Origin of the sequence: Pseudalkalibacillus sp. Hm43, assembly GCF_051842935.1 — a bacterium.
Classification (GTDB): Bacteria; Bacillota; Bacilli; order Bacillales; family Fictibacillaceae; genus Pseudalkalibacillus.
In genome coordinates this window covers 1,832,260-1,889,616 of sequence record NZ_JBPXRR010000001.1, presented here as the reverse complement: position 1 = coordinate 1,889,616, position 57,357 = coordinate 1,832,260, and the positions used below count along the sequence as shown (strand labels likewise).

The following is a 57,357-nucleotide window of genomic DNA, read 5'->3' as shown; positions in this document are numbered from 1 at the left end:
GATCCAGGAAATGAAGAACTGCAGCTTGATCACCGCCAGTTATTCGATTGGTGGTCAACATATGGGGACCCTTGCAATTCTTGGTCCTACAAGGATGGAGTATCCACGGGTCATCGGGTTACTCGACTTGTTATCAAAAGATTTGACGAAGGTCCTGACACAGCGGTATTATTCAAACTGATAATGGAAATACCTTTTAGAGTGGGAGAAGGTCTCTCCCTTCTTTTCATGTACTAATACTAATGAAATCACTCCCTTTCCGCGGGCGAACCGCAAGCCTCCTCGCTCACCAGCCATATGGCTGGTGAGCTGTGGGGTCTCGCCTGGCTCGCTATTCCCGCAGGAGTGTCGTGATTTCACTTGTAAAAATTGAAACATAAACCAACTATAAAATTTTATTAGGTCAGGGAGGTGAATGAAGTGGAAGAGAATAAGCAACAACATGAGGAAGCAGTTGAAGAGAAGCAAGAGACTGTTGAAGATCAGACTGAGGAAAAGGCTGAAGATTCAACGGAGGCAACTGGTAACGAAGAAATGGACCGGGTGACTGAACTTGAACAGGAACTCGATGAGATAAAAGGTCGTCTTCTCCGTACACAGGCTGATTATGATAATTTCCGACGCCGCACTCGTGAGGAGAAAGAGGCTGCTGCGAAATATCGAGCACAAGGGATTGTGGAAGGATTACTCCCTGTCATCGATAACTTCGAGCGTGCGCTCCAAACGGAAGTGAGTGATCAAAATGAATCACTTTTACAAGGTATGAAAATGGTGTACAACCAACTGATTGATGCCTTGAAAAACGAGGGTGTTGAGGAAGTTGAAGCGGTAGGAGCTGCATTCGATCCGCATCAACATCAAGCTGTCATGCAAGTACAGGAAGAAGAGTACGAAGACAATACGGTGGTTGAAGTCTTACAAAAAGGCTACAAACTGAAGGACCGTGTCATCCGACCAGCAATGGTCAAAGTGAACTCAAAATAAAAGTCAATGGACTACATATTTAAATAGGAGGTATATGTCATGAGTAAAGTAATTGGTATTGACTTAGGGACAACAAACTCTTGTGTCGCAGTAATGGAAGGTGGAGAAGCGACCGTCATTCCGAATCCGGAAGGTAACCGTACGACGCCATCCGTCGTTTCATTCAAAGACGGCGAGCGTCAAGTTGGGGAAGTAGCGAAGCGCCAAGCTGTTACAAACAAAAATACAATCATGTCCATCAAGCGACACATGGGCACAGACTACAAAGTAGAAGCAGAAGGTAAGGAGTATACTCCACAAGAGGTTTCTGCGATCATCCTACAAAAATTGAAGTCTGATGCAGAAGCTTACCTTGGTGAAAAAGTGACGAAAGCTGTCATCACAGTTCCTGCTTACTTCAACGACTCTCAGCGTCAAGCAACTAAGGACGCAGGTAAAATTGCAGGGCTTGAAGTTGAGCGTATCGTCAACGAGCCGACTGCAGCTGCACTTGCTTACGGACTAGAAAAAGAAGAAGATCAAACGATTCTTGTATATGACCTAGGTGGAGGAACATTCGACGTATCCATCCTTGAACTTGGAGATGGATTCTTTGAAGTTAAAGCAACATCTGGAGACAACGAGCTTGGTGGAGATGACTTCGACCAAAAAATCATCGACTACCTTGTAAGTGAATTCAAAAAAGAGAACGGAATCGACCTTTCTCAAGACAAAATGGCATTACAACGTTTGAAAGACGCAGCTGAGAAAGCGAAGAAAGATCTTTCTGGCGTTACGCAAACTCAAATCTCCCTACCGTTCATCACAGCAGATGCTTCTGGACCGAAGCACCTTGAGTTGAACTTGACTCGTGCGAAGTTCGAGGAAATGGCTTCAGACTTGGTTGAGCGTACAATGGGACCTACTCGTCAAGCAATGAAAGATGCAGGACTAACACCAGCAGAAGTTGATAAAATCGTACTTGTCGGTGGATCTACACGTATCCCAGCTGTACAAGAGGCAATCAAGAAAGTAACGGGTAAAGATCCGCATAAAGGTGTTAACCCTGACGAAGTTGTTGCACTTGGTGCAGCCGTTCAAGCAGGTGTCTTGACTGGTGACGTTAAAGACGTTGTCCTTCTAGACGTAACACCACTCTCACTAGGAATTGAAACAATGGGTGGCGTTAATACAAAGCTTATTGAACGAAACACAACGATCCCTACAAGTAAGTCTCAAGTCTTCTCTACGGCAGCTGATAACCAGCCATCCGTCGACATCCACGTCCTTCAAGGTGAACGTGAAATGGCAGCAGACAACAAGACACTTGGTCGTTTCCAATTGACGGATATCCCGCCAGCACCACGTGGTGTGCCTCAAATCGAAGTTTCTTTCGATATTGATGCGAACGGTATCGTTAACGTTAAGGCGAAAGACCTTGGAACAAACAAGGAACAATCCATCACGATCACATCTTCATCTGGTCTTTCTGATGAAGACATCGAGAAAATGGTTAAAGATGCAGAAGAGAATGCTGAAGCGGACAAGAAACGCCGTGAAGAAGTCGACCTTCGTAACGAAGCTGACCAACTCGTCTTCACGACTGAAAAGACGTTGAAAGACCTTGAAGGTAACGTAGACGAAGCAGAAGTGACGAAAGCGAACGAAGCGAAAGACAAAGTCAAGTCTGCATTGGAAGGCGAAGATCTTGAAGCGATCCGTACGGCAAAAGATGAGCTACAACAAGTCGTTCAAGAACTTTCTACAAAGCTTTATGAGCAAGCGGCACAAGCGCAACAAGCTCAACAAGAAGGCGGAGAAGAAAAGAAAGCAGACGACGATGTCGTAGATGCTGAATACGAAGAAATGAACGATGATAACGAGAAGAAGTAATACGGAAAGATAGGGAAAAGTCAAAGTCAGTCTTCTAGGCTTTGACTTTTTTCCGCTTTTGATGAATACGAGAAAAGCTTGGCGATGCCAAGTTTTCCGTATGTTATGGATTAGTAAATTTCCCGCAATATGTTGCGGATTTCTTGAAATTAGTGATATGATAATCGTTATGTAAAAGAACCGGGAGTGAGTGTCTTGAGTAAGCGAGATTATTATGAAGTCTTAGGCGTAGACAAGAACGCTTCGACCGATGAGGTTAAGAAAGCTTATCGAAAACTCGCGAGAAAATACCATCCGGACGTCAACAAAGAAACGGATGCAGAAGAAAAATTCAAAGAAGTAAAAGAAGCTTATGATGTCTTGAGTGACCCACAAAAGAAATCACATTATGATCAATTCGGTCATTCGGATCCAAACCAAGGATTCGGAGCTGGCGGTGCTGATTTCGGTGGTTTCGGTGATATATTCGACATGTTCTTCGGTGGCGGAGGCCGTCGTAATCCGAACGCACCTCGTCAAGGTGCCGATCTCCAATACACGATGACCTTGAAATTTGAAGAAGCGGTCTTCGGTAAAGAAACCGACATTCAGATTCCGAGAGAAGAAGAATGTGAGACTTGTTTCGGGTCTGGTGCTAAACCTGGAACGAAACCTGAAACGTGTTCACACTGTGGAGGAAGCGGTCAGCTCAACGTTGAACAGAATACTCCATTCGGACGTGTCGTGAACCGTCGTGTCTGTCACCATTGTAGTGGTACAGGGAAATTCATCAAAGACAAGTGCAACACGTGTGCTGGAAAAGGGAAAGTTCGCAAGCAGAAAACCATCCATGTGAAGATTCCTGCTGGTATCGATCATGGCCAACAGATTCGTGTAGCAGGTAAAGGAGAAGGTGGCGAAAACGGAGGACCTCCAGGAGATCTCTATGTCGTCGTACGTGTAGCTCCACACGAATTCTACAGCCGAGAAGGCGACGATATCTACGTAGATATGCCACTTACTTTTACACAAGTATCACTTGGAGATGAAATCGAAGTGCCGACGTTACATGGAAAAGTAAAGCTGAAGATTCCTGCTGGTACACAGTCCGGAACAAGCTTCCGTCTCCGTGGCAAAGGCGTTCAAAACGTACGAGGTTATGGACAGGGTGATCAGCATGTGAAAGTGAAGGTCGTCACACCTAAAAACCTTAGCGAACGTCAAAAGGCATTACTTCGTGAATTTGCTGAGTTGAGCGGTGAATCCGTTGATGAACAGCATGGGAATTTGTTCAGTAAGGTGAAAAGAGCTTTTAAAGGCGAATAAGCCCATCGGGTGAAAAATGGAAAGGAAGATGGTAGATCTCATGAAATGGTCTGAAATTAGTATTCTAACGACGCAGGAAGCAATTGAACCGATTTCAAATATCTTGCACGAATCTGGAGCGAGCGGTGTCGTCATTGAAGATCCGCAAGACCTGGTTAAAGTATGGGATACATCCATGGGCGAGATCTACCAGCTTAATCCTGATGACTATCCGGATGAAGGTGTCGTCGTCAAGGCTTATTTGCCCGTTAACAGCTTTTTGGGTGAAACGGTAGAAGAAATCAAGGAAGCGATCAATGGTCTGCTTTTGTATGATATCGATTTGGGTCATAACCGAATCACAATCAGTGAAATCCATGAAGAAGAATGGGCGACAGCCTGGAAAAAGTATTATAAACCCGTCAAAATTTCCGAACGCATTACAATCATACCGACCTGGGAAGAGTATGAGAAGGTCAGTACGGATGAACTGATCATTGAACTCGATCCGGGTATGGCGTTCGGCACAGGTACCCACCCGACGACGGTCATGTGTATCCAGGCGCTCGAGAAATCTTTGACCCCAGGTGATGAAGTGATTGATGTCGGCACAGGCTCCGGTGTGCTGAGCATTGCAGCAGCTAAGCTCGGTGCAAGTACAGTCACAGCGATGGACTTGGACGAAATCGCTGTAAAAAGTGCACGTCTGAACATCAAGCTCAACAAATGCCAGGAACAGGTCAATGTAAAACAGAACAACTTGCTCGATAACATCGAAGGACAATATGATTTGATCGTCGCGAACATTTTGGCAGAGATCATTATGCGATTTGATGATCAAGCATTCGAGCATTTGAAACCAGGTGGCAAGTTCATCGTATCTGGAATCATAAAAGGAAAGAAAGATGAAGTGAAGCAATCGCTTATGAATCATGGTTTCGAAATTCAAGAAACACTATTGATGGAAGATTGGGTCGCATTCATTGCAAAGAAACCGGAACAGGTGATGGCTTAATGCAACGGTACTTCGTGACACCTGAGCAAATGACGGATTCAATCGTCACGATCTCAGGCGACGATGTAAAGCACATAGCTAAAGTGATGCGGATGTCTCCAGGCGATCAAGTCATTTGCAGCGATAATCGAGAGCGGGTAGCAACGTGTGAAATCGCAGACATCCAAGAATCGTCCATAGAACTTTCAATCATTGAATGGTTGGAGAATGACACGGAACTGCCAATTCCTGTAACGATTGCACAAGGGCTCCCAAAGCATGATAAACTAGAAATGATTGTCCAAAAAGGAACGGAACTTGGTGCAAATGGATTCCTCCCTTTTCAAGCGTTCCGGTCGATTGTAAAATGGGATGCAAAGAAGTCCAAGAAAAAGACGGAGCGACTTCAAAAAATCATCAAAGAAGCTGCAGAACAATCTCATCGTAATCGAATGCCTGATTGCTTTGAACCTGTAACTTTCAAGGAATTGATTTCACATAGTGAGGCGTATACGATCAAAGTCGTTGCGTATGAGGAAGATGCGAAACAGAATGAATCAGCCAACCTGGCAAAGGTATTGCAATCTGCTGATATCCACACTGATCGGATGTTGGTCGTCGTAGGACCGGAAGGCGGTCTGTCGGAAGATGAAGTCGATGCATTGCAAGAAGCTGGTTTCATTACCTGTGGGTTAGGCCCACGCATTCTTCGAACCGAAACAGCCCCTTTATACTTACTAACTGCTGTTTCTTATCAACTAGAATTATTGAGGTGACCAAATATGCCTTCAGTAGCGTTTCATACGTTAGGTTGTAAAGTGAACCATTATGAAACTGAAGCGATCTGGCAGTTGTTCCAGAGCAATGGATATGAGCGTACCGATTTTGAAAAACGGTCGGATGTTTATGTCATCAATACTTGTACAGTTACGAATACTGGTGATAAGAAAAGTCGCCAGGTTATTCGGCGTGCCATCCGTAAAAACCCGGATGCAGTCATTTGTGTAACCGGTTGTTACGCACAGACTTCACCTGCTGAAGTCATGGCGATCCCTGGAGTCGATGTTGTCGTCGGAACGCAGGACCGTGTAAAAATGCTCGATTATATCGAGCAATACAAGCGTGAACGCCAACCGATCAATGGTGTCGGAAACATCATGAAAGCTCGTGTTTACGAAGAGCTTGAAGTTCCTGCTTTTACAGATCGTACCCGTGCATCTCTTAAGATACAGGAAGGATGCAACAATTTCTGTACGTTTTGCATCATTCCGTGGGCGAGAGGTTTATTACGCTCGAGAAAGCCTGAGCATGTCATCGAACAAGCTCAGCAGCTGGTTGATGCAGGCTACCAGGAGATCGTCCTGACCGGAATCCATACAGCCGGTTACGGTGAAGATATGAAGGATTATAACTTCGCTCAATTGCTATCCGATTTGGATGCGCAAGTGAAAGGTTTGAAACGCCTTCGTATTTCATCCATCGAAGCGAGCCAGGTGACTGATGAGGTCATCGAGGTGTTGGATCGATCAGATAAAGTCGTTCCTCATCTCCACATACCACTTCAATCCGGTTCGAATAGTGTGTTGAAACGCATGCGACGAAAGTATAGTATGGAAATGTTCGCTGATCGCCTGAACAAGCTGAAAGAAGCCCTTCCTGGACTTGCGATTACGTCAGACGTGATTGTCGGCTTCCCAGGTGAAACGGAAGAAGAGTTCATGGAAACATATAACTTCATCAAGGAGCATAAGTTTTCCGAGCTGCATGTCTTCCCATTCAGTAGACGGACGGGAACGCCAGCAGCAACAATGGAAGACCAAGTGCCTGAAGATGTGAAAAATGAACGTGTCCATCGATTGATCGAGCTTTCCAATCAATTGGCGAAGGAATACGCTTCGGACTATGAAGGAGAGGTGCTGGAAATCATTCCGGAAGAGTTGGACAAGGATCATCCGGAAGAGAGCATGCTACTCGGCTATACAGCTAACTACATGAAGGTCCGGATTCCTGGTACAGAGGACTTGATTGGTAAACTCGTTCGAGTAAAGATAACGAAAGCAGGATACCCTGTTAACGAAGGACAATTCGTCAGAGTAATGGATGTTGATCAAGCGGAAGCTTCCGCTACAGCATAATGCATACATCTTAGATTAAACCAAAACAACAACAGAGGAGATGCTAATATGAACATCGCAAAAATGATTGACCACACAGCTTTAAAACCAGATATGAACAAAGAGGATATCGTCAAACTTTGTGAAGAAGCGAAAGAATATAACTTCATGTCCGTTTGTGTTAACCCGACTTGGGTGACAACTTCTTATGAACTTTTGAAAGATACAGACGTGAAAGTTTGTACAGTCATCGGATTTCCATTGGGCGCTTCTACGCCTGAAACAAAAGCATTCGAAACGAAGGATGCAATTGAAAAAGGTGCAACAGAAGTCGACATGGTCATCAACATCGGCGCTTTGAAGAGCAAAGACTATGACCTGGTTGAAAAAGACATCAAAGCAGTTGTAGATGCTGCAAAAGGTAAAGCTCTTACAAAAGTAATCATTGAAACTTGCCTTCTGACAGACGAAGAAAAGAAGCAAGCTTGTGAACTATCTGTAAAAGCTGGTGCAGACTTCGTGAAGACTTCTACTGGTTTCTCCACAGGAGGAGCAACAGTTGAAGACGTAGCCTTGATGCGTAAGGTTGTAGGACCTGAAATCGGTGTCAAAGCAAGCGGAGGCGTACGTGGACCTGAATCCGCTCAAGCTATGATCGATGCAGGAGCTACACGAATCGGAGCAAGCTCTGGAATCTCAATCGTCAAAGGCGAAACATCAAACGCTGATTATTAATCGGTAAAAAAAATGACCGCGACAAAGTGTCGTGGTCATTTTTTTGTTATTAAGGAGCTCATTCTATCCTCCATTTCGGGATTGAGCAATTTTGAGGGATAGAAAGCCCCTCTTTCTGTCCTCCATTTAGGAGTTGAGCAAATTTGAGGGATAGAAAGCCCCTCTTTCTATCCTCCATTTCGGGATTGAGCAATTTTAAAGGATAGAAAGGTCTTCTTTCTATCCTCCATTTATGGATTCAGCTATTTTAGCGGAATGAAAAAACGTAGTTGGTCAAATCGCCCTGTAACCATGAATCCTCGCGATCCACGAGGCTAACAAGCCTGCACAAGGTAATAAGAGCAAGGAAGAGATCACGTTAAACAGGACGCTGGCGTGAGCGATCTGAACATCAGGCAGTTGGGTGAGGAGCATTACGACTTCCGAAAACCCACTCAAAAAAGGCAGGAATAAAACCACCCCGATAATATTGATCCAAACGTGGGCAAAGGCGACGAGCTTCGCTTCCTTCGAAGTTCCGATACAAGCGATCAATGCAGTGACACAGGTTCCGATATTCGCACCAAGCAGTATCGCAATGCCAGATGTCAGGGTCAGGATGTTCTCATTCATGAGTGGCATGATGATTGCGGTCGTAGCTGTACTCGATTGGATGACGGCGGTCATCGTCGTCCCGAGACCCAGGCTCATCCACACATGTTCATCTGTAAGGTGCAGGAAATTTTTCACCCATTTCAAGTCGGTAATCGGACCTGACAAAGTTTCAAATCCATTCATCGCAATAAACATACAGCCCAGCCCGAAAAGAGTGGATCCAAGGCAAAATGACCAGCCCTTCGGAATGAAAATGAGCACGACACCTATGATGATGAAGGGGAGGATCAAATGGGTGATGTCCATCGTGATGATTTCCGTCGTCACCGTCGTTCCGATGTTGGCACCTAAAATGATGCCGATCGATTGTCTGAAACTCATGATCCCTGCGGCTACAAGGCCGATCACAATGACCATGACGGCTGAGCTGCTTTGCATGATTGCGGTAATGAGGATGCCGGCGAGAAAACTTTTCCATGTCGTATCGGTATATTTCAAAAGCCAATTCTTCAGCTTTTGTTGTGAAGCAGCACTCAATCCTATTCGCATCACCGTCATCCCGAATATGAAAATGGTCAGGAAAACGGCGAATAATGAGAAGATTTGCATCAACGTCATCACCACCTAGTCTATTTTATGGACGAGATGTTTTGGACATGACGAAATAATTACCCGAATAAAGTTGACGAAAAAAAGTGGCATATATTATAATGTTTTAAGATATGGTTTTCGCTCCTTTTCTATATTTTTTGAAAGGAGCTTGGAGGGAGGGAAATATATGTCCATTAGAACTAGTGTTCGTAAGAACGAATCTATAGAAGATGCACTTCGTCGTTTCAAGCGCAACGTTTCTAAAGAAGGAACATTGGCAGAGGTACGTAAGCGTAAGCATTACGAAAAGCCTAGCGTCAAGCGTAAGAAGAAGTCTGAAGCTGCTCGTAAGCGTAAGTACTAAGAGAGGGTGTTCTAATTGAGTCTTCTTGACCGTTTGAATCACGATATGAAACAAGCGATGAGAAACAAAGACAAGCAACGACTGACGGTCATTCGTATGGTGAAGGCCTCTCTTCAGAACGAGTCGATCAAGTTAGGACACGAATTGAACGAAGAAGAGGAATTGACGGTTCTTTCACGTGAAGTTAAACAGCGGAAAGACTCCCTCCAGGAATTCGACAAAGCTGGTCGTGATGATCTAGTCGAAAACTTACGTCAAGAGATTGAAATACTTCAAGAGTATCTCCCAGAACAACTATCTGAGGAAGAAGTCGACCAGATTGTAAAGGAGACCATCCAACAAGTTGGTGCTACTTCCAAACAAGATATGGGGAAAGTGATGGGAGCCATCATGCCGAAAGTAAAAGGTAAGGCTGATGGCGGTCTCGTGAACCGTTTAGTTCAACAGAACTTATCGTAATACTCATAATGAAACGCCTTGCACATTGCAAGGCGTTTTTTTAATGTCGGGTTGATTTAAATTCATCGGATTTATCATCCCTCGAGTATTTTCCCTTCAAAAGAGTGAAACCTATCTGTATAGTTATCCGTAGAGAGTAGTAAGTTCATAAAGGGGGTGGGTATTATGAAGAAAATAAAGAAATCAATTAAAATTACTTTCTACCTGCTATTAATACTAGTTCCTCTCTTATCTGTATCAATCAGTCCTTCGAATGCGGCTGAAGGCAAAGGGGTCGTTTATTTCGCTCCGGTCGAAGATGCCGTGGAACGTGGACTGGAGAAATTCCTTGAGCGATCGATCGAAACGGCTGAAGAAAACGGTGCAGATTACCTGGTTCTTGAAATAAATACACCAGGAGGCCTCGTACAGGCGGCCAACAACATTGCTAAAATCATGCGGGAGTCAGATGTTCCGATCATTGCCTACGTGACGAAGCATGCACTGTCTGCGGGTGCATACATTGCGTTGAATGCGGACCAGATCGTCATGAAGCCTTCGACGACAATGGGCGCAGCAGCCGTCATTGACCAACAAGGGAATACAGCTGGAAAGAAAGCTGAATCGGCATGGCTTGCGGACATGAGAGCCTCGGCAGAACTACATAACCGAGATCCGAAATATGCCTTGGCGATGGCGGATGAGGATATCGTTCTTGAAGATCTGGGTGTCGGGAAAGGGGAACTTCTTACATTGGATGCTTCCCAGGCCAAAAAAGTCGGATATGCAGAAGCAATCATCGATAGTCGTAATGATTTGCTGGACTATTTGGAGCTTCCGGATGCAGAAATCCGGAACATTGAAGTTTCATTTGCTGAAACGATTGCCCGATATGTCACACATCCTGTCGTCGTTCCAATCTTACTTTCGATTGGAAGTATCGGACTCGTGCTTGAGCTTTATTCACCAGGGTTCGGTATTCCAGGCATTCTTGGACTCAGCGCATTATTGCTCTTCTTTTTCGGACACATGATTGCGGGACTTGCAGGCTGGGAATCACTCATCCTGTTCGTTGTAGGAATCGGATTGATCATAGCGGAGGTATTCGTCCCGGGAGGCATACTCGGGATCGGTGGGATACTCTCGGTGCTGATTGGTATCGTCCTAGCCGGAGGATCCATTGCCAACATCTTGTTTTCCATCCTGATTGCAATCGTGGCGACAATCGTTGTATCGATCTTATTCCTGAAATATTTTGGATACAACGGTCCATTAAAGAAAATCATATTATTTGATTCCACCTCAAATGAAAAAGGCTATATTTCAAGTGTCACGAAATCTGAATTGGTCGGACAGACTGGGACGACGTTGACACCACTTCGACCATCTGGAACAGCCATCATCGGAGAAGAAAGATATGACGTTGTCACAGAAGGAAACTATATCGGGAGCAGTCGACCGATAAAAATCGTCAAAACAGAAGGTTCTCGTATCATCGTTCGAGAAATAAAAGAAGAAGAAAATTAAGGGGGCAAATATCCAAATGGATCAAAATGTATTATTCATGGTCATTTTAATCGGGGCAATCGTCATCGCCCTTGCAGTCTTATTCACATTTGTACCAGTCGCGCTATGGATTTCAGCGCTTGCAGCTGGAGTAAGAGTCAGTATCTTTACACTGATCGGAATGCGCTTGAGACGTGTTATTCCATCACGCGTCATCAATCCATTGATCAAGGCAGTAAAAGCAGGTCTTGAATTGAGCACAAACCAACTGGAGAGTCACTACCTCGCTGGTGGTAACGTAGACCGAGTCGTGAACGCATTGATTGCGGCGCACCGTGCAAACATCGAATTGAGCTTCGAGCGTTGTGCAGCGATTGACTTGGCTGGACGTGACGTTCTTGAAGCCGTTCAAATGAGTGTTAACCCTAAGGTCATTGAAACGCCGTTCATCGCCGGTGTTGCGATGGATGGAATTGAAGTAAAAGCGAAAGCACGTATCACAGTTCGTGCGAACATCGAACGACTTGTCGGGGGTGCTGGTGAAGATACTGTCATCGCTCGTGTCGGTGAGGGAATCGTATCCACGATCGGTTCTTCAGACAATCATAAAAAAGTATTGGAAAATCCTGATCTGATTTCTCAAACTGTACTGACAAAAGGTCTTGATGCAGGTACAGCATTTGAAATTCTCTCGATCGATATTGCGGACGTAGACATCGGCAAGAACATCGGTGCCGAGCTTCAAACAGAACAAGCGGAAGCGGATAAGAATATCGCTCAAGCGAAAGCCGAAGAGCGTCGTGCAATGGCAGTAGCACAAGAGCAAGAAATGAAAGCCCGCGTCGAAGAAATGCGCGCGAAAGTTGTGGAAGCCGAAGCGGAAGTACCTATGGCGATGGCAGAAGCATTGCGTTCTGGTAATATCGGTGTCATGGATTACATGAACTATAACAACGTCAAAGCAGACACAGACATGAGAGGTTCGATCGGTAAGGCGACTGACCCTAAGGATGAGGATGACTCTTCAGGAGGAGGCACTTACTAGTGCTAGAAGCGATCATTGAACTACTGATGCAAAACATCTTTTTCGTGATTTTGATCATCGGTGGTATTTACAGCTTTTTCAAACGTCAGATCGAGCAACAAAAAGAAGAACAACAGAGAGGTCGTCCTCGTCCGAATCAACAGCAACCGAACACATCGAGAGCAGAGACGATGTCGATGCCGAAGGAGGAGCCAGTTCGACCGAGTAGACCGGAAAGACCACGCTCTGAACGGATCAAAAAGGTTGAAAATAACCTCCAGGAGATGTATGAAGCAAAACGGTTGGAGTTGCAGGACGCTTTCCAGGGCAGTAGTGAACAAGTGCCTGCAGAAGAACCTGTTAGAAAGCGAGCTAAAGCTCGAAAAGAAGTGATTTATAAAGAAAGACCAAAAAACAAAATCATTCCGGATCCAGACAATGTCGCCCAGGGAGTCATTTGGGCAGAAATCCTCGGTCCACCTCGGTCGAGGAAACCACATCATCTGGCTTCACGTTTCAACCGGAGATAAGATAAGTATCAAAAGCTGTGTACGCAAAGTGCACAGCTTTTTTCATTTCATAAAACCTGTAAAAAGTCATTGTGATAGTTTAAGCCCCTCTTTCATAAATTGAGATGAGAGGGGGTTCGTTTATGGCGCGATTGAGACAGAAATTCAAACGATGGATGACCAATACATTAGAATTACCAGCAGATGTCGTCATGGACCTACCAAGAATAACGATGATCGGACACCTGCACATCTATATCGAGAATCATCGTGGTGTGAAAGCCTTCTCCAACGAAGAGCTCCGATTGATTTTAGAGCAAGGAGAACTACTCATTACAGGTAAAGAATTCGTTTTGAAAACGATTCTTCCTGAAGAGATTTTGCTCGAAGGGAAAATTTCAGATGTGAAGTACATAGATATTTCGTGATTTTTGGGAGGGGAGTAACCATGACGAAAATTTGGACAAAGTATCTGCGCGGTACAGTCAAAATCACGGTTGAAGGTCAGCATGCAGAACAATTTCTCAATTATTGCTTGAACAATAACATACAGATTTGGGAAGTGAGTCGGAAAGAACACCTTGTGCTGCATATGTATACGGATGATGCCCTCAAGATTCGGGTCCCACTCAGGCAGATCGGGTGCAAATTCAAAGTGATGACAAGGCGGGGCGCACCGTTCATCGCCAAGCGAATGATATCCCGCAGTGGGTTCGTGGCAGGGCTAGGGATATTCCTGGTCCTCGTGTTCCTATTGTCCAACATGGTGTGGAACATCGAGGTGACAGGAGCTGACCCGAAAACAGAGCATCATTTAAGGAAAGTTGTCAATGAGATGGGTATTAAGAGAGGAAAGCTGCTCTTCCGGCTGCCTGATCCGAGAGAAATACAATATTTAGCTACTGAAAAAATGGACGAGGTCACTTGGATTGGAGTCACACTTGAAGGAACGACCTTTCACTTTAAAGTTGTCCAAAAAGAACTACCGGAAAAAATAGAATCGTTAGGACCGCAAAACTTGATCGCAAAAAAGAAAGCGTTCGTAACGAATATGTTCGTGGAGCAAGGTCAAGTGAAGGTGGAACGGAATCAACTTGTCCAGAAAGGTGAATTATTAGTATCCGGTAACATTGGTAAAGATAAGAATGTACGAACGGTCGCTGCCAAAGGGAAAGTGTTCGGTGAAGTGTGGTACCGGACAGATGTGAGTGTCCCCTTGAAAACCACCTTCAACACGTTAACCGGAAATCACAATGATAAACATTATGTATCTCTTTTTGGCTGGAACGTGCCTGTCTGGGGTTTCGGTAACGTGGATTATAAAGAATTTGAAGTGATGGAAGATGTGAAAACCTTCCGGATGTTGAAATGGGAGCTTCCGATCGCCTATATCAAGAAAGGCATTCACGAATCAGAAAGTGTGTCGAGGGAATATACTCCTAAAAAAGCGGTTGAGATCGCCAAACAAATGGCGGATGAAGAAATGGAAAGCCACCTTGAAGAAGACGCGTCGATCAAGAGCGGAAAAATTTTGCACCATGCGATTGACAATGGTAAAGTAAACGTATCGATGTACTATAAAGTGATTGAGAATATTGCTGAAGAACAACCTATAGTTGGAGGAGATTGAGCCATATTGTCTGAACGCTTGAATCTAAAGAACCTACAAATAGAAAATCCTGCAGAAGGAATTGCTCTTTTTGGTCCGAATGACTCTCATTTGACAACGATTGAGCAGACTCTGGATGTTGATATCGTCACTCGTGGCGGCGGTGTCGCAGTAACGGGAGATGAAGAGACTGCACAGCTTGTCGAAGATGTGCTGAACGCCCTTCTCTCATTGATCCGTAAAGGTATGACGATTTCCGATCGGGACGTCATTTATGCCATTCAACTAGCGAACGAAGGCATTCTTGACGAATTGGATCAGCTTTTTGAAGAAGAGATTACGAGTACTGCCAAAGGTAAACCGATTCGTGCAAAGACGCTAGGTCAGCGTCATTACGTGAATGCCATCAAAAAGAATGATCTCGTGTTCGGAATCGGTCCTGCTGGTACCGGTAAGACATACCTCGCTGTGGTGATGGCTGTAAAAGCGATGAAGGAAGGGAAAGTAAGGCGAATCATCCTGACACGTCCAGCAGTAGAGGCAGGCGAAAGTCTCGGGTTCTTGCCTGGGGACTTGAAGGAAAAAGTCGATCCTTACTTGAGACCACTGTATGATGCTTTACATGACCTTTTCGGTGTAGAACACACTGAACGGCTTATTGAACGTGGTACGATCGAGATTGCACCACTCGCTTATATGAGAGGGCGTACACTCGATGAAGCTTTCGTTCTGCTCGATGAAGCTCAGAATACGACACCTGAGCAGATGAAGATGTTTTTGACGCGACTTGGCTTCGGGTCAAAAATGATCATTACTGGGGACATTACACAGGTCGATCTTCCTCGAGGCAAAGCATCCGGCTTGCGCGTGGCTCAGAAGATTCTCAAAGATATACAGGGCGTAAGAATCATGCATATGCAACAATCCGATGTGGTTCGACATCCACTCGTCCAAAAGATCATCAGTGCTTATGAAGTGAACGAAGAATAAGGATAAAAGCTGATCTGTAGTGTTCTTTTCTATACAGGAAAGAGCAATGCGGATCAGTTTTTTTCTTTGCTAAGATACTTTCAATACCGGAGCGATAAAAGAGAAGATTCCATCGACATTATTTTTACAAAATTTTCATCCAAGTTCGTCCAAATCGATAAAATCCGTGGTAGAATAGGGGCAGATGTAGAACGGAAGGGGAGTTATTGGAATGTCTCCAAAACTCATTCAAGATATGAAATCCAGGTGGAACCGAATCGAAAACAGCAAGATCAGCCGCATGCTTCTTTATGCTGCGCTTGCCGTAGCGATGTTCGTCACCATGTTGAGCAATGTCATTCCGGAACGGATCGATCTCAAGGTGAACTCTGTCGCGGAAGAAGATATCCAATCCCCGATTCGTATACAAAATCCGAAAGAAACCGCCTTGAAAGAGGCAGAAGCTGCCGCGGGTATTGAAGATCGGTACATTTTGAATAATGGAAGAGCGATCGATCAAGTCGTCGAAATCGAAGAGCTTTTCACAGCGATTGAACAGACGCAAGAGGAAACGGATCAGAATAAAGAAGAAACGGAGAATGACCAGGAAGCACGTGATGAAGTTCGTAAACAACAGATCGCAGAGTTAAAAGAAGACCTGCCGGAATTCATCGCAAAAGACATCTCTTCCGAGTCACTCAACACATTTCTAGATGCAAAACCTTCAGATGTCGCATTTGCAAAGGATCTTGCCAGTAGTACAATTCATGACATCATGGATCAGCCGATTTCAGTAGATCAAATCAATGACCGGAAAAAGGAAGTCGAGCCGGAAATTACTGAGTCGCTTCTACCTGAAAAGCTGAAGCCTGCGCTCATAGAAATCACGAAAAGTGCGATCATTTCCAACTATACATTTGATGCGGAAAAGACAAAGGAATTAAGAGAGAAAGCAATTGAAGATGTAGAACCGGTGTTCATCCGTGAAGGAGAAGTCCTTGTTGAGAGGAATTCAGAAATTACAAGTGATGACCTTTACAAATTGGAATTAGTCGGTCTATTGAAAGACGATGTATCGCCTTTCCCTTACATCGGACTGGGGATTTTGACTCTTCTGATGACGGCTTTTCTCATCTATTTCTTGAAAGATCTCATTGGTGAACAGAAGAAAGAAAACATTCAAATCATCATTTATGTTTTACTCTTTTCTCTAACACTCGTATTGATGAAAATTGTAAGTCTCATCAGTATTTATTACCCAAGTGTTGCATTCATCATTCCGGTTGCGCTTGGAACGATGATGATCAAGATGCTGATTGATGAACAGACGGCGATCATCTCTAGTATCGTTTTTGCGATTTGTGGAAGTTTAATTTTTAACGAGAATACGACCAGCCCGTTCAACTTCACATTCGGAACATACATACTGATCAGTTCCATCGCGGGGATCGTATTTCTTGGGAAACGAAATGTGAAATCGAAGATCTTGAAGACCGGTACGTATGTAGCGTTGATCAATGCTTCTGTCGTACTGTTGATTTTGGCTCTTACGAACGGACATTTTGATCCTTGGATCATCACCTGGCAAGTAGGGTTTGCACTTCTATCTGGATTCCTGTCTGCGGTACTGACCCTCGGGTTGTTGCCATTCTTTGAAGCAGGATTCGGAATCTTGACATCTATGAAGTTGATAGAGCTGTCGAACCCGAATCATCCTCTATTAAGGAAACTGCTGATGGAGACTCCTGGAACGTACCATCACAGTGTAGTCGTTGCGAACCTGGCTGAAGGGGCTTGTGAAGCAGTCGGTGCCAACGGATTACTTGCTAGAGTAGGGGCATACTACCATGACCTTGGTAAAACGAAGCGTCCGCATTTCTTTATTGAAAACCAAATGAATATTGAGAATCCGCATGATAAAATATCACCACAACTCAGTAAGACGATCATCATCGCTCATCCGTATGATGGCGCAGAAATGCTACGAGCACATAATCTACCGACTGAGATCGTGGACATCGCAGAGCAGCATCATGGGACGACTTTGTTGAAATATTTTTATCATAAGGCGATGCAACAATCAGACAAACAGATTGAGGAAAGCGACTTCCGTTACCCTGGACCTAAAGCCCAAACGAAGGAAGTAGCAATCATCGGGATAGCTGATGCGGTTGAAGCGGCTGTGCGCTCAATGCCGAAGCCGACACCTGTGAAGATCGAAGGGCTCGTTCGAAAGATCATTGCAGATCGTCTGGAAGACGGGCAATTCAATGAGTGCTCCATCACATTGAAGGAGCTCGAAATAGTAACCGTCAGCATTTGTGAAACGTTGAATGGTATGTTCCATTCACGCATCGAGTATCCTGAGGAAATTCATAAAAAGAAAGTGAGTCAGGCATAATGTTAACAGTTGAACTGATTGATGAAACGGAACAATTGGAAGCAGAGATTATGGAAGAGATCGAACGTCTGCTCCAACACGCTGCCCAACAGGAAACGATTGAAAAAACAGCGGAGTTGTCCGTCACCTTCGTGAACAATGAACGGATCCAACAAATTAATGCAGAATATCGCAACATCGACCGGCCGACGGATGTCATTTCGTTTGCGCTTGAAGATGAAGTAGAGGGAGAATTGGAAATCGTTCATTCTCCTGATCAACCAGTACTGCTGGGCGATATCATCATTTCAATCGATAAGGCGAAAGAACAAGCCGATGAGTACAACCATTCGTTCATGAGGGAACTCGGTTTTCTAGCGGTCCATGGATTTTTACACTTGCTAGGCTACGACCATATGGATGAAGACGAGGAAAAGGAGATGTTCGAAAGACAGGACAGCATCCTTGAATCGTATGGATTGAATCGATCATGAAATATGTCATGAAAAGCTTTCAGTACGCCATGGAAGGGGTCATTGAAGGCTGGAATGAACGGAATTTCAAAATCCACAGCGTGTTTGCTGTGTTGACGATTCTTTTTGCTTTTTTATTTGATTTTTCGCCGACCAAATGGATGGTTCTCCTGATTACGATCGGCATCATGCTCAGTCTTGAATTGATGAATACAGCCATTGAAAGAACAGTCGATCTCATAACAGAAGATCATCACCCGCTCGCCAAGCAGGCTAAGGATCTCTCTGCAGGCTCTGTCTTTATTTTCAGTGTCATTGCTGTTATAATAGGATTCCTTCTATTTGCAGAACCATTAATTGAAATAGTGACTTAGAGGTGAATGATTTGAATAAAGAAGAATTGATTAAAGAAGCAATTGAAGCAAGAAAATATGCCTATACACCTTATTCGAAATTCCAGGTAGGAGCTGCCCTGTTGTCTGAAGACGGGAAAGTCTATCGGGGTTCCAATATTGAAAATGCAGCATACAGTCTCTGTAATTGTGCAGAACGTACAGCCTTATTCAAGGCTTATTCAGAAGGGGACAAATCATACAAAGCGATGGCTGTTGTCGCGGATACGAAGCGACCTGTGCCCCCATGCGGGGCTTGCCGACAAGTCATTTCTGAACTCTGTTCACCTGAAATGCCTGTATATTTGACGAATTTGAATGGAGATGTACAGGAATTGAAGGTAAGTGAACTGTTGCCAGGTGCATTTTCTCCGGAGGATTTAAATGAATAGAGAAGGATTCAAATCTGGATTCGTTTCGATTATCGGACGTCCGAACGTAGGAAAATCAACGCTCATCAATCACATTTTAGGACAGAAAATCGCGATTATGAGTGACAAACCACAGACGACAAGAAATAAGATCCATGGGGTTTATACAACGAACGAAGAGCAAGTCGTTTTCATTGATACCCCTGGAATTCATAAACCGAAACATAAGCTCGGGGATTTCATGACCCGAATCGCTCAAGATACATTAAATGAAGTCGACATCATCTTGTTTCTGATCAATGCGGAAGAAGGCTTCGGCAGAGGCGATCAATTCATCATGGATCGTCTGCAAAACGTGGATAGCCCTATTTTCCTAGTCATCAACAAGATCGATAAAGTCCATCCTGATGATCTTCTGCCGATCATCGAACAGTACCGTGAAAAAGTTGATTTTGCAGAGGTTGTGCCGATTTCAGCTCTCAACGGTAACAATGTGAACACGTTGATGGACCAGATCAAAAAGTACTTAGAAGAAGGGCCTCAGTATTATCCAGAGGACCAGGTGACCGATCACCCAGAACGATTCGTCGTTGCGGAACTAATCCGTGAAAAGGTACTTCACTTGACTCATGAAGAAGTGCCTCATTCTGTTGCGGTCGTCATCGATCAGATGAAGCAACGTGAAGGCGGTAATATGGTTGATATCCAGGCTACTATTGTGGTCGAACGATCCTCGCAAAAAGGGATTCTGATCGGCAAACAAGGTGGTATGTTGAAGAAAATCGGTTCCAATGCACGTCAAGATATCGAGCATCTTCTCGGTTCGAAGGTCTTTTTGGAACTTTGGGTGAAAGTCCAGAAAGATTGGAGAAATCGTCCGTTCAACTTAAGAGACTTCGGATTCAGTGAAGACGAGTATTGATTACTTCGGGCATTATCGTGGCATAAATGAAATTGTCAAAAATTCCATAACATGAAATTTGTAATCAAGGTCATTCTAATCTTAAAGATTGCTTATTTTCTTTCGAAAGGTGGAGAAATTCCATGAGGGACTTTACCTGGAAATTGTTTTGTCAAACCGGGGACATTGATACGTACCTGCTGTGGAAAGAACTCGAGGCTGACCATGAGGCATCGGCAGACCTGTTGGAAGTTGAAGAAAGGAAAGGCGATTATATAGAAACAGAACTTTGATTACTCCCACACTGAAATGGCGGTGATGGAGATGTTGATCAAATCAGAAGGCATTGTGATCCGTACGTCAGATTACGGTGAATCAAACAAAGTACTGACTGTTTATACAAAGGATTTTGGCAAATTAGGGATGATGGCAAGAGGGGCGAAGAAAACGAAAAGTCGCCTCTCTTCTGTTTCCCAGCTTTTCACACATGCTCATTTTCTCATCCAAAAGGGGAGCGGTCTTGGCAGTCTGAGTCAAGGTGAAATCATCCACACATACAGAGGCATCAAGCAAGATATTGTCAAAACCGCTTATGCCGCTTATATGGTGGAATTGCTGGATAAATCAACGGAAGATCAGAAGCCGTCTTCTGCGCTTTTTGAGTTTCTATCTTTATCCCTCCGGTACTTGGATGAAGATGTGGATCCTGATATTTTAAAAGCGATTTTTGAAATGAAGATGCTAAGGTTAGCTGGTGTCGGACCCCAGGTGGACAGATGTGTAATGTGCGGTCGTAAGGAAGGAAGCTTTTACTTTTCCATATCAGAAGGTGGATTCCTTTGTGAACAAGACCGTCACACAGATCCCAATGCGCTTGGGTTGTCTACACATACAGCCAGACTCTTGAACCTGTTCTATCACATCGACTTATCGAGACTTGGAAATGTATCAGTGAAAAAGGAAACGAAAGAAGTACTCAAACAAGTTTTAACGACTTACATTGATGAGTATACTGGAATTCGATTGAAGTCCAAGCGCTTCCTTGATCAGATCCAGGCTTTCGAGTGAAGGTTGACAAATGGGTTGAAAAACATTATGATACTTTCAACAAAAAGTAAACATAAATGCGTAGATAGAGAGGAGTACTTACTGACCTCAATGTTAGCGACTCTGGGAAAGTGGAAGCCAGGGATTGAGAAGTGAGGAATGGCGCTCTGGAGCATTCCAATAAAGTGGAAGATGAACGACAATCATCTTCAAATAGGGTGGAACCGCGGGTAACTCTCGTCCCTATGTCTGGGCTGGACATAGGAACGGGAGTTTTTTCTGTTCTATGAGCTGGACCAGAACAACGACAAATGAAACGTGGAGGTGCGTTATGAATTTACAAGACATGATTTTGACATTACAACGTTATTGGGCTGATCAAGGCTGTTTCGTCATGCAAGCTTATGACGTTGAAAAAGGAGCCGGAACGATGAATCCGATGACGTTCTTACGAAGCATCGGACCAGAGCCGTGGAATGTCGCATATGTCGAACCGTCCAGAAGACCGGTGGATGGTCGTTACGGAGAAAACCCAAACCGTTTGTATCAACATCATCAATTCCAGGTGGTGATGAAACCTTCTCCAGACAATATCCAGGAGCTTTATCTAGAGAGCTTGAAGGAGATCGGTATCGATCCACTTGAGCATGATATCCGTTTTGTTGAGGACAACTGGGAAGCACCAACACTGTCCGCATCAGGATTAGGTTGGGAAGTATGGCTGGATGGAATGGAGATCACACAGTTCACCTACTTCCAGCAGGTCGGTGGATTGGATGCGAAGCCGGTTTCCGTCGAGATCACTTACGGAATTGAAAGACTCGCATCCTACATACAGGATAAGGAGAATGTCTTCGATCTGGAATGGCACTCTGGCATCACATACCATGACCTTTATTATCAACCGGAATTCGAACACTCGAAGTATACGTTTGAAGTGTCCGATAATGAGATGCTCTTTAATCTTTTCAACATTTATGAAAAAGAAGCAGAGCGTGCAATCGATGAGCAGTTGGTTTTCCCTGGATATGACTATGTACTGAAATGCTCCCATACGTTCAACCAATTGGACGCAAAAGGTGCCATTTCCGTTACGGAACGTACCGGTTACATCGGTCGCGTCAGAAAGCTTGCGAGAAAATGTGCGAAAGCGTATTACGAGCAACGTGAACAGCTAGGATTTCCAATGTTAAAGGGGGCGAAGGAAGATGAATAAACGAGACGTACTTTTAGAGATTGGTCTGGAGGAAATGCCCGCCCGCTTCGTAACAGATGCGATGTACCAGCTATCCGATAAAATTGCTGGTTGGTTTACGGAAAATCGTATCCAATTCGGAGAAGTGATTCCTTACTCTACTCCCCGACGTTTAGCAGTCAAAGTGACTGACGTTGCCGAGCAGCAAGAGGATCAACAGGAAGAATTAAGAGGACCGGCAAAGAAAATCGCGTTGGATGAGGAAGGCAATTGGTCAAAGGCTGCGCTCGGCTTTGCGAGAGGTCAAGGGGTAGATCCTCAGGATCTTTTCTTTAAAGAAGTCAAAAATACAGAATATGTGTTTGCGAATAAGCATACTTCCGGTGTTGCGACGATGGATCTTCTTCATCAGTTGGATCAAGTCATCCAAAGCCTTCATTTTCCTAAAAACATGCGATGGAGCGATAAGGAATTCAAATTCGTCCGTCCGATCAAATGGATCCTATTCTTGTATGGAAGCGAAGTGCCTCAACTCGAAGTTGCAGATGTACAGGCTGACCGGACGACTTACGGTCACCGATTCCTCGGAGAAGAAATCCAGATTGAAACGCCAGAACAATATCCGACGGAACTTCTTGGACAATTTGTCATCGCAGATTCGAAGGAACGGAAGGATGCAATCCAGAATCAATTGGAAAACCTCCAGGAAGATGAAGGATGGATCATTCCGATTGATGAAGGCTTATTAGAAGAGGTCAACAATCTCGTCGAATATCCAACCGCTTTATACGGTAATTTTGACGAAGAGTTTTTGGAGCTGCCTTCTGAAGTGTTGATTAAATCAATGCGTGAGCATCAACGCTATTTCCCTGTCCAGAATCAAGAAGGTGAATTACAGCCTCATTTCGTTGCTATTCGAAACGGTGATCATGCTCACCTGCAAAATGTGGCAAAGGGTAATGAAAAAGTATTGCGAGCACGTCTGAAGGATGCTCAATTCTTCTACAATGAAGATAAGAAAAAGTCGATTGATGACTTCCTCGCGCGCCTAGAAGCGATCGTGTTCCATGAAGAGTTAGGAACCGTAGCCAACAAGGTTGAAAGGATTCAAGCGCATGCTGAGCGATCAAGTGAGCTCCTACAGCTAGATGCGGATTCGAAAAATGCGATCCAGAGAGCTGCGGCCATTTCGAAGTTCGACCTGGTGACCCAGATGGTATATGAATTCCCTGAACTTCAAGGTGTGATGGGAGAAAAATATGCGAAGCTTTTTGGTGAGGAAGAACTGATTGCAGCAGCCATCAATGAACATTATCAGCCTCGTTTCTCAGGAGACGTGCTTCCGGGGACCGTTGTAGGTTCTGTATTGAGTGTTTCTGACAAGTTGGATACGATTGTCGGATGCTTCGGTATTGGCATCATTCCGACAGGTTCACAAGACCCATATGCCTTGAGAAGACAAGCTGCAGGGGTACTGCAAATCCTCTTGCAAAAGGGCTGGCCAGTCACGTTGGAAGAACTGTTGAACGCTGTGTTGGATGAATACGAACAGCGCGGTTTGTTGAAAAATGACCGTAGTGCGGTTTACGGACAACTGATCGAATTCTTCAACATCCGAATGAAGACGATTTTGCAGGACCAAGGCGTACGCTATGACGTCATTGATGCGATTCTGACTGGTGAAATCGGAAGAGTGGATCTATTGTTGAGAAAATCAGAAATACTCGCTTCCTCGTTGAAGGAAGACAACTTCAAAGAGATGAACGATTCATTGTCGAGGGTTCTGAACATCTCAAAAAATCTCTCAGAGCCGGAAGCGGAAATTGATCCGAGTCTATTTGAAAATGAAGAGGAACAAGCACTATTTGAAAGGTATGTAGAAGCGGATCAAGCAAGAGAATCCGTCCATCAGCTTGAAGATGTCATCGTCTTTTACGAAAAGCTGAGTGAATTGCCGGAAGTCATCGACCGCTACTTCGACAACACGATGGTCAATGCAGAGGACGAAAAATTACGGGTGAACCGTCAAACTCAAATGAAAAAATTGGCGCACGTCATTCATGCCTTTGCGGACTTCAATCAATTAGTGTTTTAATGAGCTCCATGGTAAAATGAAAATGTAAACGAAGACCTGAAGTGAGGTCTTCGTTTTCTTTCTTCAATATGCTGTACAATTGGATCATTATGGCACAATTAATCGATTATACTTCCTATGTTACATGGAAATAGGATATAATGATTTCTAAAGAGTATAGCATATAGGGCAGTAAGGTGGTGTTCCCAATAGAACTGAATAATAGGCAAGAAAGAATCGTCGAGATCGTCAAAGACTTTGGACCGATCACCGGTGAACAGATCGCTGAGCAATTAGATCTAACAAGAGCGACGCTCAGACCTGACCTCGCCATCCTGACGATGGCAGGCTACCTGGACGCACGTCCTCGTGTCGGTTATTTTTATACAGGCAAAACCAGTGCACAGTTACTTACAGAAAAGATTCGTCAAATCAAAGTGAAAGATTATTTATCTTTACCTGTCGTCGTACAAGAATCTTCAACGGTCTATGATGCGATATGCACGATGTTCCTTGAAGATGTCGGAACGTTGTTTGTGGTGAATAAGGAAGCGAAACTTGCAGGCGTTTTATCACGGAAAGATTTATTACGAGCAAGCATGGGAAATCAAGACCTCAATTCCATTCCTGTCACCATCATCATGACTAGGATGCCGAATATAACGGTTTGTACGAAAGATGACTTTTTGATTGATGTAGCGGAAAAGCTGATCGACAAACAAATCGATGCAGTACCGGTCGTTAAAGATACGGAAAAAGAAGTTGACCTTGAAGTGATCGGACGCATTACGAAAACGAATATTACGAAAGCGTTGGTGGACTTTTCTGGAGACGCAATCATTTAACGTGAATGTGCACGACAAATCGCAGTAAGGAGGTACCTATGGCAGATACAGTAAAACGCCCAGTCGTCTATGTCGTATCGGATTCTGTCGGTGAAACGGCTGAACTCGTAGTCAAAGCGGCTGCAAGCCAATTCAAATCTACAAATATCGAAATCAGACGTGTTCCTTATGTGGAAGACAAACAAACCATCAATGAAGTGGTCTCTTTAGCAAAAGATCATCATGCGATCATAGGATATACATTAGTCGTACCTGAAATCAAAGAATACTTGGTTGAAAAGGCAGCTGAGGAAGGGGTCCCTGCGGTTGATATCGTCGGACCAATGATCCATCAGATGGCTTCTGTCTTTGAAGAGGGACCTCGCAATGAACCAGGGCTCGTCCATAAGCTGGATGAAGAGTATTTCCGAAAAGTGGAGGCCATCGAATTTGCGGTAAAATATGATGATGGCCGCGATCCAAGAGGCATTTTGAAAGCGGATATCATACTCGTAGGAGTTTCGAGAACGTCCAAGACACCTCTCTCCCAGTACTTGGCTTTGAAGCGCTTGAAGGTGGCGAATGTGCCGATCGTTCCTGAGGTAGAACCGCCTGAGGAATTGTATCAAGTGTCTAAGTCCAAGTGCTACGGACTTCGAATCAGTCCGGAGAAGTTGAACGACATCCGCCGGGAACGATTGAAAGCACTCGGGTTGGATGACCATGCGAACTATGCCAACATGGATCGTATTAAAGAAGAGCTGGAATACTTCGATAAAGTCATCGATAAGCTTGATTGTAAAGTCGTCGATGTCTCCAACAAAGCCGTCGAAGAAACAGCCAACTACATTTTGAACATCCATAAAAAGAAGATGTAATAAAGGCGAGAACCTGCACATAAGTTGAAGGGGTTGACACAAAAAATCTGTCAGCCCCTTCTTTTCCTTTTAATCATACGAATTTATTAAATAGATTGGATGGAATCTCTTAGATCTGGGTGATAGATGTGTTCTTTGTGTCCTCATAAATGAGAAGATCGCGAAATGAGGGATAGAAAGAGGGCTATTCTGTCCTCCAAAATGTGAGAATCGGAAAATGAGGGATAGAAAGAGGTCCATTCTGTCCTTGAAAATGTGAAGATGGCGAAATGAGGGATAGAAAGAGGGCTATTCTGTCCTCCAAAATGCGATAATCACAAAATGAGGGATAGAAAGCGGATCTTTGAGTACCCAATAACGCGAAAATAGTAATATGAAGGTCGTTAAGAGAGTTTGTGCGTTCTTGAAAACGAAAATGAAGGACGCAAGAAAGATGCACATCACTTATCCGCTGCCAGACAGCAATTTGGATCTTTCAAATTGTACAAAGCTTCATCCTCTATAAAAATATTCACATCACAGAAGGAAACTCCCGATTTTTGTCGAAATATACAAAGACAGCCAATACTTTTTAATAGTCAATTCTACAAAAATACGTTATAATACTCTATTGTGTGTGCATTTCCACAGTCAAGTTATTAATCTTGACATTGTGGGTATACTATGGATAACTATTCGACAATATTCTGAAATATAAAACATTGATAAATTGGCAGGAATCGATGAGAGGATGTAGAAATACAAGTACATGAAGAAAACTCGAAATGTGTTGGTTGATGCAGATGCATGTCCGAATCAAATAAAGAAGGCAATCCTTGAAATCTCGAATTTCTATGAGTACAAGGTTTTTTTTATTGCCTCATACAGTCATGCCACAGATCAATACCGAAATGCAGAGTGGATTCTTGTTGATTCTGAACCTGAAGCGGTTGATATGTATATCGTCAACCATTCGATAGAAGGGAATGTTGTCATTACCCAGGATCATGGTTTAGCAAGTCTTCTTGTTTCAAAAGGTGTGTATGTCATATCACCGAGAGGGAAACGTTTCACAGACGAAGAAATGCCTTCATTGTTACAATCCCGCTATTACTCAAGCAAACTGAGAAGATCTGGACATCGGACGAAAGGTCCTTCCAGATTCACACAAGAGGATGCTGAACGTTTCAGTGAAAGCTTCAAAAATATCTTTTCGGACTTGGCAGAATAAAGTTCATCTTCTTCTCTTTCTGTTTTAAAGAAGAATCGATCAGTAAAGAATGGTGATAGTATGGGAGCTCGTATTCCTGAAGAAACGATTGAACGTATCCAAAAGTCGAATGACATCCTCGAAATTGTCGGTGAATATGTCCAACTGAAAAAACAAGGACGAAACTATTTTGGGCTATGTCCTTTCCATAATGAAAATACGCCATCCTTTTCTGTCTCAGCAGAAAAACAAATCTTTCGTTGTTTCGGATGCGGTAAAGGCGGTAACGTCTTTTCCTTCCTGATGGAGGTCGAGGGGTTCACATTCATTGAAGCTGTAAAGAACCTCGCAGAGCGCACGAACGTTGAACTACCCCAGCTGCCGTCCTCTCCTCAAAATGATCAAGCTTCCAAAGAGAAGGAGATCATGAAAGAAGGACACGGTTTGTTAACCAGATTGTATCATCATTGTTTAACAAACACGGAATATGGGCAAAAAGCAAAAGAGTACTTGCATAATCGTGGATTTACAGATGAAATGATCGAACACTTCCAAATCGGTTATGCACCGGACTCCTGGGAGTTCGCCACAGCCTTTTTACAAAAGCGGAACTATTCGTTAGATACGATGGCAGGAGCCGGAGTTCTCGCAAAAAGGGAGTTCGATGGAAAATTCTTCGACCGCTTCCGAAATCGTGTCATGTTTCCGATCTGGGATTCCCAGGGGAAAAACATCGCTTTCGGTGGACGTATTCTAGGTGACGGTGAACCGAAATACCTGAACAGTCCCGAAACGAAAATTTTCTATAAGAGTAAATCTCTCTATGCTTATCATCTCGCAAGACCTGAAATGAGAAAAGAGGATAAAGTCATACTCTTTGAAGGTTATGTCGATGTGATAGCAGCTTGGAAAGCGGGTATAACAAATGGTGTGGCGACATTAGGAACATCCCTGACACAAGATCAGGCACGGCTTCTGAGCCGGAATGTCACCACAGTCGTCATCTGTTATGACTCCGATCAGGCTGGGATCAATGCAGCGTTCCGAGCGACGGAACTCATAGAAAGTGTGAATTGCAATGTACGTATCGCCCAAATGCCACCTGGCATGGACCCTGATGACTATATCCAGAATTACGGCGGTGATCGCTTTAAGCAGGATGTAATAGGGGCAAGTTTGACGGTCATGGCATTTAAAATGCAATTCTTGCGCAGAGGAAAAAATCTCCAAGATGAAGGAGAACGGATGCGCTATATCGAAGAGATACTACATGAAATTGCAAAACTCCCGAAAGCTGTTGAAAGGGATCACTATTTAAGACAGCTTGCGGAAGAGTTCAATCTCTCTTTGGATGCTTTGAAACAGCAACAATATCAGGCTTTTGTATCTCAGAAGAGGAAAAAGGATAATGATGGTCGAAATAGGGAGAATAACCGTAAGAAATATATCGGTCAATCTTCACGCCTTCTACCTGCATTCCACAACGCGGAGCGAATACTACTGGCTCATATGTTAAAAGATGTGAGTATTGCAGAAAAGGTGGAAGAACTCCTTGGCGGGGCATTCAATATCGATGAATACAGCGCGATTGCTGCTTATCTATATGCCTATTATGCAGAAGGCCATACACCTGATATCAGTCTGTTCCTAGAAAGAGTTGATGACCAACGATTGAAGCAGGTCGTCACAGAATTGGCAATGCTTACAATCAATGAGGATATATCCGACCAGGAACTTTACGATTATGTAAAGCAAGTGAAGAAATATCCCAAATTGCTACAGATACAAGAAAGAGAGAAAGACAAAAAGCGTGCAGAACGCGAACAGAATATGGTTGAAGCTGCACGGATCGCGATGGAAATCGTGGAATTGAAAAAAGCGTTAAAAAGTCAGTAACAGAAGTTAGAAGTATGGAAGGAGGGGATCGTATGGCTGAGAAACCTAATCGCCAGGAAGCGGAAGGTGAATTGACCATCGATCAAGTAAAAGAACAATTAGTTGAACTCGGTAAGAAAAGAGGAGTTCTCACTTATAACGAAATAACCAATAAGCTTGCTCCATTTGAACAGGATTCTGAACAAATGGATGTATTCTATGAGTATTTGGGTGATCAAGGGGTTGAAATCGTCGATGAAGAGGAAGGCGATGACCCGAATATTCAAACGGTTGTCAAAAGTGGGGAAGACGAGTTTGACTTAAACGACTTAAGTGTACCTCCTGGAGTAAAGATCAATGACCCGGTCAGAATGTATCTGAAAGAGATCGGACGGGTTGACTTGCTTTCTGCAGATGATGAAATCAGTCTTGCGCAACGCATCGAGAACGGTGATGAAGAAGCGAAACGCCGTCTTGCTGAAGCGAACTTGCGACTCGTTGTAAGTATCGCGAAGCGTTATGTAGGTCGAGGAATGCTCTTCTTAGACTTGATTCAAGAAGGAAATATGGGATTGATTAAAGCGGTAGAAAAATTCGATTACCGTAAAGGATATAAATTCAGTACGTATGCGACTTGGTGGATCCGTCAGGCCATCACTCGTGCAATCGCTGACCAGGCTCGTACAATTCGTATTCCAGTACACATGGTGGAAACGATCAACAAGCTGATCCGAGTCCAGCGTCAATTGCTACAAGACATCGGTCGTGAGCCGACACCTGAAGAAATCGGTAAAGAAATGGAACTTTCACCAGAGAAGGTTCGTGAAATCCTTAAAATCGCTCAAGAGCCAGTATCTCTTGAAACGCCAATCGGTGAAGAAGATGATTCCCACCTTGGTGACTTCATCGAGGACCAGGATGCATTAGCTCCATCCGATGCTGCAGCTTATGAGTTGTTGAAAGAACAACTTGAAGATGTACTCGATACCTTGACAGACCGTGAAGAAAACGTACTTCGCCTACGGTTCGGTCTCGATGATGGACGCACACGAACACTTGAAGAAGTCGGTAAAGTATTCGGTGTAACACGTGAACGTATCCGTCAGATAGAAGCAAAAGCACTTCGTAAGCTTCGACATCCAAGCAGAAGTAAACGATTGAAAGATTTCTTAGAATAGAATCCAATGAACACGGGTCATGTAATGATCCGTGTTTTTTTATGCCAAAAATCCTGCTAAATTTCAAAATATTAGCCCAAATGACGTATCTTGTCCTTTATTTTACTTATTTTCTAAAGCATTTGCAAACCCTCTTCGGAAAAATTTAGGATATTCATATTAAATTTACAACCGAATGACGATATATTCGCACTTTTTTTAACTGTTGAAAAATTATTGCATTTAAACGTATAATTGATGTAAGCGTATACAGAGAGATATTACAACAGTCAGGAGTGGAGTAAATGAATTTCGATTTAACCGATGAACAAAAAATGATTTGGAAAATGATTCGCGAATTTGCGGAGGAAGAAGTGGCACCAGGAGCTGAGCAACGAGATAAGGAAAAACGCTTCCCTATCGAGATTTATAAAAAGCTTGGGGATCTCGGCTTGATGGGACTTCCTTTTTCAGAAGAATATGGCGGTGGCGGTGCCGATGCAGTCAGTTTCGCGATCGTTGTCGAAGAATTGAGCCGTGCATGTGGATCGGCTGGAATCACATATTCTGCACACATTTCCTTAGGTGGGGCACCACTTGATCTATTTGGAACAGAGGAGCAGAAACAAAAATATCTAAGGCCGATTTGTACTGGAGAGTCGATGGGTGCTTTTGGTCTCACGGAACCGAACGCTGGCTCAGATGCCGGAGGAACGGAAACGACAGCCGTGAAAGACGGTGATGAGTGGGTCATCAACGGAAGTAAGTGCTTCATCACAAACGCGAGCTATGCTAAGAATTTAGCGTTGACGGCCGTTACTGACCGTGATGGCGGTAAAAAGGAAATTACTGCATTCATCGTCAATACAGATGCACCAGGATTCAAGGTCATTGATAATTATGAGAAGCTTGGATTGAATTCATCTAACACGACAGAGCTTATATTAGAAGATGTACGAGTGCCGGAAGAGAACATGCTTGGTAAGAAAGGCTATGGTTTCCGACAATTCCTAGCGACGCTTGACGGGGGTCGAATCGGAATCGGTGCGATGGGCGTAGGAATAGCTCAAGCGGCTTATGAAAAAGCGCTCGCGTATGCTCAGGAACGTAAGCAATTCGGTCAATCATTGTCTAAATTCCAGGCTACTCAATTCAAACTTGCAGACATGGCAATGAAAATTGACCTCGCTAGAACGCAAGTATATAAAGCAGCTTGGCTGAAGGACCAAGGGCGTAAATTCGCGAAAGAAGCTTCGATGGCGAAGCTCTATGCGTCTGAAATTTGTATGGAAGTATGTGATCAGGCAATCCAGATCCATGGTGGCTATGGTTACATGAAGGATTATCATGTAGAACGTTTCTACCGTGATGGTAGACTTCTTGAAATCGGAGAAGGAACTTCAGAAGTCCAACGTATGGTCATCGCTCGAGAGATCGGCTGCTAACAATTGAACGAGTAGAGAGGGGATTGAACTTCCAATCCCCTCTCTATTTTCCTATTAAATTCTGATAATTAGAAATATTCAATGACTCTATGGAGGTGCTGTTTCATGTACTTGAACCAAACCATCGGCGAACTATTGAAAGAGAAAGCGGAAAAATGGCCTGATCGAGAGGCGGTCGTCTACAGCAAAGAGGGAATACGGCATACATATGAAGCGTTTCATCAACTGACTGGACAAGTTGCCAAGTCCTTGATGGCGATGGGCGTTCAGAAAGGGGAACATATCGCAGCCTGGTCTACGAACCGTTTTGAATGGCTGCTTTTACAATTCGGGTCAGCACGGATGGGAGCTGTGCTTGTAACCGTCAATACGAATTACCAAAAGAGCGAGCTCGAATATTTATTGAAACAATCCGATACGACGACTTTATTCATGATGGATCAATTCCGGGATAGTTCCTATGTAGAGATCATCCATTCGATCATCGGTCAAACAGGAAATGACGGAAAAGTGAGCTCAGAAGTGCTCCCTGTCCTCAACCAACTCGTGTATATGGAAGAAGGAGACGCTGATGGGCTGCTTAGCTGGGAAAAGTTCCTAACTAAGGGTGAATCGGTATCAGATGAAGAACTCGCTGCACGTGAAAAAGAATTGGATGTCCATGATGTCATCAACATGCAATATACGAGTGGGACGACGGGCTTTCCTAAAGGGGTCATGCTGACGCATTATAACATCGTGAACAACGGCTACCAGGTCGCGAATGCGATGAACCTCTCACATGAGGACAGGCTCTGTATACCGGTTCCGTTTTTCCATTGTTTCGGGTGTGTACTCGGTACGCTTGCCTGCGTCTCTGTCGGGGCAACGATGGTCCCGATCGTCCAATTCGACCCAGAGTTGGTGTTACAGACAGTCGAGAAGGAAAAATGTACAGGTCTCCATGGGGTACCGACCATGTTCATCGCCGAATTGAATCTTGAATCCTTCGATGACTATGATCTGTCTACGTTAAGAACGGGAATTATGGCAGGATCCCCATGTCCGATTGAAGTCATGAAAAAAGTCATCAATCTGATGGGAATGGAAGAAATTACGATTGCTTATGGTCAAACGGAATCATCTCCTGTCATCACTCAAACACGTACAGATGACCCGATTGAGCGAAGAGTTGAAACCGTCGGCAAAAGACATCCGGTTGCAGAGGTGAAGATCGTCGATCCTGTGACGAATGATGAAGTGGCACCTGGCGTACAAGGTGAACTTTGTACCCGCGGATATCTTGTCATGAAAGGCTACTACAATATGCCTGAAGCGACCGCGAAAGCGATCGATTCTGAGGGTTGGCTTCATACTGGTGACCTTGCGACGATGGATGATGAGGGGTACGTGAAGATCACAGGCCGATTGAAGGATATGATCATCCGCGGCGGAGAAAACATATACCCGCGTGAAATCGAAGAATTTCTATATACGAATCCGTCCATTGTGGATGTTCAAGTCATCGGTGTACCGGATGAAAAGTACGGTGAGAAGGTAGCGGCATGTGTTCAGGTAAAAGAAGGCGATGCCATCACGACGGATGAAATCCGCTCTTATTGTGAAGGGAAAATTGCCCGTTATAAAATTCCGGAATACATTTTCATAGTTGATGAATACCCGATGACCGCTTCTGGAAAGATCCAGAAGTACAAATTAAGAGAATTGGCGCAGCAATGGAAGGAAAAGTCGACAGGAATCGTGTAATCATCAATCCTCTGAAACCTTGCTATGGCAATGGAAACGTGTCCAAATGATGACAATCCTATCATCTCTATCGTTTAAGGCTTTCCTTCCTATCAATTTTCAAGTAAAATAGTAAATGGCTTGTTTACTATTACATAGGTAGGAAACAATAACAGAGTATAACCTGCATCAAAAGGAGGATTAGAGATGAAAAGAAATCCATTGATTCCATTCGCCATTACTGCTGTTGTAGGAATTGCAATCATGCTTGTTATGTCTGCAGTAGGCGTTCATGAAGCTAAAGAACAAGCGGCCGGCGGAGGCGAAACGAAGTCGGGTGAAGAACTGGTCCAGCAAAGTTGTACTTCATGTCATGGACAAAACCTTGAAGGTGGAGTAGGACCGAGCTTGACAGATGTTGGTTCTAAGTATAAACCAGATGAGATCGTAGAGATCATTCAAAATGGTAAAGGACAAATGCCAGCCCAAAGCCTGAGTGTAGAAGAAGCACAAAAAGTCGCTGAATTCTTAGTCAACGGCGGTGAAGAAGGCGGCGAAGGTGAAGGCGAAGAGAAGAAGAAAGAAGATAGCCATTAATCAATCATAGAAAAGGGCTGACTCAAGTGACTGCTTGGGAAGGCCCTTTTTATATTCGAAAGTGAAGTTGATTGGGAAACCAAAAAAAGCTATAGTATGGGGAGTATAGACCAATAGAATAGGTGAGAGAACGATGATAGCCATATCCAAACGATTAGATAAAGTGACAACATACATACCAGAAGGAGCGACCATTGCAGATATCGGATCCGATCATGCTTATTTGCCCTGTTATGGGGTGCAAAAAGGCATCATTCGACATGCGGTCGCAGGCGAAGTGAATAAAGGGCCATTTGACTCTGCATTGTCCCAGGTGAAAGCACTTGGCTTGGAAGATCAGATTGAAGTGCGGATGGGCGATGGGCTCGAAGTCATCTCTGCCAACGAGGTTTCCGTTGTCGTTATTGCTGGGATGGGCGGACAGCTGATCAGCAACATTTTAAACCGGGGAAAAGATAGACTTCCTGGTGTTGAGCGGCTCGTTTTGCAACCGAACATGGGGGCAAAATTCATCCGTGAATGGTTAGAAGCGAATGGATGGGTACTTGTTGCAGAGTCGATCCTGGAAGAAGATGAGAAAATCTACGAAATCCTCGTTGCTGAGCGATCTCATAACCATGAGAAACTGACTGAAGCCGAAAAACTTCTAGGACCTTTTTTGATGCAGGAAAAAAGTGAGACGTTCAAAAAGAAGTGGAAACGGGAAAAGAACAATTGGGAAAGGATTGCCACACAGCTTCAACAGGCGATTCCTTCAGACGAAATTACGGAACGGAAAAACGAGTTAGAGAAGAAGATCAAATTTGTTACGGAGGCGATACAATGAGTGAAAACTATGTCCATGCTCAAGAAATCATCCAGCGAATCGATCAGCTCGCACCTAAATGGATGGCGATGGACTGGGATCCGATTGGTCTGCAGGTCGGATCACGTAATAAACGTGTGAAAAAGATCATGGTCACACTGGATGTCATCGAGCCGGTCATTGATGAGGCGATTCGTGAAGGAGTCGATTTCATCTTCGCTCACCACCCGCTCCTTTTCAAACCGTTGAAAAAGATCGATCCAGATACCTCACATGGACGGACGATCCAAAAGCTGATCAAGCATGACATAACCCTGTACGCCGCTCACACGAATCTGGATGTAGCAGTCGGCGGCGTAAACGATTTACTCGCAGATGCGATTGGGATGACCGATACTGAGGTGTTGGCCGACACGATGGAGGATAAGTTGAAAAAGCTCGTCGTGTTCGTACCAGAAACTCATGCTGATGCGGTCCGGGATGCTCTAGGGAATGCTGGGGCTGGTTTCATCGGAAACTACAGCCATTGTACGTTCAATACTCCCGGTACCGGTACATTCATGCCACGGGAAGGTACTGACCCTTACATCGGTGAACAAGGCAAGATGGAGTACGTGGATGAAGTGAAAATTGAAACGCTCTATCCAATGAGCATTGAAAAAGATGTCATGGCAGCGTTGAAAAAGGCGCATCCTTACGAGGAAGTCGCCTATGATCTGCTTGTCCTCGATAATTCGGGTGAAATGTTCGGAGTTGGACGTATCGGAAAACTGAAGGGAGAAACGACCGTCGGCGAACTTGCTCAGCAGCTGAAGGAAAAATTCGGATTGGACGGAGTCCGCGTGGTAGGTGACCTTGATAAAAAGGTGAAAAAGATTGCTGTTTCCGGCGGGGAAGGAAACGACTTTATCAGCAATGCGATGTTCAAAGGGGCTGATGTCTATATCTCCGGCGATATCAAATATCACTATGCACACGATGCCTGGATGGAAGGCATGGCGATCATCGATCCAGGACACAACATTGAAAAAGTCATGATTGATGGCGTAGCAGACATTTTGACAGAGTGGTTAGGCGAGAAGGGAACGTCCACTGAAATCTACCGCTCAAAAGAGCACACTGATCCATTTAAATTTGTATAATGAGATAAGCAAGCGGGCACCCACTTTTGTGGCGTGCTCGTTTTTTTGTAAAAGTAGGAAGGATAGGTGCTCTATCCTTCCCGAAAATGGGATTGAGCTGAATTTGGAGGAGGGTAGAGGCTCTATCCTTCCCGAAAATGAGATTCAGCAGAATTTGGAGGAGGGTAAAGGCTCTATCCTTCCCGAAATCGGGATTCATCTAAATTTGGAGCAGGGTAGCGGTTCTATCCTTCCCGAAAATGGGATTGAGCTGAATTTGGAGGAGGGTAGAGGCTCTATCCTTCCCGAAAATGAGATTCAGCAGAATTTGGAGGAGGGTAGAGGCTCTATCCTTCCCGAAAATGGGATTGAGCTGAATTTGGAGGAGGGTAGAGGCTCTATCCTTCCCGAAAATGAGATTCAGCAGAATTTGGAGCAGAGTAAAGGCTCTATCCTTCCCGAAATCTGGATACAGCTGAATTTGGGGCAGGGTAGCCGCTTTATCCTTCCCGAAAATGGGATTGAGCTGAATTTTGAGCAGGGTAGAGGCTCTATCCTTCCCGAAATCTGGATACAGCTGAATTTGGGGCAGGGTAGCCGCTCTATCTTATCCTCAAAACAAAATCCCAAGGATTTCAGGGAAAGGTAGCAACAGATATGAAAAAGCTCAACCGGTACCGGTTGAGCTTCCAATTTAATTATTTCTTTGCTGCTTTTACTTTTGGTAAGATCTTGCTGAGCTTCACTTTTCGTTCCCGTTTCCATGTCGACTCGTCTTTCGGGTCGTATTGGTCTAGGAACATGATGACTTCTTTCGTAATTGGAGTTGGAGTTGAAGCACCAGCTGTTACAGCTACCGTTTCTACACCTTCCAACCATTCAAGTTGAATTTCAGATACATCTGAAATTCTGTGTGAAGGCGTACCCGCAATCTCCCATGAAACTTGTGCGAGACGATTTGAGTTGTTGCTTCGGGGATCTCCGACGACAAGCAGCAAGTCGGCATCTACAGCCTGAACGGCAACTGCTTCTTGACGTACTTGAGTCGCCTTACAAATTTCTTCATGCACTTCTGCCTGGGGATATTTGTCCTGGATCATATTGATCAAGTGCTGAACATCCCATTGACTCATCGTCGTCTGGTTAGTGATCAGGACTTTATCAGCCTTGATGTCCAGGTTGCGGACATCTTCTTCGGTTTCAATCAGATGGACGATATCCGGTGCGATACCCATTGCGCCTTCAGGTTCAGGGTGACCTTTTTTACCGATATAGGCTACGTGATAGCCTTCTTCTCTCTTTTCTCTGATTAAGTCATGTGTCACTGTAACGTCAGGACAAGTTGCATCGATGGTGTGGAGACCTCTCTCCTTCGCCACTCGTCTAACTTCAGGTGATACGCCGTGTGCTGTGAATATGACAGTTCCTTTATCAACTTGCTTCAATATCTCTAAACGGTTAGGGCCATCAAGTGTTATGATACCTTCTTCTTCAAATGCATCTGTAACATGTCTATTATGAACAATCATACCAAGAATGTAGATTGGTCTAGGTACATCTGGATCACTTGCAGCTTGTCGAGCGATTACCATCGCGTCAACAACGCCATAACAATAACCGCGCGGTGAAACCTTCATTACCTTCATACAAAAAGGTCCTCCTTTATACATGCGCTCATGGCTTTATTATAAAGGAGGACCTATCCGATTGACAAATAAACAATCGTTATATATAAAGTTTTGGTACGGAATTCCGGTTTTGCCCTGTGGGTGTGGACTGGATGCGTTTCACCTGAGGAACCTTCTTGTTCGTGACCGTTTTGGTGATTTTTGTATTCTTCGTTTCTTTATTCGGTGATTTTGAGGAAGTTTCTTTCTGATTCGTCACTTCAGAAGAAGTACTTTGGCTAGCTTTCGTTCTTCCACTAGACTTTTTCCCGCTAGACTTTTTACCTCTGACAGGTTTGGTACCTGTTGTTGATCTTCGTCTCCTCTTCTTCTGCTCAGGTTTAGCTTCCTTTTCCTCGGTTGACGAATCCTCCTCTTCAGAGTCCGAGTCCGAAGAATAGTTTTGATATTCTTTTAACAATTGAAGCATAGAAGGTAAATTCTTCACCATTGGACCATATTGTTGGACGAGCGGTTTGACTGTATCCGCCATCTTCATCACTTTCTGAACATTTTCAACCATACCTATTAGGTTGAGCCCGCTGCCTGCACCAGGATTTGGCGAAAGGAAGCGGCTTAGAAATCCAAGCGAACGACCAGCTGGAAGTCCTCCCCCTCTAAAAGGCATCATTTGACCGAACTGCGAAATGGGTCCCATACCAGGGGGACCGAAACCGGGAGGCATACGGTACATAAAGATGCTCCTTTCATCATACTCTCAATAACTTTACACAAAAGTGGTTATTCTGATAAACAAGATATGCGATGGCACAATGTTTGGTGTCCATCCACTGAAAGAATGGGTATATCCCCAAAAAGATTAGCGTTGTGTTTCTTTTTCCTCTATAATACTAAGAGGCTGTTCAAAAAAAGCACTGAACGAATGAGCGCGTACAGTTGTTATTGGACAACGTTTTGACTGTGGAATTACTAATAAAAGGTGATAATTATGGATAAAAATGTATTTGAACAACGGTTTCAATTAAAACCGTTTTTATTTGAAGCGATAAGAAAGTTAGATTTTGAACGTCCGACTGAAATTCAGGAACGCTTGATTCCAAGCATCCTCAAAGGTCAGGATGTCATCGGACAGTCGCAAACGGGATCAGGTAAGACGCTTGCCTTCCTTTTGCCGATATTCGATAAAATCGATCCTGAGGTGCAAAAAGTACAAGCTGTCATCACAGCTCCTACCCGGGAGCTTGCAAGACAAGTATATGATGTGGCTGTTCGATTGGTCGGAGATTCTAAAATCAATGTCAAGACGGTCGTCGGTGGTACAGACCGAAAGAGAATGATCGATCAACTGAAAAATGAACCACACATCATCATCGGCACACCAGGACGTATCAAGGATCTCGTAGTCCAAGAGGGCTTTTCTATATTCAACGCGGACATGCTTGTTGTCGATGAAGCGGATCAGATGCTCGACATGGGCTTCATTGAAGATGTCGATCAAATCGCTGCGAGAATGGCACATGAATTACAGATGATGGTGTTCTCTGCGACAATCCCTGAAAATTTGGAACCATTTTTGAAAAAGTATATGAACAACCCAAAGCATGTCCATGTGAAACCTGAACAGGCAGCACCAGGTGAGATTGAACATATTGCGATTCCGGTTCGTCACAGAAACCGTATCGAATTGACGATGGACATCGCTAAAAGGTTCAATCCGTTTCTGGCGATCATTTTCGCCAATACGAAAAAGGATGCCGATGAACTTGCTGATGCCATGATGGCAGAAGGACTGAACGTCGACCGTCTGCATGGTGACCTTCCGCCTCGTACGAGAAAGAACGTCATGAAACGTGTGGCGAATGCAGAATGTCAATATCTTGTGGCGACGGATCTTGCAGCACGAGGTATCGATGTGAAAGGCATCAGCCATGTCATCCACTATCAAATCCCTACAGACCTTGACTACTATATCCACCGTTCCGGTCGGACTGGAAGAGCAGGTATGAGCGGGATTGCAGCGGTCTTGTATGAACGCGATGAAATGGATCAATTAGAGAAGATTGAAAAGAAAGGCATCGACTTCAAACATCAGGATCTAAAAGGGGACGATTGGGTCGACCTGAACATCCAAAGAACGAAACCGAAAAAGAAGAAAAATCCGAAAGAATACGTCATGCCTAAACCTAAGAAAGTCAAACCTGGATATAAGAAGAAGTTCCAGGAGAAACAAAAACAACATAACAGAAAAAGAAACAAATAGACTTTAGGGGGAATAAGAGATGTTGAAATTAGGATCCCACGTGTCGATGAGTGGTAAAAAGATGTTATTAGGTGCGAGTGAAGAAGCTGTTTCGTACGGTGGAAACACTTTCATGATCTATACAGGCGCACCTCAAAATACCCGTCGAAAAGCGATTGAAGAACTGAATATCGAAAACGGGATTGCACACATGAAAGAGAACGGCATTGATGAAATTGTCGTCCATGCTCCGTATATCATCAATATCGGAAATACGACGAAGCCTCAAACATTCCGCTTAGGGGTCGATTTCCTGACGTCAGAAATCCAACGTACAGATGCGATCGGTGCGAAGCAGATCGTATTGCACCCAGGTGCTCATGTCGGCGCAGGGGCTGAAGCTGGAATCAAAAAAATCATCGAAGGGCTGAATGAAGTCCTTGAAAAAGAGCAAAACGCACAAATAGCTTTAGAAACGATGGCTGGAAAAGGTTCTGAATGTGGTCGTTCATTTGAAGAGTTAGCAGCAATTATTGATGGGGTCACCCACAATGAAAAGCTATCCGTCTGCTTTGATACTTGTCATACACATGATGCAGGGTATGATTTGGTTAACGACTTTGATGGTGTTCTAGACGAGTTTGACAAAATCATTGGACTTGATCGATTGAAAGTCCTTCATATCAATGACAGTAAAAATGAACGCGGTGCAGGAAAAGACCGTCACGAAAATATCGGATTCGGTAAGATCGGATTCAAAACATTGAACTATATCATCCACCACCCACAATTGAAAGATGTCCCTAAAATTTTAGAAACACCTTATGTGGGAGAAGATAAGAAAAATAAGAAGCCGCCATATAAGCATGAGATTGAAATGCTGCGTAACCAGGCTTTTGAAGAGGATCTACTCGAAAAGATCATGCAAGGATAAATAAACGAAAGAGGTTAACCGTAATTGGTTATCCTCTTTTTTATGTTATAGATGTTCAACGAACGATGGATTGGAACATGGTCTGGATCGTTTGTGCAACTTGTGGATTGGTGACGGCTTCGATTTTTTTTATGATTCTATCTCTCTGTTGGACGTTGGCGACATCGATTTTTTCTTCTCTAAGTATGCGGACGATTTGTGTCGCTTGCGTGTTCGTCAGTTGGATATTGTACTGGGAAGCCAATGCGATCAATTCCTCAGCAGACAGGGTGTTCAGCTTATGATTGATCATTTGTTGTAAAAAAGGATTCATTTCCTGTTCCCTCCTCATGGCATAATTTATGAAGAGGGTGCCTAATCTGTGCTTGTATCCAAAGTCGGATAAAATGTCTCAAAATGTCTAAAGTTTGTAGCATTTTGACGATATATGTCTAGGGATTTATTGGTGGTTGCACTAGGTATTGGAAAGCATATTTAGTATAATAAAAATACTATGTCAAAGGGTAGTGGGGTGCGTGTAATGCAATTCTGTCAATCAGATAAGACATTTGCAGCCTTTCAACATATCATGAATGATCTTTCAGATGATCTGTACTTACTTATACAACCAAATGGAACGATTATAGAATCCAATAAAGCAGCACAAACCTCAATTCTGAATGAAGATTCACCTAACTTCTATGATTTGTTTTTGAGGGAAGATCAACCTCAGGCATACGCATTCATTGAAGATTTGACAATTGAACAGTATGCGACTGAGATATTGAAACATACGATGCATGATGAACAGCTTACCGTGGAATACCGAGGAAAATTGCTTGATGAAGAAATCGTCCTTTATGGAAAAGTCATCAATGAAGCTGTCGGAGAACACCGTCTGAATGAAGCTGCAGATTTTAAAAAGCAATTTGAAAAAGAGTACGAATTCCGTAAATTCATGTTCCGTGAACTCGAAATCGGAATATTGACGATCACATCGAGTAATCAGATTGACTGTTGTAACGAAAGGATGAAGTTGTTCTTCGACTTAGAGTCTGTCAACCAACTGATTGGTCAGAACCTGCTCCATCTCGATATTCACCATCCTCTGTTATCCCATATGCAACAGATGACAAAAGAAATACGCTCCTCAAAGATCGTGAACGAACGATTCTATTATGAAGATGACATCCTTTATCAAATCAAGGGCATGTACTTCGAATCTGATGAAAGTATCCGTTTCGTTCTATATGATCGTTCCCCTCAACAAAGATTTGAAAATTTATTGTTATATAAGAAGCAAATGGAGTCCGTCTCCCATTTGGCGGCTGGTGTCGCACATGAGCTGAGAAATCCTTTGTCCGTCATACAAGGCTTCATCCAGCTATCTTCTGTGACGAAGGACTTCAGCAAGTACTACGATACGGTCTTGTCCGAACTCGCGCGCATGAACGAGATCATAGAAGACTTTTTATCTGTTTCTAGAAGAAAAGTGCATAAACAGAAACAGAGGCCGGACTTGATCATCAAGTCACTCATCCATATCATACAATCCGAATGTCTATTACATAATCTCTTTTTTGAATATCAGGTTGATGAGTGCGAACGTTTCAGTATGGTGAACGAATCGATGGTGAAGCAAGTCGTTCTCAATCTGCTAAGGAATGCGATCGAGGCGTGCAGCAATCAAAAAGAAGATCGATACATCCAGTTGGAAGGGAATATAAAAGAAGATCATTATGAAGTGATCTTCAGAGACCGTGGTCCGGGGATGAAACAGGAAGTCCTGGAGCAACTGGGAAGACCGTTCTTCACGACAAAAGAAAAAGGAAACGGAATCGGAATTCCACTATGCAAAAAGATTATCGAAGAACATGGCGGGTCGTTCGAGATTCGCAGTGAGCTTGAAATAGGAACGACGATTACGTTCACAATTCCTTTTATAAACGAAAAGAACAGCTGAATGATCAGCTGTTCTTTTTAGATAAGAATATTTATTAGTTGGTGCGCAGACGTGCGCTTTTCTAGCTTACATATAAAAATGGAATACGAAGTTCAGTATGAACAAGGATGCCATGACATACATGGTCCGTGGGACTTGTTTGAACTGTCCGACTGCCATCTTGATGATCGGATACACGATAAATCCGAATGCCAACCCATCTACGATGCTGTAGGTCAACGGAATCAATGCAATGATCATGAAGGCAGGAAAACTCTCTGTGAAGTCTTCTAGCTTGATATATTGAATCGATTGCATCATCACACCACCGATGACAATGAGGATCGGCGCGATCGCTGCATCAGGAATACCTGACAACACAGGAATAGCGAAGATCGATAAGATGAACAGTAAGCCAGCTACCACAGCTGTAAGTCCTGTACGTCCGCCTTCTGCAATCCCGGATGCACTTTCTGCTGTTGAAATCGTCGGACTCGTTCCGAACATCCCAGATAGAACGCTTGAAAACGCACTGGATTGGAAAGAACGGTCGAATTTGTCAGCATTAGGCAACATACCGTGTAATAACCCCATATTTTCCACAATCAAGATCAATGCAAGTGAAAAGGACGCAATCCAAAAGTCCATTGTTATCCAACCTGTCATATCTGCTGCAAATATCAATAAGGAAGCATCGTTATCAACTGCCTGTGCTTTCGGTGTCAAATCCAAGAAATAAGCAAGGACTGAAATCAATAGGACAGATAAGATGAATCCTCCTTTGATTTTCTTCACATATAAGGTCAGACAGATGATGAACCCAGCAAGCGCGAGCAATGTGCTCGGTTCGCTCAAGTCACCAAGCTTCACGAAGGTATCAGGACTCTTCTCGACGATTCCGGCCTTTTGGAGACCGATGAACGCCAGGAACAATCCGATTCCAACAGTAATCCCATGTTTTAAGGATTCTGGGACGGCTTTTGACAAGAGTGATTTGATCGGTGTGAATGCCGCGATACAAAACAGTATCCCAGCCATAATGACGGCACCGAGACCTTCTTGCCAAGTCAAGCCCATTCCTTCAACGATCGTATACGTGAAAAATGCGTTAACGCCCATACCAGGTGATAAAACGATTGGAGCGTTCGCGTATAATCCAATGAACAAGCATGAAATAATACTGACGAGGATGGTCGCCATCAGAGCGCCATAATACGGAATGCCTGCGTCAGCTAAGATCAGTGGATTCACGATGATGATGTAGCTGATTGTGAAGAAAGAGGTAATACCAGCAACAAGTTCTTGTTTAATCGTCGTATCTTGTGCTGAAAGTCGGAACCAATTTTCGATAAATTGTTTCATCTAAAACCTTTCTTTCTAAAATGTAACCCTCTCCCGCCCATGGCAAATGAAATATGCCACGATTGTTAATTATAGCGAAATTTTTAAGAGTTTCAAGTGTACATGATATAATTATAAAAAAGAACAGAGGAGTGACCCATGGTACAACCTAAACAACATAAAAAAGAGAGTATAGGTCATTTGATTTACCGCTTGATCATGATTATCATCGGAGCGGGTCTTGCTGCGGTATCCATCGAACTTTTTTTGATTCCGAACAAAATCATTGATGGTGGAATCATCGGTGTCTCACTGATTCTTGACTATCTGACCCCATTGAATTTTGCTGTTCTTGTCGTCATTTTAAATCTTCCATTCATGTTTTCAGGTTATAAGCAAATCGGTAAGACATTCGTCGTATCCTCTATGGTAGGTATTCTGAGTCTTGCGATATTCGAACCGTTACTTCATGGATTAGACCCTTTTACAAATGAATTGATCCTTGCCACAGTATTCGGAGGCCTAGTATTAGGTGTCGGAGTCGGGCTTGTGATCCGGCATGGAGGCTCTTTGGATGGCACTGAAATTTTCGGTATTCTAATTACGAAAAAAATCCCGTTCTCCATCGGAGAAATCGTCATGTTCTTGAACATATTCGTATTCGCATGGGCTGGTTTCGTCTTCGGACCAGAGCGCGCCATGTATTCGATCCTTACATACTATATTGCGTTCAAGACGATTGACACTGTAATCCAAGGACTAGATGAAACGAAAGCCGTACTGATCGTATCGGATCATTATGAGGAAATATCAGGAGCCATATTGGATCGTCTCGGCCGAGGTACGACGAAATTGATGGGAAAAGGCGGATACACGGATGCGCAGAAAGAAGTCATTTATGCCGTCATTACTCGCTTGGAAGTAACCAAGTTGAAGAATATCGTGTATGACATTGATAAACAGGCGTTCATTACGATTATGAACACTCAAGAAACAAAAGGCGCAAAATTCAAATCACCAATTCATTGATTGAAATGTAAGATTCTGGTTATATAGCCTCATTTACTTGATTTGACTACTGAATTCATCTATGATGGAGGACGTGTGTCAAAATACCTACTTGTAAATGAGGTGTTTTTGTTGAAAAACAAGAAGTATTTGTACATGTTATCAGGAACAATTTTATCTTTGATCGTGGCATTTTCATATATCCTTTTCCAAAATCATGAATTGAAACAAGATCTTGAAAAACAGAAGGCAGAAACATTGATGTTGGAATCCGAAAAAGATTATCAACAAATGGTGTCTTTCTATAAGGAGAAGGGCAAAGAGGATAAACCCCAAAAAAGCGGATATGTGATTCGCAAGAAAGCGGAGAAACTTTCGAAGCAATTCAAAAAAGAAAGTGACGGACGCTTTAAAGAAGAATGGGGCAAATTTCTTGTGCGCGAGGCAATGAGAAACGATGTAGATCCTTATATCGTCTATGAGTTGTTACGTGTGGAAACAGGAAACAAGTTCGATCCGACACTGGTCGGTCCAGAAACAAAATATGGACGAGCATACGGGATGGCACAGTTCATGGAGAATACTGCACCATGGATTGCAGAAATGGCTGGGATGAAGTACGAGAGTAAAGAGCAGCTATTTAACCCTTATTATGCGATCCAGCTTTCCATTGTTTATTTGGACTATCTTCATGCCAAGTATGATGATTGGGATAAAGCACTGACCGCGTATCACCGTGGCATATATGGACTTGAGAAGTACATTCAGAAAGAAGGTCACGCAGAGAGCTGGTACGCGAAAGAAATACAAGAGAAGGCAGAAGAACAAGAATTGATTGCCGTAGGAAAGAAATAATACGAAGATGAAAGGCTGGCACAAAGATCGTGTCAGTCTTTTCCTTTACACTTGAAGAAAGTGTAAACACTTTCTTCAGTATAAGTGCAAATAGGGCTCAGTCTGCGTTTGAAACTTGACTTCGCCAATTTTTCTTTACAAACAGACATATTAAGATATACTAGTAAGGTAAATCGTAATCATTCCTATAATACTGAAATTTTATTAATGAAAGAGGGGATCACGATGGAATCATCAGTCGTATCCATAAAAAATGTCACGTTCAGCTATCAAGAACGATCTGTCTTAGAAAGAATCAACCTCGATGTTCCAGAAGGATCATTTTTGGCTTTGTTAGGACCTAATGGTTCAGGTAAATCGACATTGATCAAGTTGTTGCTCGGCCTGCTTCCGTTACACCAGGGATCGATTGATTTATTCGGTGAAAACGTGAAGAGATTTAAAGCCTGGCACAAAATCGGTTATGTGTCCCAAAAAGCGAACAGCTTCAACTCCGGATTTCCAGCAACTGTATTTGAAGTAGTATCCATGGGCTTATTCGGTAAGATCGGCATGTTTCGATTCATGAAAAGATCCCATAAGAAACGGGTCATGCAAGCGATTCAAACCGTCGGCTTAGAAGAATATACGAATCAAAACATCGGTGAATTGTCAGGTGGACAGCAGCAGAGAACATTCATTGCAAGAGCGCTGGTCAGTGATCCGAAGTTACTCATCTTAGATGAACCGACGGTCGGAGTAGACGCATCGTCTGTAGACGACTTTTATGAGCTGTTGAAACGGTTGAATAGAGAGCAAGGCATTACGCTGGTTTTGGTAACGCATGACATGGGACCTGTAACCAATCTGGTCACACATGTTGCATGTTTGAATAAGCGATTGCATTTCCATGGAGACACGCACGAATATGAAAACATGGACAATCGGGATTTATCATCGTTCTATGGCCATCCTGTACATGCGATGGATCATCAGCATGACTAAGAGGTGCTTATTATGATTGCAGATTTTTTACAATATGATTTTATACGGAATGCCGCATTCGTCGGACTCATGATTGGTTTCCTGGCCCCATTATTAGGGGTATTTATCGTCGTAAGGAGACAAGCGCTCATTGCAGATGCTCTTTCTCATATCACTCTTGCAGGTATAGCAGCGAGCTTATTGATCAGTAAACAAATTGGAGCCTTCAAAATGTTGAACCCTGTCTATCTTGGAATGGCCTTTTCGGTCACAGGTTCTGTTTTGATTGAGCGTTTGAGAAAAGAATACAAACATTATCAAGAGCTAGCGATTCCGATCATTCTTTCTGTCGGTATCGGACTCAGTGTTGTATTCATTTCCTTAGCGAATGGGTTCAATACGGACTTGTTCAACTATCTATTCGGGAGCATTATTGCAGTCGATACCTCCGATGTGTGGATGGTTTTGACCATCCTGATTGTGGTTACCATCGCCATCGTGATGTTTTATAAAGAACTTTTCTTACTATCTTTTGATGAAGATCAGGCGCAAGTCGCTGGGATTCGTTCAAGATTCATTCAGTTCCTGTTCATGGTGATGGTTGCACTTGTCATTGCAGCCTCCATGAGAATCGTCGGAATCTTGCTTGTCTCTTCATTGATTACATTGCCGGTCGCAGCGAGCATTCGGATTGCGAAAGGATTCAAACAAACCATATGGATTGCGATCCTTTTTGGAGAAACAGCCGTCATAACAGGGTTATTTACAGCGTATTATTTCGACTTAGCACCAGGTGGGACGATTGTCTTATTATCAGCACTGATTCTGATTATCGTCATCACTTGGAAAAAGTATCGTTATGCGTTTCAACGGTCTAAGGAGGCTTAAGGATGGAAGTTCGTGAAGCACTGGAAATATTGAAAGAGAATGGATATAAATTCACACGTAAAAGGGAAATGTTTTTAGAGTTGTTTGCCCGTGAGCGTAGATATTTGACTGCTAAAGATGTCTTGGAACATTTGAAGCCCACTTTTTCTGGTCTGAGCTTTGACACGATCTACCGTAATCTTGCGGTTTTTACCGATCTAGGAATTCTTGAAGAGACGGAGCTTGATGGTGAGAAGCGATTCCGTTTTTCATGTGCAACATCTGGACATCACCATCATATGATTTGTCTCGAATGTGGAAAAACAAGTGCCATTCAAGCATGTCCTATGAATGAAATTCAATCGGATGATTTTTTTATCACAGACCACAAGTTCGAGATTTATGGTTACTGCCAGGAATGCCATTGATTTCCACGGGATTTCATATGAAAAGAATGATGAAAAGTTGTTATGAGAGGAACGCTATCCGATAAGGAGGAGATCTCATGCCAACTGTGAAATGTAATGTAGCCAATTGTACGTATTGGGGCGAAGGAAACAACTGTCAGGCCGATGCCATCCTCGTCGAAATCGATCAACACGCAGATCAGAATGTAGACATGTCTGTTACCGGAAGTCTGGCTGAGGGAGACTTGCATAGAGATTCAGCGAAACACAGTGCTGAAACGTGCTGTCACACATTCCGCCCAAAACATTAAGAATCATATTGAGAATCCGTCCATTTCTGAATGGATGGATTTTTCTTTATTTACCATTCCTCGTCACAATGGTGATTAACAATGTTTGTCATAATGAAAGGGCGTACCGTAACGAATAATAAGAAGGCTCCTCAACTTTTTAGGAAAGAGAGGGATTGCTGATGGAAAATCGATACGATCGTGAAGAACGAAAAGATCGAGAGTACGAAGCAGACTTTATGGAAGAAACAGCCGCTGAGGTTCTCCCTCTTCCAGAACAAGAACGCGTGCACGAAAAAGGCGTCAATCGTGAGGATGACTTTGATGAGGATACGGATGATATAAACGAAGGTAGAGGCGTAGGTTACTTCGCCCTTGCTTTATCCGTCTTATCTTTATTCTTCCTTCCGATCTTGTTGGGTGCCGCTGGGATCATCGTCGGGTTTTTTGCAAGAAGACGAGGAGCACGTACATTGGCGAACTGGGCAATCGGATTGGGGATCGCATCCATTGTTGTCAGTCTGATCTTTGTACCATTTTTCTAAACGAAGCGAAGGTGGATATCCACCTTCGTTTTTTATTTCTAATACGATGGAATTGGACTAATAACAAAAAAGCTGACCGTTCAACGGTCAGCTTCATTCATATTCTATTTCACTTTTTCAGCTTCGGCTTCTTCAGCTGCTTTTTTTGCGTGATATTCTTCTGCAAGCTTGTCGACTTCTTTCTTCAATTCATCGACCATGATATCCTCAGGGATTTTTCGGATGATTTCTCCGTGTCGGAAGAGGAGACCTTCACCACGAGCTCCTGCAATTCCGATATCCGCTTCACGCGCTTCACCTGGTCCGTTTACGGCACATCCAAGTACAGCGACTTTAAGTGGTGCTTTGATCTTCGAGATATATTCTTCAACTTCATTCGCAATGGAAATCAAGTCGATTTCAATACGTCCGCATGTCGGACAAGAAATCAATGTTGCAGCATTGGAAGCGAGCCCGAACGTTTTCAACAGTTCACGTGCGACCTTCACTTCTTCTACAGGGTCTGCACTCAATGAAATACGGACTGTATTACCGATTCCTTTGTTCAAGATGATCCCAAGTCCAGCAGCACTTTTTACAGTACCGGCAAACAAGGTTCCAGACTCAGTGATCCCTAAGTGAAGCGGATAGTCGAACGCTTTAGCCGCTTTCTCATATGCCTCTACAGCGAGATTCACGTCTGATGCCTTCATTGATACGATGATATCGTGGAAATCGAGGTCTTCCAGGATCTTAATGTGGTTCAGAGCACTTTCGACCATCCCATCAGCTGTGGGGTATCCGTATTTTTCTAGGATTTTACGTTCCAAAGAACCAGCATTGACTCCGATACGGATCGGAATGCCTTTTTCCTTAGCCGCTTTCACAACAGCCTCGACTTTTTCTTTACGTCCGATGTTTCCTGGATTGATCCGGATTTTATCGGCTCCACCTTCAATCGCTTTCAGTGCGAGTTTATAATCGAAATGGATATCAACGACAAGAGGAATGTTGATTCGCTTTTTGATTTCAGCAATCGCCTCAGCATCTTCCATATGCGGACATGCTACGCGGACGACTTGACAGCCCGCTTCTTCCAAGCGAAGGATTTCAGCTACAGTTGCTTCTACATCATGCGTTTTCGTTGTAGTCATACTTTGTACGACGACTTCATTGTTTCCGCCAATTGTTAGGTTACCAACTTTTACGGGTCTTGTTTTCGTACGGTGAGTAATTTCACTCATGTATTAATCGCTCCTTTAAGGACGTATGCTTCGTAACTTATAACGACTTCATTTTAGCAATGATTTGAAGGTTTTGGCAAGGAATTGTGTTTATTGATAAAAAGGGAAGCGATACGCTCGGTCTGCTTTAATATCATGTGCGGATATGCCATCGTTTAGTTCTTCGAAATCCTTCACCGCTTTTTCGATGGAAACCGGAAAGGATCCATTATGAAGTTTTTCCAGGATCGTCAGCATCGTCTCACCAGGTTGGACCTGAATTTCTTTAAAGGATTGATGTTCTTGTTTTATTGGTTGCTCAGAGGAAGCGGCTTGTACGGGAACCGGTTCTGCCTTGGCTGATGGAAGTGTTCCGATCTTCAGGTCAAAATAAACACTATAAAGTAAGAGAAAGACGAGGACAGCTAGACTGAGTTTTTTCATATACCACACCTCCGCATAGTTCGACTTAATACATGTATATGCTTGTCCCACACCGATATTCCGAAAAGAAGAAGAAAATGTTGGTTTATTTGTAGACAACTTGTAAAATAAAGGGAGACCTACAGAAAAATAAAGTCTTTACGTATGCTTTAAGGAATTCTTTTCTAAAGGAGAATGGAGACATGAAAATGAAAAAGTGGTTAGCGATTACACTCCTGGCAATCTTCATGATTCCTGGAATCGCACTTGCAGATGCGGCACCAGGGGATGTCATTGTAACCCTGGGGGAAGATCTTACTGAAGAACAGAAACAAGGTATCCTGAAAGAAATGGATGTCCCATCAGATGTGGATACGATATCCGTCACAAATGAAGAGGAGCATCAATACTTAGGAGAATATATATCCAAAGCACAAATCGGTACAAGAGCAATTTCTTCGACCAAAATTACAATCGGTGAAAAAGATTCTGGCTTGAACGTAGAGACGAATAACATCAACTGGGTCACAGAGGAAATGTTTGCGAACGCTCTGACGACTGCAGGGGTTACGGATGCTGACATTTATGTGACAGCACCATTCGAAGTGTCAGGTACAGCAGGATTGACAGGAATTTTGAAAGCTTATGAAGTGAAAACGGATATTAAAATTCCTGAAGAACAAAAACAAGTTGCAAACGAAGAAATGGTCAAAACCGTCAAACTGGGAGATCGTGTAGGTGCAGACAAAGCGACAGAACTCATGACTAAGATCAAGAAAGAACTCGCAGAGAACCCAGTGGAAACGGAAGAGGATTTAAGAGCACTCATTCAAAGAGTAGCGGAAGAAGTCGGCATTACATTGACCGATGAAGAGCTGAACGGACTTGTATCCTTGTTCAATCGGATGAAGGAAATGAACATCGACTGGGACCAGGTCAAAAGCAACCTTGAAAATGTAAGAAACAACTTAAGTGAGTTTCTGAATAAAGAAGAGACACAAGGAATCATTCGCAATATTCTCGATTTCTTCATCGCATTGATTGAAGCACTTAAGAATTTGTTTAAATAACAAAAACCCAGACCCGATCGGGTCTGGGTTTTTGTTTTGATGACTATTTTAGATTTCTTCTGTTTCTTGTTTCTTAGGAAGCGGTACGAATTTGATGACTTGAGACAGGATGAAGATTGCCACTCCCCAGTAGAGAAGAAATTGGAGCGGAATCGTGATGCGTAACAGATCCATTAATGCAAAGAATATGGTCGGTAATGTGACAGAATAAGCTGACAGAATCCATAACTGACGATACGGCAAGTTCCGTTTCATGATGTTTTTGATGATCAAACCAATCAGAGCGAGTACAGTAACCCCGATGAATTTAAGTGCAGTCATGAATAGATAAGCGGCCACAATTGCTACCGTGATAATCAATGGAAGCAAGTTTTGAGCTGAATCGATGAATCCATCGATATCGTTCTTATTGAAGCTAACGTCCTGCATCGTTCCATAATTGAATGTATCAGCACTCCCAGCACTGATGATCACCATTTGATTGTCCAAGATTGCAATTGCGTTATCATACTGATCCAGATCATCTCTCGTTATTGTACCTGTCGTATCAAATATAAACGTCTGATTGCCATCTTTCCGGACGACGGGCTCATCCATGTCAGAAGTCAATTGACCATCCTGGAATTGAAAGTCCGGGATATCTTCTTGGAGTGCTGTCGCGAACTCGTTTGTTGCCTTTGAAATGGATAGCCCCATGTTCAGTCCGATAAAGATCATGGATATCAACATTAAAATAAAAACATATCCGATTGACTTCCCGATTTTTTGGAACCGGAATGTAGCTATCGTTTTAGGTGAATATAAGCTTACAAAAAATTGCTTGAATACGTTCATGGTTATCCCCCTTCAGTTTCTAGACTCATTTTATCTTTCCTATACGAAATGAACAAGGTAAAAGTTCCCCAAATCAAATCTAACATACAAATTTACAAAAAAATTAAAAAATCTTAAAAGTGTTTACAAACCAAGTCAAGTTGGTGATAATGAATGAGGCAAATTATGTCGAAATTTTTATGTAGGGGATGAATGAATTGGATTTAGACATTCAAAAGATGATATTCGAATTCATTGGTGGACTTGGTATCTTCCTATTTGGAATCAAATACATGGGAGATGGTCTACAGAATTCGGCAGGAGATCGGTTAAGAGATATACTTGATCGTTTCACGTCCAACCCATTCATGGGAGTACTTGCAGGAATTATTGTCACGATCTTGATTCAGTCAAGCTCAGGTACGACCGTGCTGACAGTCGGTCTAGTAAATGCAGGTTTCATGACCTTAAGACAAGCAATTGGTGTTATCATGGGTGCGAATATCGGTACCACGGTGACCGCATTCATCATTGGGATTGAGATCAAGGAATACGCCTTGCCAATTCTTGCAGTCGGAGCCTTGTTGCTCTTCTTCTTCAATTCGAAGAAAGTGAAGTACATCGGTCAAGTATTCTTTGGTTTTGGTGCACTCTTCTACGGTCTAGACTTGATGGGCTCTGGAATGAAACCATTACGTTCTCTTGAAGCATTCCAACAACTGACGGTTGATATGTCCAATAACCCATTATTAGGTGTCGTCATCGGTACCTTGTTTACGGTTATCGTACAGAGTTCCAGTGCAACAATAGGGATTCTCCAGGAACTATATTCTCAGGGTGCTGTCCAATTGGACGCTGCCTTACCAGTTCTATTTGGGGATAACATTGGTACAACCATCACTGCTGTCCTGGCAGCAATCGGTGCAAGTGTTGCAGCAAGAAGAGCAGCCTTGACGCATGTAATTTTCAACTTGCTTGGAACTGCAGTCTTCTTGATTCTACTACTACCATTTACAGCGTATGTGGAATATCTAGCAACAACGTTCGACTTGAATGAGAAGATGCAGATTGCATTTGCTCATGGATCATTCAACTTTGCAAATACAGCCATTCAATTCCCATTCATCGCTTTCCTGGCATACCTAGTAACTAAACTTGTGCCTGGAGATGATGTTGAAATTGAATATAAAGCAAAACATCTAGATCCTATTTTCCTTGAAAAGTCTCCTGCAGTAGCGCTTGGACAAGCTAAGCTCGAAGTGCTTCGAATGGCAGATTATGCGAAAAAAGGATTACATGAAACCTTTACGTTTTTAGATACGAAAAATAAGAAAAACGCAGATAAAGCTGCTCAATATGAAGAAGCGATCAATAACCTTGATCAAAGGATTACAGAGTATCTTGTCCAATTGTCTTCTTATACGTTATCGACACATGACTCAGAACAGCATTCCATCTTGATGGACTCTGTACGTGATATCGAACGTATCGGAGACCATATGGAAAATATCGTCGAACTCGTTGAATATCAGATGACGCACAAAGTGGATCTCACAGATACAGCGATCCGTGATTTGAATGAAATGTTCGAACTAACGATGTCAACGATTGATGAAGCGTTCCATGCAATGGATGAGAACGATAAAGAGAAAGCTCGTAAAGTTGTTGATATGGAAAATGCCATTGATAAAATGGAGAGAACACTTCGTAAACAACATATCCTTCGTTTGAATGAAGGGAAGTGCAGCGGAGCATCCGGTATCGTATTCGTAGATATCATCAGTAACCTCGAGCGTATCGGGGACCATGCGGTGAATATTGCGGAATACGTTTTAGGAGAAGAGGAGTAAAATGACCATTATTGCCTGGGTACTCATAACTGTATTATTTGTACTAGCGTTTGTGGGATTGATCTATCCGATCATTCCCTCATCCGTCTTTTTGATTGCAGGTTACCTGATCTATGGTTGGATGTTCAGTTTTGAACCCCTGACCTGGGTGTTCTGGGTGATACAGGGTATACTTGTCATCCTCTTATATGTAACCGATTATGCGAGTAATTTTTACGGTGTCAAAAAAAGAGGCGGGAGCAAGCATGCCATTTGGGGTAGTACAATCGGTCTTCTGGTTGGACCTTTCATCATACCTGTAATTGGGATCTTGATTGGACCGTTTGTAGGGGCTATTGTAGGCGAACTCCTTCATCAGAAAGGTGATTTCAAACAGGCAGTCAGAGTCGGAATTGGATCGTTACTAGGCTTTATCGGTGGTACAACCGTCAAGTTGATTATCCAAGCAGGTATGGTTATTTATTTCTTAGTGAAAGTCTTATAAGTGTTATTGCAAGCAGGGACAGAACATGGTATATTATTTCTTGTCCCTGTTTTTCTTTTTGATTGGAAGAAAAAACGGCATTGACTTTTTACGGTGAAGATGTTATTCTAAATCTTGTCGTTAAAAAGATATTATTCCACAGTAGCTCAGTGGTAGAGCTATCGGCTGTTAACCGATCGGTCGCAGGTTCGAGTCCTGCCTGTGGAGCCATGGCGGTGTAGCTCAGCTGGCTAGAGCGTACGGTTCATACCCGTGAGGTCGGGGGTTCGATCCCCTCCGCCGCTACCATTTTTAACTGATTCATGGCGATTGTGGCGAAGTGGTTAACGCACCGGATTGTGGTTCCGGCATTCGTGGGTTCGATTCCCATCAGTCGCCCCATAAAGACCATTTAAGCAAAGCATACATACTATGCGGACCCTTAGCTCAGTTGGTCAGAGCAGTCGGCTCATAACCGATTGGTCGTAGGTTCGAGTCCTACAGGGTCCACCACTTAACTCTAGTTAAGTTGATATCATACGGAGGTATACCCAAGTCTGGCTGAAGGGAGCGGTCTTGAAAACCGCCAGGGGTGTAACAGCCCGCGGGGGTTCGAATCCCTCTACCTCCTCCATTTTATCTTCAAACAACATAGGACAGGTTTTCGTCCATATACTATTATCGTCGCGGGGTGGAGCACGTAGGAATAAGCTACGGAGCATAAGCTTCAGCGAACCGTTCGAAAGGCAGCTTGAATATTCAAACTGAGAACGGGTTGGAGGACATTCAGTTTCTCATCAACATCATTGGACAATCATCGTCCATAAACTAATATCGTCGCGGGGTGGAGCAGTCTGGTAGCTCGTCGGGCTCATAACCCGAAGGTCATAGGTTCAAATCCTATCCCCGCAACCAAAATAATTCATTGAACAACGTCGAATCGACATTCTTTCAATGAATATCTGGAGTACCCGCAAGGGTGCAACCAATTTAAGTTCAATGCACAACGTCGTTTCGACTTCCTGCTCATTGAACATATGAAGTACCCGAAGGGTTCAACCAAATTACATACGGCTCGATAGCTCAGTCGGTAGAGCAGAGGACTGAAAATCCTCGTGTCGGCGGTTCGATTCCGTCTCGAGCCACCATTCTTGAAAACTTCACTATATAGGAAGTTTTTTTATTTTGCTCAAAAGACATAAATAGAGCCTATTCATCCCTATCAAGAGAAAAAAGAGCTGTGATGGTAACGAATAGAGCCTATTCATCCCTATCAAGAGAAAAAAGGGCCGTGATGGTAACGAATAGAGCCTATTCAACCCTATCAGAAGAAAAAAGAGCTGTGATGGTAACGAATAGAGCTTATTCATCCCTATCAAGAGAAAAAATGGCCGTGATGGTAATGAATAGAGCTTATTCATCCCTATGAACTGAAAAAATCCCGATCTTGGTAATGAATAGAGGATGTTCATCACTTGATCAATACCCAAGCAGTGTTTAAAAATTGAATCCACTGGGTAAATTTGATATTGTTAGAAATGTAGGCACTTAACCCGTGCTTTGTAACTACATATTCTTAAAGGAGGAGATTCAATTGGCAAAACACGAACTACCAGCACTACCATATGAGTTCAACGCTCTTGAACCTCACATCGACGAAGAAACTATGAAAATCCACCATGGTAAACACCATAACGCATACGTAACAAAGCTGAATGGTGCACTTGAAGGACATGCGGATCTACAAGATAAAAGCATCGAAGCTCTTATGAGCAACTTGGATGCAGTACCTGAAAACATCCGTACAGCTGTCCGTAACAATGGTGGTGGACATGCCAACCACACATTGTTCTGGCAAGTACTCAGCCCGAACGGTGGCGGAGCTCCTACTGGTGAACTAGCTGACGCAATCAACTCCAAGTTCGGAAGCTATGACAAATTCCAAGAAGAATTTGCAAATGCAGCTGCTGGACGTTTCGGATCTGGCTGGGCTTGGTTAGTCGTAAACAACGGCGAACTAGAAGTAATGAGTACTCCAAACCAAGATACTCCATTGATGGAAGGTAAGACACCAATTCTTGGACTTGATGTTTGGGAGCACGCTTACTACTTGAACTATCAAAACCGTCGTCCTGACTACATTTCAGCATTCTGGAATGTTGTAAACTGGGACGAAGTTACAAAACGCTACAACGAAGCGAAGTAATTCTATACACACTGAAGAAGGACCAGTTGATCTGGTCCTTCTTTTTTATTTCATTTTTATTGTAAAAATCAGGCTTGTATGCATATGGATAAACATGGAAAAAGAGGTCGGACCATGACTTGTACCCAACACCTCCTTTTATATAGGACATACAACTAATAAGAGTGACAATAAAAGGAGGAACTAGGTTGGCTTTTCCAAATGATGATCAATATACCCCAATACCGTTAGGAGCAGGGTTATATTTTGACGTGACAGGCGATGAGAACCCGACTTCTGTAGACCTTGTCGGAAAT

The 57,357-nt window shown here is 43.4% G+C and carries 59 protein-coding genes, 7 tRNA genes and 1 other annotated feature (2 of these 67 cut by a window edge); of the genes, 58 read left to right on the top strand and 8 right to left on the bottom strand.

What is annotated here, in order from left to right:
• The 8 genes from hrcA to deoC form a co-directional block, all read left to right on the top strand.
• Positions 1 to 181, top strand: the 3' end of a protein-coding gene (gene hrcA, locus ACSVDE_RS10075) for a heat-inducible transcriptional repressor HrcA (RefSeq protein WP_439300768.1). It extends 854 nt beyond the left edge of the window; the window shows 181 of its 1,035 coding nt (coding positions 855-1,035); the start codon falls outside the window, past its left edge; it ends in the stop codon at positions 179 to 181.
• 239 nt (positions 182 to 420) lie between these two features.
• Positions 421 to 984 (top strand): nucleotide exchange factor GrpE, encoded by a 564-nt coding sequence (gene grpE / locus ACSVDE_RS10070; protein WP_439300767.1) that lies wholly within the window; start codon positions 421 to 423, stop codon positions 982 to 984.
• A 39-nt stretch (positions 985 to 1,023) separates the two neighbouring features.
• Positions 1,024 to 2,856: a molecular chaperone DnaK gene (gene dnaK, locus ACSVDE_RS10065; RefSeq protein WP_439300766.1), complete on the top strand. Its 1,833-nt coding sequence runs from the start codon at positions 1,024 to 1,026 to the stop codon at positions 2,854 to 2,856.
• A gap of 195 nt (positions 2,857 to 3,051) precedes the next feature.
• The gene (gene dnaJ / locus ACSVDE_RS10060) at positions 3,052 to 4,161 is read left to right on the top strand and encodes a molecular chaperone DnaJ (protein ID WP_439300765.1); all 1,110 of its coding nucleotides are present in this window, start codon (positions 3,052 to 3,054) and stop codon (positions 4,159 to 4,161) included.
• 40 nt (positions 4,162 to 4,201) lie between these two features.
• Entirely contained in the window at positions 4,202 to 5,155 is a 954-nt protein-coding gene (prmA, locus tag ACSVDE_RS10055) for a 50S ribosomal protein L11 methyltransferase (protein WP_439300764.1), read from the top strand.
• Positions 5,155 to 5,910: a 16S rRNA (uracil(1498)-N(3))-methyltransferase gene (locus ACSVDE_RS10050; RefSeq protein ID WP_439300763.1), complete on the top strand. Its 756-nt coding sequence runs from the start codon at positions 5,155 to 5,157 to the stop codon at positions 5,908 to 5,910. Before prmA ends, ACSVDE_RS10050 begins: the two co-directional genes overlap by 1 nt.
• Positions 5,911 to 5,916: 6 nt before the next feature.
• Positions 5,917 to 7,269, top strand: coding sequence for a tRNA (N(6)-L-threonylcarbamoyladenosine(37)-C(2))-methylthiotransferase MtaB (gene mtaB / locus ACSVDE_RS10045; RefSeq protein ID WP_439300762.1), 1,353 nt, complete (start codon positions 5,917 to 5,919; stop codon positions 7,267 to 7,269).
• A 48-nt stretch (positions 7,270 to 7,317) separates the two neighbouring features.
• Positions 7,318 to 7,983, top strand: a complete 666-nt coding sequence (gene deoC, locus ACSVDE_RS10040) for a deoxyribose-phosphate aldolase (RefSeq protein WP_439300761.1) — start codon at positions 7,318 to 7,320, stop codon at positions 7,981 to 7,983.
• Positions 7,984 to 8,256: 273 nt separating this feature from the next.
• On the opposite strand, the gene ACSVDE_RS10035 is transcribed toward deoC, so the two are convergent.
• A complete protein-coding gene (locus ACSVDE_RS10035; RefSeq protein WP_439301977.1) occupies positions 8,257 to 9,186 on the bottom strand; it encodes a Na/Pi symporter in 930 nt (309 codons plus the stop codon).
• A 169-nt stretch (positions 9,187 to 9,355) separates the two neighbouring features.
• Here ACSVDE_RS10035 and rpsU point away from each other — a divergent pair, with 169 nt between their 5' ends.
• From rpsU to ACSVDE_RS09895, 28 genes are all read left to right on the top strand, one after another.
• The gene (gene rpsU, locus ACSVDE_RS10030) at positions 9,356 to 9,532 is read left to right on the top strand and encodes a 30S ribosomal protein S21 (RefSeq protein ID WP_221565661.1); all 177 of its coding nucleotides are present in this window, start codon (positions 9,356 to 9,358) and stop codon (positions 9,530 to 9,532) included.
• A 15-nt stretch (positions 9,533 to 9,547) separates the two neighbouring features.
• Entirely contained in the window at positions 9,548 to 9,991 is a 444-nt protein-coding gene (locus tag ACSVDE_RS10025) for a GatB/YqeY domain-containing protein (protein WP_439300760.1), read from the top strand.
• 165 nt (positions 9,992 to 10,156) lie between these two features.
• Positions 10,157 to 11,497, top strand: a complete 1,341-nt coding sequence (locus tag ACSVDE_RS10020) for an NfeD family protein (protein ID WP_439300759.1) — start codon at positions 10,157 to 10,159, stop codon at positions 11,495 to 11,497.
• Positions 11,498 to 11,513: 16 nt separating this feature from the next.
• Positions 11,514 to 12,521, top strand: coding sequence for a flotillin-like protein FloA (floA, locus tag ACSVDE_RS10015; RefSeq protein WP_226546517.1), 1,008 nt, complete (start codon positions 11,514 to 11,516; stop codon positions 12,519 to 12,521).
• Positions 12,521 to 13,030, top strand: coding sequence for a hypothetical protein (locus ACSVDE_RS10010; protein WP_439300758.1), 510 nt, complete (start codon positions 12,521 to 12,523; stop codon positions 13,028 to 13,030). Before floA ends, ACSVDE_RS10010 begins: the two co-directional genes overlap by 1 nt.
• A gap of 122 nt (positions 13,031 to 13,152) precedes the next feature.
• Positions 13,153 to 13,437, top strand: coding sequence for a sporulation protein YqfC (yqfC, locus tag ACSVDE_RS10005; RefSeq protein ID WP_439300757.1), 285 nt, complete (start codon positions 13,153 to 13,155; stop codon positions 13,435 to 13,437).
• Between the two features lie 20 nt (positions 13,438 to 13,457).
• Positions 13,458 to 14,639, top strand: a complete 1,182-nt coding sequence (gene yqfD / locus ACSVDE_RS10000; RefSeq protein ID WP_439300756.1) for a sporulation protein YqfD — start codon at positions 13,458 to 13,460, stop codon at positions 14,637 to 14,639.
• 6 nt (positions 14,640 to 14,645) lie between these two features.
• Entirely contained in the window at positions 14,646 to 15,608 is a 963-nt protein-coding gene (locus ACSVDE_RS09995; RefSeq protein WP_439300755.1) for a PhoH family protein, read from the top strand.
• Positions 15,609 to 15,819: 211 nt separating this feature from the next.
• On the top strand, positions 15,820 to 17,988 hold the full coding sequence (locus ACSVDE_RS09990; RefSeq protein ID WP_439300754.1) for an HD family phosphohydrolase: 2,169 nt from the start codon (positions 15,820 to 15,822) through the stop codon (positions 17,986 to 17,988).
• Positions 17,985 to 18,461, top strand: a complete 477-nt coding sequence (gene ybeY / locus ACSVDE_RS09985) for an rRNA maturation RNase YbeY (protein ID WP_439301976.1) — start codon at positions 17,985 to 17,987, stop codon at positions 18,459 to 18,461. Before ACSVDE_RS09990 ends, ybeY begins: the two co-directional genes overlap by 4 nt.
• Positions 18,458 to 18,814, top strand: a complete 357-nt coding sequence (locus ACSVDE_RS09980; RefSeq protein WP_439300753.1) for a diacylglycerol kinase family protein — start codon at positions 18,458 to 18,460, stop codon at positions 18,812 to 18,814. Before ybeY ends, ACSVDE_RS09980 begins: the two co-directional genes overlap by 4 nt.
• A gap of 11 nt (positions 18,815 to 18,825) precedes the next feature.
• Positions 18,826 to 19,224, top strand: a complete 399-nt coding sequence (locus ACSVDE_RS09975; RefSeq protein WP_439300752.1) for a cytidine deaminase — start codon at positions 18,826 to 18,828, stop codon at positions 19,222 to 19,224.
• Positions 19,217 to 20,125, top strand: coding sequence for a GTPase Era (gene era / locus ACSVDE_RS09970; protein WP_439300751.1), 909 nt, complete (start codon positions 19,217 to 19,219; stop codon positions 20,123 to 20,125). The genes ACSVDE_RS09975 and era overlap by 8 nt, the downstream gene beginning before the upstream one ends.
• A gap of 122 nt (positions 20,126 to 20,247) precedes the next feature.
• On the top strand, positions 20,248 to 20,397 hold the full coding sequence (locus ACSVDE_RS09965; RefSeq protein WP_226547640.1) for a YqzL family protein: 150 nt from the start codon (positions 20,248 to 20,250) through the stop codon (positions 20,395 to 20,397).
• 31 nt (positions 20,398 to 20,428) lie between these two features.
• A complete protein-coding gene (gene recO, locus ACSVDE_RS09960) occupies positions 20,429 to 21,172 on the top strand; it encodes a DNA repair protein RecO (protein ID WP_439300750.1) in 744 nt (247 codons plus the stop codon).
• A gap of 52 nt (positions 21,173 to 21,224) precedes the next feature.
• Positions 21,225 to 21,399 (top strand) — a binding site (T-box leader).
• A gap of 83 nt (positions 21,400 to 21,482) precedes the next feature.
• Positions 21,483 to 22,367 carry a glycine--tRNA ligase subunit alpha gene (gene glyQ, locus ACSVDE_RS09955; protein WP_226546508.1) on the top strand — a complete coding sequence of 295 codons (885 nt, stop codon included), beginning with the start codon at positions 21,483 to 21,485 and terminating at the stop codon, positions 22,365 to 22,367.
• Positions 22,360 to 24,441: a glycine--tRNA ligase subunit beta gene (glyS, locus tag ACSVDE_RS09950; protein ID WP_439300749.1), complete on the top strand. Its 2,082-nt coding sequence runs from the start codon at positions 22,360 to 22,362 to the stop codon at positions 24,439 to 24,441. The genes glyQ and glyS overlap by 8 nt, the downstream gene beginning before the upstream one ends.
• 179 nt (positions 24,442 to 24,620) lie before the next feature.
• On the top strand, positions 24,621 to 25,265 hold the full coding sequence (locus ACSVDE_RS09945; protein ID WP_439300748.1) for a helix-turn-helix transcriptional regulator: 645 nt from the start codon (positions 24,621 to 24,623) through the stop codon (positions 25,263 to 25,265).
• 38 nt (positions 25,266 to 25,303) lie between these two features.
• Entirely contained in the window at positions 25,304 to 26,122 is an 819-nt protein-coding gene (locus ACSVDE_RS09940) for a pyruvate, water dikinase regulatory protein (RefSeq protein ID WP_439300747.1), read from the top strand.
• Between the two features lie 748 nt (positions 26,123 to 26,870).
• A complete protein-coding gene (locus ACSVDE_RS09935) occupies positions 26,871 to 27,332 on the top strand; it encodes a YaiI/YqxD family protein (RefSeq protein ID WP_439300746.1) in 462 nt (153 codons plus the stop codon).
• A gap of 60 nt (positions 27,333 to 27,392) precedes the next feature.
• A complete protein-coding gene (gene dnaG / locus ACSVDE_RS09930; RefSeq protein ID WP_439300745.1) occupies positions 27,393 to 29,207 on the top strand; it encodes a DNA primase in 1,815 nt (604 codons plus the stop codon).
• Positions 29,208 to 29,239: 32 nt separating this feature from the next.
• Complete coding sequence (rpoD, locus tag ACSVDE_RS09925; protein WP_439300744.1) at positions 29,240 to 30,364, top strand: RNA polymerase sigma factor RpoD; 1,125 nt, start codon at positions 29,240 to 29,242, stop codon at positions 30,362 to 30,364.
• A gap of 284 nt (positions 30,365 to 30,648) precedes the next feature.
• On the top strand, positions 30,649 to 31,788 hold the full coding sequence (locus tag ACSVDE_RS09920; RefSeq protein ID WP_439300743.1) for an acyl-CoA dehydrogenase family protein: 1,140 nt from the start codon (positions 30,649 to 30,651) through the stop codon (positions 31,786 to 31,788).
• A 105-nt stretch (positions 31,789 to 31,893) separates the two neighbouring features.
• Positions 31,894 to 33,534, top strand: coding sequence for an AMP-binding protein (locus ACSVDE_RS09915; RefSeq protein ID WP_439300742.1), 1,641 nt, complete (start codon positions 31,894 to 31,896; stop codon positions 33,532 to 33,534).
• Positions 33,535 to 33,720: 186 nt separating this feature from the next.
• Complete coding sequence (gene cccA / locus ACSVDE_RS09910; RefSeq protein WP_439300741.1) at positions 33,721 to 34,110, top strand: cytochrome c550; 390 nt, start codon at positions 33,721 to 33,723, stop codon at positions 34,108 to 34,110.
• A 133-nt stretch (positions 34,111 to 34,243) separates the two neighbouring features.
• Positions 34,244 to 34,936 (top strand): tRNA (adenine(22)-N(1))-methyltransferase, encoded by a 693-nt coding sequence (locus ACSVDE_RS09905; RefSeq protein ID WP_439300740.1) that lies wholly within the window; start codon positions 34,244 to 34,246, stop codon positions 34,934 to 34,936.
• Positions 34,933 to 36,057, top strand: coding sequence for a Nif3-like dinuclear metal center hexameric protein (locus ACSVDE_RS09900; protein WP_439300739.1), 1,125 nt, complete (start codon positions 34,933 to 34,935; stop codon positions 36,055 to 36,057). Before ACSVDE_RS09905 ends, ACSVDE_RS09900 begins: the two co-directional genes overlap by 4 nt.
• Positions 36,058 to 36,160: 103 nt before the next feature.
• Positions 36,161 to 36,685, top strand: coding sequence for a hypothetical protein (locus ACSVDE_RS09895; RefSeq protein WP_439300738.1), 525 nt, complete (start codon positions 36,161 to 36,163; stop codon positions 36,683 to 36,685).
• A gap of 49 nt (positions 36,686 to 36,734) precedes the next feature.
• Here ACSVDE_RS09895 and ACSVDE_RS09890 read toward each other — a convergent pair whose 3' ends face one another.
• Together ACSVDE_RS09890 and vrrA are read right to left on the bottom strand one after the other, a co-directional pair.
• Positions 36,735 to 37,682, bottom strand: a complete 948-nt coding sequence (locus tag ACSVDE_RS09890) for a 4-hydroxy-3-methylbut-2-enyl diphosphate reductase (protein ID WP_439300737.1) — start codon at positions 37,680 to 37,682, stop codon at positions 36,735 to 36,737.
• A gap of 79 nt (positions 37,683 to 37,761) precedes the next feature.
• Positions 37,762 to 38,397: a VrrA/YqfQ family protein gene (vrrA, locus tag ACSVDE_RS09885; protein ID WP_439300736.1), complete on the bottom strand. Its 636-nt coding sequence runs from the start codon at positions 38,395 to 38,397 to the stop codon at positions 37,762 to 37,764.
• Positions 38,398 to 38,652: 255 nt separating this feature from the next.
• Here vrrA and ACSVDE_RS09880 point away from each other — a divergent pair, with 255 nt between their 5' ends.
• Both ACSVDE_RS09880 and ACSVDE_RS09875 read left to right on the top strand, forming a co-directional pair.
• Complete coding sequence (locus ACSVDE_RS09880; protein ID WP_439300735.1) at positions 38,653 to 39,924, top strand: DEAD/DEAH box helicase; 1,272 nt, start codon at positions 38,653 to 38,655, stop codon at positions 39,922 to 39,924.
• A gap of 19 nt (positions 39,925 to 39,943) precedes the next feature.
• Positions 39,944 to 40,837, top strand: a complete 894-nt coding sequence (locus tag ACSVDE_RS09875) for a deoxyribonuclease IV (protein ID WP_439300734.1) — start codon at positions 39,944 to 39,946, stop codon at positions 40,835 to 40,837.
• A gap of 55 nt (positions 40,838 to 40,892) precedes the next feature.
• Here the strand turns inward: ACSVDE_RS09875 and ACSVDE_RS09870 are convergent, their stop codons facing one another.
• A complete protein-coding gene (locus ACSVDE_RS09870) occupies positions 40,893 to 41,150 on the bottom strand; it encodes a DUF2624 family protein (RefSeq protein ID WP_439300733.1) in 258 nt (85 codons plus the stop codon).
• A gap of 207 nt (positions 41,151 to 41,357) precedes the next feature.
• On the opposite strand from ACSVDE_RS09870, the gene ACSVDE_RS09865 reads away from it, so the two are divergent.
• Complete coding sequence (locus ACSVDE_RS09865) at positions 41,358 to 42,779, top strand: ATP-binding protein (RefSeq protein WP_439300732.1); 1,422 nt, start codon at positions 41,358 to 41,360, stop codon at positions 42,777 to 42,779.
• A gap of 66 nt (positions 42,780 to 42,845) precedes the next feature.
• Here ACSVDE_RS09865 and ACSVDE_RS09860 read toward each other — a convergent pair whose 3' ends face one another.
• Positions 42,846 to 44,120 carry an NCS2 family permease gene (locus ACSVDE_RS09860; protein WP_439300731.1) on the bottom strand — a complete coding sequence of 425 codons (1,275 nt, stop codon included), beginning with the start codon at positions 44,118 to 44,120 and terminating at the stop codon, positions 42,846 to 42,848.
• Between the two features lie 138 nt (positions 44,121 to 44,258).
• On the opposite strand from ACSVDE_RS09860, the gene ACSVDE_RS09855 reads away from it, so the two are divergent.
• The 7 genes from ACSVDE_RS09855 to ACSVDE_RS09825 all read left to right on the top strand — a co-directional run bounded on the left by ACSVDE_RS09855 (position 44,259) and on the right by ACSVDE_RS09825 (position 49,034).
• Positions 44,259 to 45,128, top strand: coding sequence for a YitT family protein (locus ACSVDE_RS09855; RefSeq protein ID WP_439300730.1), 870 nt, complete (start codon positions 44,259 to 44,261; stop codon positions 45,126 to 45,128).
• A gap of 135 nt (positions 45,129 to 45,263) precedes the next feature.
• Positions 45,264 to 45,962 (top strand): lytic transglycosylase domain-containing protein, encoded by a 699-nt coding sequence (locus ACSVDE_RS09850; protein ID WP_439300729.1) that lies wholly within the window; start codon positions 45,264 to 45,266, stop codon positions 45,960 to 45,962.
• 225 nt (positions 45,963 to 46,187) lie between these two features.
• Positions 46,188 to 46,946 carry a metal ABC transporter ATP-binding protein gene (locus ACSVDE_RS09845; protein ID WP_439300728.1) on the top strand — a complete coding sequence of 253 codons (759 nt, stop codon included), beginning with the start codon at positions 46,188 to 46,190 and terminating at the stop codon, positions 46,944 to 46,946.
• Between the two features lie 12 nt (positions 46,947 to 46,958).
• Positions 46,959 to 47,813 carry a metal ABC transporter permease gene (locus ACSVDE_RS09840; RefSeq protein ID WP_439300727.1) on the top strand — a complete coding sequence of 285 codons (855 nt, stop codon included), beginning with the start codon at positions 46,959 to 46,961 and terminating at the stop codon, positions 47,811 to 47,813.
• A 2-nt stretch (positions 47,814 to 47,815) separates the two neighbouring features.
• Complete coding sequence (locus ACSVDE_RS09835) at positions 47,816 to 48,220, top strand: Fur family transcriptional regulator (RefSeq protein ID WP_439300726.1); 405 nt, start codon at positions 47,816 to 47,818, stop codon at positions 48,218 to 48,220.
• Between the two features lie 77 nt (positions 48,221 to 48,297).
• Positions 48,298 to 48,510: a DUF1540 domain-containing protein gene (locus ACSVDE_RS09830; RefSeq protein ID WP_439300725.1), complete on the top strand. Its 213-nt coding sequence runs from the start codon at positions 48,298 to 48,300 to the stop codon at positions 48,508 to 48,510.
• 161 nt (positions 48,511 to 48,671) lie between these two features.
• Positions 48,672 to 49,034, top strand: coding sequence for a DUF4190 domain-containing protein (locus ACSVDE_RS09825; RefSeq protein ID WP_439300724.1), 363 nt, complete (start codon positions 48,672 to 48,674; stop codon positions 49,032 to 49,034).
• Between the two features lie 104 nt (positions 49,035 to 49,138).
• Here the strand turns inward: ACSVDE_RS09825 and ispG are convergent, their stop codons facing one another.
• Both ispG and ACSVDE_RS09815 read right to left on the bottom strand, forming a co-directional pair.
• Positions 49,139 to 50,257: a flavodoxin-dependent (E)-4-hydroxy-3-methylbut-2-enyl-diphosphate synthase gene (gene ispG, locus ACSVDE_RS09820; protein ID WP_226546484.1), complete on the bottom strand. Its 1,119-nt coding sequence runs from the start codon at positions 50,255 to 50,257 to the stop codon at positions 49,139 to 49,141.
• 90 nt (positions 50,258 to 50,347) lie between these two features.
• The gene (locus tag ACSVDE_RS09815; protein ID WP_439300723.1) at positions 50,348 to 50,680 is read right to left on the bottom strand and encodes a hypothetical protein; all 333 of its coding nucleotides are present in this window, start codon (positions 50,678 to 50,680) and stop codon (positions 50,348 to 50,350) included.
• Between the two features lie 188 nt (positions 50,681 to 50,868).
• Between ACSVDE_RS09815 and ACSVDE_RS09810 the strand changes: the two genes are divergently transcribed.
• Positions 50,869 to 51,729 (top strand): DUF1002 domain-containing protein, encoded by an 861-nt coding sequence (locus ACSVDE_RS09810; RefSeq protein ID WP_439301975.1) that lies wholly within the window; start codon positions 50,869 to 50,871, stop codon positions 51,727 to 51,729.
• A 48-nt stretch (positions 51,730 to 51,777) separates the two neighbouring features.
• On the opposite strand, the gene ACSVDE_RS09805 is transcribed toward ACSVDE_RS09810, so the two are convergent.
• A complete protein-coding gene (locus tag ACSVDE_RS09805) occupies positions 51,778 to 52,563 on the bottom strand; it encodes a DUF1189 domain-containing protein (RefSeq protein WP_439300722.1) in 786 nt (261 codons plus the stop codon).
• A gap of 188 nt (positions 52,564 to 52,751) precedes the next feature.
• Here ACSVDE_RS09805 and ACSVDE_RS09800 point away from each other — a divergent pair, with 188 nt between their 5' ends.
• The 11 genes from ACSVDE_RS09800 to ACSVDE_RS09750 form a co-directional block, all read left to right on the top strand.
• A complete protein-coding gene (locus ACSVDE_RS09800) occupies positions 52,752 to 54,392 on the top strand; it encodes a Na/Pi cotransporter family protein (RefSeq protein ID WP_439300721.1) in 1,641 nt (546 codons plus the stop codon).
• A gap of 1 nt (position 54,393) precedes the next feature.
• Positions 54,394 to 54,876, top strand: a complete 483-nt coding sequence (locus tag ACSVDE_RS09795) for a DUF456 domain-containing protein (RefSeq protein ID WP_439300720.1) — start codon at positions 54,394 to 54,396, stop codon at positions 54,874 to 54,876.
• A gap of 135 nt (positions 54,877 to 55,011) precedes the next feature.
• Positions 55,012 to 55,086 (top strand) — tRNA-Asn (locus ACSVDE_RS09790).
• Between the two features lies 1 nt (position 55,087).
• Positions 55,088 to 55,164: transfer RNA gene (locus ACSVDE_RS09785), tRNA-Met, on the top strand.
• Between the two features lie 17 nt (positions 55,165 to 55,181).
• Positions 55,182 to 55,257: transfer RNA gene (locus ACSVDE_RS09780), tRNA-His, on the top strand.
• 34 nt (positions 55,258 to 55,291) lie between these two features.
• Positions 55,292 to 55,368 (top strand) — tRNA-Ile (locus ACSVDE_RS09775).
• 28 nt (positions 55,369 to 55,396) lie between these two features.
• A tRNA-Ser gene (locus ACSVDE_RS09770) sits at positions 55,397 to 55,489 on the top strand.
• A 204-nt stretch (positions 55,490 to 55,693) separates the two neighbouring features.
• Positions 55,694 to 55,770 (top strand) — tRNA-Met (locus ACSVDE_RS09765).
• Positions 55,771 to 55,927: 157 nt separating this feature from the next.
• A tRNA-Phe gene (locus ACSVDE_RS09760) sits at positions 55,928 to 56,003 on the top strand.
• 446 nt (positions 56,004 to 56,449) lie between these two features.
• A complete protein-coding gene (locus ACSVDE_RS09755; protein ID WP_226546479.1) occupies positions 56,450 to 57,061 on the top strand; it encodes a superoxide dismutase in 612 nt (203 codons plus the stop codon).
• Between the two features lie 188 nt (positions 57,062 to 57,249).
• Positions 57,250 to 57,357: the start of a carboxypeptidase regulatory-like domain-containing protein gene (locus tag ACSVDE_RS09750; protein ID WP_439300719.1), read on the top strand. Its footprint extends 8,106 nt past the window's final position; 108 of the gene's 8,214 nt are visible here — the first part of the coding sequence; its start codon is at positions 57,250 to 57,252; its stop codon lies off the right edge, out of view.

What these genes read in the sequence shown, in the direction of transcription:
- ACSVDE_RS09900 (WP_439300739.1), top strand. Translation starts at nt 34,933, where the DNA reads ATGAGTGAAAACTATGTCCATGCTCAAGAAATCATCCAGCGAATCGAT.
- deoC (WP_439300761.1), top strand. Translation starts at nt 7,318, where the DNA reads ATGAACATCGCAAAAATGATTGACCACACAGCTTTAAAACCAGATATG.
- ACSVDE_RS09870 (WP_439300733.1), bottom strand. Translation starts at nt 41,150, where the DNA reads ATGAATCCTTTTTTACAACAAATGATCAATCATAAGCTGAACACCCTG.
- ACSVDE_RS09835 (WP_439300726.1), top strand. Translation starts at nt 47,816, where the DNA reads ATGGAAGTTCGTGAAGCACTGGAAATATTGAAAGAGAATGGATATAAA.
- dnaG (WP_439300745.1), top strand. Translation starts at nt 27,393, where the DNA reads ATGGGAGCTCGTATTCCTGAAGAAACGATTGAACGTATCCAAAAGTCG.
- ACSVDE_RS09840 (WP_439300727.1), top strand. Translation starts at nt 46,959, where the DNA reads ATGATTGCAGATTTTTTACAATATGATTTTATACGGAATGCCGCATTC.
- ACSVDE_RS09795 (WP_439300720.1), top strand. Translation starts at nt 54,394, where the DNA reads ATGACCATTATTGCCTGGGTACTCATAACTGTATTATTTGTACTAGCG.
- ACSVDE_RS09935 (WP_439300746.1), top strand. Translation starts at nt 26,871, where the DNA reads ATGAAGAAAACTCGAAATGTGTTGGTTGATGCAGATGCATGTCCGAAT.
- ACSVDE_RS09915 (WP_439300742.1), top strand. Translation starts at nt 31,894, where the DNA reads ATGTACTTGAACCAAACCATCGGCGAACTATTGAAAGAGAAAGCGGAA.
- vrrA (WP_439300736.1), bottom strand. Translation starts at nt 38,397, where the DNA reads ATGTACCGTATGCCTCCCGGTTTCGGTCCCCCTGGTATGGGACCCATT.
- mtaB (WP_439300762.1), top strand. Translation starts at nt 5,917, where the DNA reads ATGCCTTCAGTAGCGTTTCATACGTTAGGTTGTAAAGTGAACCATTAT.
- ACSVDE_RS10020 (WP_439300759.1), top strand. Translation starts at nt 10,157, where the DNA reads ATGAAGAAAATAAAGAAATCAATTAAAATTACTTTCTACCTGCTATTA.
- prmA (WP_439300764.1), top strand. Translation starts at nt 4,202, where the DNA reads ATGAAATGGTCTGAAATTAGTATTCTAACGACGCAGGAAGCAATTGAA.
- ACSVDE_RS09905 (WP_439300740.1), top strand. Translation starts at nt 34,244, where the DNA reads ATGATAGCCATATCCAAACGATTAGATAAAGTGACAACATACATACCA.
- rpsU (WP_221565661.1), top strand. Translation starts at nt 9,356, where the DNA reads ATGTCCATTAGAACTAGTGTTCGTAAGAACGAATCTATAGAAGATGCA.
- ACSVDE_RS09825 (WP_439300724.1), top strand. Translation starts at nt 48,672, where the DNA reads ATGGAAAATCGATACGATCGTGAAGAACGAAAAGATCGAGAGTACGAA.
- ACSVDE_RS10035 (WP_439301977.1), bottom strand. Translation starts at nt 9,186, where the DNA reads ATGCAAATCTTCTCATTATTCGCCGTTTTCCTGACCATTTTCATATTC.
- ACSVDE_RS09940 (WP_439300747.1), top strand. Translation starts at nt 25,304, where the DNA reads ATGGCAGATACAGTAAAACGCCCAGTCGTCTATGTCGTATCGGATTCT.
- yqfD (WP_439300756.1), top strand. Translation starts at nt 13,458, where the DNA reads ATGACGAAAATTTGGACAAAGTATCTGCGCGGTACAGTCAAAATCACG.
- ACSVDE_RS09810 (WP_439301975.1), top strand. Translation starts at nt 50,869, where the DNA reads ATGAAAAAGTGGTTAGCGATTACACTCCTGGCAATCTTCATGATTCCT.
- ACSVDE_RS09965 (WP_226547640.1), top strand. Translation starts at nt 20,248, where the DNA reads ATGAGGGACTTTACCTGGAAATTGTTTTGTCAAACCGGGGACATTGAT.
- dnaK (WP_439300766.1), top strand. Translation starts at nt 1,024, where the DNA reads ATGAGTAAAGTAATTGGTATTGACTTAGGGACAACAAACTCTTGTGTC.
- ACSVDE_RS09855 (WP_439300730.1), top strand. Translation starts at nt 44,259, where the DNA reads ATGGTACAACCTAAACAACATAAAAAAGAGAGTATAGGTCATTTGATT.
- ACSVDE_RS09830 (WP_439300725.1), top strand. Translation starts at nt 48,298, where the DNA reads ATGCCAACTGTGAAATGTAATGTAGCCAATTGTACGTATTGGGGCGAA.
- floA (WP_226546517.1), top strand. Translation starts at nt 11,514, where the DNA reads ATGGATCAAAATGTATTATTCATGGTCATTTTAATCGGGGCAATCGTC.
- yqfC (WP_439300757.1), top strand. Translation starts at nt 13,153, where the DNA reads ATGGCGCGATTGAGACAGAAATTCAAACGATGGATGACCAATACATTA.
- ACSVDE_RS09850 (WP_439300729.1), top strand. Translation starts at nt 45,264, where the DNA reads ATGTTATCAGGAACAATTTTATCTTTGATCGTGGCATTTTCATATATC.
- ACSVDE_RS10050 (WP_439300763.1), top strand. Translation starts at nt 5,155, where the DNA reads ATGCAACGGTACTTCGTGACACCTGAGCAAATGACGGATTCAATCGTC.
- glyS (WP_439300749.1), top strand. Translation starts at nt 22,360, where the DNA reads ATGAATAAACGAGACGTACTTTTAGAGATTGGTCTGGAGGAAATGCCC.
- ACSVDE_RS09890 (WP_439300737.1), bottom strand. Translation starts at nt 37,682, where the DNA reads ATGAAGGTAATGAAGGTTTCACCGCGCGGTTATTGTTATGGCGTTGTT.
- glyQ (WP_226546508.1), top strand. Translation starts at nt 21,483, where the DNA reads ATGAATTTACAAGACATGATTTTGACATTACAACGTTATTGGGCTGAT.
- ACSVDE_RS09980 (WP_439300753.1), top strand. Translation starts at nt 18,458, where the DNA reads ATGAAATATGTCATGAAAAGCTTTCAGTACGCCATGGAAGGGGTCATT.
- ACSVDE_RS09805 (WP_439300722.1), bottom strand. Translation starts at nt 52,563, where the DNA reads ATGAACGTATTCAAGCAATTTTTTGTAAGCTTATATTCACCTAAAACG.
- recO (WP_439300750.1), top strand. Translation starts at nt 20,429, where the DNA reads ATGTTGATCAAATCAGAAGGCATTGTGATCCGTACGTCAGATTACGGT.
- ACSVDE_RS09920 (WP_439300743.1), top strand. Translation starts at nt 30,649, where the DNA reads ATGAATTTCGATTTAACCGATGAACAAAAAATGATTTGGAAAATGATT.
- rpoD (WP_439300744.1), top strand. Translation starts at nt 29,240, where the DNA reads ATGGCTGAGAAACCTAATCGCCAGGAAGCGGAAGGTGAATTGACCATC.
- ispG (WP_226546484.1), bottom strand. Translation starts at nt 50,257, where the DNA reads ATGAGTGAAATTACTCACCGTACGAAAACAAGACCCGTAAAAGTTGGT.
- ACSVDE_RS09990 (WP_439300754.1), top strand. Translation starts at nt 15,820, where the DNA reads ATGTCTCCAAAACTCATTCAAGATATGAAATCCAGGTGGAACCGAATC.
- ACSVDE_RS09875 (WP_439300734.1), top strand. Translation starts at nt 39,944, where the DNA reads ATGTTGAAATTAGGATCCCACGTGTCGATGAGTGGTAAAAAGATGTTA.
- ACSVDE_RS09845 (WP_439300728.1), top strand. Translation starts at nt 46,188, where the DNA reads ATGGAATCATCAGTCGTATCCATAAAAAATGTCACGTTCAGCTATCAA.
- ACSVDE_RS09860 (WP_439300731.1), bottom strand. Translation starts at nt 44,120, where the DNA reads ATGAAACAATTTATCGAAAATTGGTTCCGACTTTCAGCACAAGATACG.
- ACSVDE_RS09800 (WP_439300721.1), top strand. Translation starts at nt 52,752, where the DNA reads ATGAATGAATTGGATTTAGACATTCAAAAGATGATATTCGAATTCATT.
- ACSVDE_RS09815 (WP_439300723.1), bottom strand. Translation starts at nt 50,680, where the DNA reads ATGAAAAAACTCAGTCTAGCTGTCCTCGTCTTTCTCTTACTTTATAGT.
- era (WP_439300751.1), top strand. Translation starts at nt 19,217, where the DNA reads ATGAATAGAGAAGGATTCAAATCTGGATTCGTTTCGATTATCGGACGT.
- cccA (WP_439300741.1), top strand. Translation starts at nt 33,721, where the DNA reads ATGAAAAGAAATCCATTGATTCCATTCGCCATTACTGCTGTTGTAGGA.
- ACSVDE_RS09865 (WP_439300732.1), top strand. Translation starts at nt 41,358, where the DNA reads ATGCAATTCTGTCAATCAGATAAGACATTTGCAGCCTTTCAACATATC.
- ACSVDE_RS09880 (WP_439300735.1), top strand. Translation starts at nt 38,653, where the DNA reads ATGGATAAAAATGTATTTGAACAACGGTTTCAATTAAAACCGTTTTTA.